Source organism: Cryobacterium levicorallinum (assembly GCF_004402405.1).
GTDB classification, from domain to species: Bacteria; Actinomycetota; Actinomycetes; order Actinomycetales; family Microbacteriaceae; genus Cryobacterium; species Cryobacterium levicorallinum.
Genome location: NZ_SOFE01000007.1, coordinates 1 through 57,671 on the forward strand (window position 1 = coordinate 1; position 57,671 = coordinate 57,671).

General features: G+C 65.2%; 46 protein-coding genes, 4 tRNA genes and 1 riboswitch (1 of these 51 running past the window's edge). Of the genes, 18 read left to right on the top strand and 32 right to left on the bottom strand.

Annotated elements, in window-relative coordinates:
* The first annotated feature begins 114 nt into the window (after positions 1-114).
* Entirely contained in the window at positions 115-699 is a 585-nt protein-coding gene (locus E3O11_RS03585) for a site-specific integrase (protein ID WP_277871254.1), read from the top strand.
* A gap of 258 nt (positions 700-957) precedes the next feature.
* Here the strand turns inward: E3O11_RS03585 and E3O11_RS03590 are convergent.
* Positions 958-1,047, bottom strand: a tRNA-Ser gene (locus E3O11_RS03590).
* An 86-nt stretch (positions 1,048-1,133) separates the two neighbouring features.
* Between E3O11_RS03590 and E3O11_RS03595 the strand changes: the two genes are divergently transcribed.
* Together E3O11_RS03595 and radA are read left to right on the top strand one after the other, a co-directional pair.
* On the top strand, positions 1,134-1,913 hold the full coding sequence (locus E3O11_RS03595) for an SGNH/GDSL hydrolase family protein (RefSeq protein WP_092451808.1): 780 nt from the start codon (positions 1,134-1,136) through the stop codon (positions 1,911-1,913).
* Between the two features lie 53 nt (positions 1,914-1,966).
* Positions 1,967-3,328 carry a DNA repair protein RadA gene (gene radA / locus E3O11_RS03600; protein WP_092451806.1) on the top strand — a complete coding sequence of 454 codons (1,362 nt, stop codon included), beginning with the start codon at positions 1,967-1,969 and terminating at the stop codon, positions 3,326-3,328.
* 149 nt (positions 3,329-3,477) lie between these two features.
* Here radA and E3O11_RS03605 read toward each other — a convergent pair whose 3' ends face one another.
* The 21 genes from E3O11_RS03605 to tilS form a co-directional block, all read right to left on the bottom strand.
* The gene (locus tag E3O11_RS03605; RefSeq protein WP_233195193.1) at positions 3,478-3,885 is read right to left on the bottom strand and encodes a dehydrogenase; all 408 of its coding nucleotides are present in this window, start codon (positions 3,883-3,885) and stop codon (positions 3,478-3,480) included.
* Between the two features lie 264 nt (positions 3,886-4,149).
* A complete protein-coding gene (locus tag E3O11_RS03610; protein WP_092451802.1) occupies positions 4,150-4,797 on the bottom strand; it encodes a hypothetical protein in 648 nt (215 codons plus the stop codon).
* A 131-nt stretch (positions 4,798-4,928) separates the two neighbouring features.
* Positions 4,929-9,665 (bottom strand): ExeM/NucH family extracellular endonuclease, encoded by a 4,737-nt coding sequence (locus E3O11_RS03615; protein WP_092451800.1) that lies wholly within the window; start codon positions 9,663-9,665, stop codon positions 4,929-4,931.
* Between the two features lie 212 nt (positions 9,666-9,877).
* The gene (locus E3O11_RS03620; RefSeq protein ID WP_233195194.1) at positions 9,878-10,426 is read right to left on the bottom strand and encodes an amino-acid N-acetyltransferase; all 549 of its coding nucleotides are present in this window, start codon (positions 10,424-10,426) and stop codon (positions 9,878-9,880) included.
* A gap of 344 nt (positions 10,427-10,770) precedes the next feature.
* Positions 10,771-13,296, bottom strand: coding sequence for an ATP-dependent Clp protease ATP-binding subunit (locus tag E3O11_RS03625; protein WP_092451798.1), 2,526 nt, complete (start codon positions 13,294-13,296; stop codon positions 10,771-10,773).
* A 155-nt stretch (positions 13,297-13,451) separates the two neighbouring features.
* Positions 13,452-14,915: a cardiolipin synthase gene (cls, locus tag E3O11_RS03630; RefSeq protein WP_092451796.1), complete on the bottom strand. Its 1,464-nt coding sequence runs from the start codon at positions 14,913-14,915 to the stop codon at positions 13,452-13,454.
* A 6-nt stretch (positions 14,916-14,921) separates the two neighbouring features.
* Positions 14,922-15,101: a hypothetical protein gene (locus E3O11_RS03635; RefSeq protein ID WP_092451794.1), complete on the bottom strand. Its 180-nt coding sequence runs from the start codon at positions 15,099-15,101 to the stop codon at positions 14,922-14,924.
* A 34-nt stretch (positions 15,102-15,135) separates the two neighbouring features.
* Positions 15,136-15,282, bottom strand: coding sequence for a hypothetical protein (locus tag E3O11_RS17510; protein WP_166787478.1), 147 nt, complete (start codon positions 15,280-15,282; stop codon positions 15,136-15,138).
* A gap of 13 nt (positions 15,283-15,295) precedes the next feature.
* On the bottom strand, positions 15,296-16,822 hold the full coding sequence (lysS, locus tag E3O11_RS03640; RefSeq protein ID WP_092451792.1) for a lysine--tRNA ligase: 1,527 nt from the start codon (positions 16,820-16,822) through the stop codon (positions 15,296-15,298).
* Between the two features lie 47 nt (positions 16,823-16,869).
* Complete coding sequence (panC, locus tag E3O11_RS03645; protein WP_092451790.1) at positions 16,870-17,742, bottom strand: pantoate--beta-alanine ligase; 873 nt, start codon at positions 17,740-17,742, stop codon at positions 16,870-16,872.
* The gene (locus E3O11_RS03650; protein ID WP_092451788.1) at positions 17,739-18,500 is read right to left on the bottom strand and encodes a Rossmann-like and DUF2520 domain-containing protein; all 762 of its coding nucleotides are present in this window, start codon (positions 18,498-18,500) and stop codon (positions 17,739-17,741) included. Before E3O11_RS03650 ends, panC begins: the two co-directional genes overlap by 4 nt.
* Positions 18,497-20,158, bottom strand: a complete 1,662-nt coding sequence (locus E3O11_RS03655; protein WP_092451786.1) for a PH domain-containing protein — start codon at positions 20,156-20,158, stop codon at positions 18,497-18,499. Before E3O11_RS03655 ends, E3O11_RS03650 begins: the two co-directional genes overlap by 4 nt.
* Positions 20,155-20,691 (bottom strand): PH domain-containing protein, encoded by a 537-nt coding sequence (locus tag E3O11_RS03660; protein WP_233195197.1) that lies wholly within the window; start codon positions 20,689-20,691, stop codon positions 20,155-20,157. Before E3O11_RS03660 ends, E3O11_RS03655 begins: the two co-directional genes overlap by 4 nt.
* On the bottom strand, positions 20,684-21,160 hold the full coding sequence (locus E3O11_RS03665) for a DUF3180 domain-containing protein (protein WP_092451784.1): 477 nt from the start codon (positions 21,158-21,160) through the stop codon (positions 20,684-20,686). The genes E3O11_RS03660 and E3O11_RS03665 overlap by 8 nt, the downstream gene beginning before the upstream one ends.
* Positions 21,157-21,690 carry a 2-amino-4-hydroxy-6-hydroxymethyldihydropteridine diphosphokinase gene (gene folK, locus E3O11_RS03670; protein WP_092451782.1) on the bottom strand — a complete coding sequence of 178 codons (534 nt, stop codon included), beginning with the start codon at positions 21,688-21,690 and terminating at the stop codon, positions 21,157-21,159. The genes E3O11_RS03665 and folK overlap by 4 nt, the downstream gene beginning before the upstream one ends.
* Positions 21,687-22,049: a dihydroneopterin aldolase gene (gene folB / locus E3O11_RS03675; RefSeq protein ID WP_092451780.1), complete on the bottom strand. Its 363-nt coding sequence runs from the start codon at positions 22,047-22,049 to the stop codon at positions 21,687-21,689. The genes folK and folB overlap by 4 nt, the downstream gene beginning before the upstream one ends.
* Positions 22,046-22,936, bottom strand: coding sequence for a dihydropteroate synthase (gene folP, locus E3O11_RS03680; RefSeq protein ID WP_198415541.1), 891 nt, complete (start codon positions 22,934-22,936; stop codon positions 22,046-22,048). The genes folB and folP overlap by 4 nt, the downstream gene beginning before the upstream one ends.
* Positions 22,933-23,502, bottom strand: coding sequence for a GTP cyclohydrolase I FolE (gene folE, locus E3O11_RS03685; RefSeq protein ID WP_092451776.1), 570 nt, complete (start codon positions 23,500-23,502; stop codon positions 22,933-22,935). The genes folP and folE overlap by 4 nt, the downstream gene beginning before the upstream one ends.
* A 6-nt stretch (positions 23,503-23,508) precedes the next feature.
* Positions 23,509-25,518 (bottom strand): ATP-dependent zinc metalloprotease FtsH, encoded by a 2,010-nt coding sequence (ftsH, locus tag E3O11_RS03690; RefSeq protein WP_092451774.1) that lies wholly within the window; start codon positions 25,516-25,518, stop codon positions 23,509-23,511.
* Positions 25,519-25,600: 82 nt separating this feature from the next.
* The gene (gene hpt / locus E3O11_RS03695) at positions 25,601-26,173 is read right to left on the bottom strand and encodes a hypoxanthine phosphoribosyltransferase (protein ID WP_092451772.1); all 573 of its coding nucleotides are present in this window, start codon (positions 26,171-26,173) and stop codon (positions 25,601-25,603) included.
* A gap of 28 nt (positions 26,174-26,201) precedes the next feature.
* Positions 26,202-27,176 carry a tRNA lysidine(34) synthetase TilS gene (gene tilS / locus E3O11_RS03700; protein WP_092451770.1) on the bottom strand — a complete coding sequence of 325 codons (975 nt, stop codon included), beginning with the start codon at positions 27,174-27,176 and terminating at the stop codon, positions 26,202-26,204.
* 45 nt (positions 27,177-27,221) lie between these two features.
* Between tilS and ppa the strand changes: the two genes are divergently transcribed.
* Positions 27,222-27,713, top strand: a complete 492-nt coding sequence (gene ppa, locus E3O11_RS03705; protein WP_092106945.1) for an inorganic diphosphatase — start codon at positions 27,222-27,224, stop codon at positions 27,711-27,713.
* A 305-nt stretch (positions 27,714-28,018) separates the two neighbouring features.
* Here ppa and E3O11_RS03710 read toward each other — a convergent pair whose 3' ends face one another.
* Complete coding sequence (locus E3O11_RS03710) at positions 28,019-29,455, bottom strand: C40 family peptidase (protein WP_092451768.1); 1,437 nt, start codon at positions 29,453-29,455, stop codon at positions 28,019-28,021.
* Complete coding sequence (locus tag E3O11_RS03715) at positions 29,448-30,797, bottom strand: M23 family metallopeptidase (protein WP_233195199.1); 1,350 nt, start codon at positions 30,795-30,797, stop codon at positions 29,448-29,450. Before E3O11_RS03715 ends, E3O11_RS03710 begins: the two co-directional genes overlap by 8 nt.
* A 255-nt stretch (positions 30,798-31,052) precedes the next feature.
* Here E3O11_RS03715 and E3O11_RS03720 point away from each other — a divergent pair.
* From E3O11_RS03720 to E3O11_RS03755, 8 genes are all read left to right on the top strand, one after another.
* Positions 31,053-31,125: transfer RNA gene (locus E3O11_RS03720), tRNA-Glu, on the top strand.
* A gap of 99 nt (positions 31,126-31,224) precedes the next feature.
* Positions 31,225-31,298 (top strand) — tRNA-Asp (locus E3O11_RS03725).
* A 70-nt stretch (positions 31,299-31,368) separates the two neighbouring features.
* Positions 31,369-31,444, top strand: a tRNA-Phe gene (locus tag E3O11_RS03730).
* 306 nt (positions 31,445-31,750) lie between these two features.
* Positions 31,751-32,092, top strand: coding sequence for a thioredoxin domain-containing protein (locus tag E3O11_RS17875; RefSeq protein WP_198415542.1), 342 nt, complete (start codon positions 31,751-31,753; stop codon positions 32,090-32,092).
* A 389-nt stretch (positions 32,093-32,481) separates the two neighbouring features.
* Positions 32,482-32,988 (top strand): HAD domain-containing protein, encoded by a 507-nt coding sequence (locus E3O11_RS03740; RefSeq protein ID WP_134495407.1) that lies wholly within the window; start codon positions 32,482-32,484, stop codon positions 32,986-32,988.
* Entirely contained in the window at positions 32,985-33,656 is a 672-nt protein-coding gene (locus E3O11_RS03745) for a haloacid dehalogenase type II (RefSeq protein WP_092451764.1), read from the top strand. The genes E3O11_RS03740 and E3O11_RS03745 overlap by 4 nt, the downstream gene beginning before the upstream one ends.
* A 376-nt stretch (positions 33,657-34,032) precedes the next feature.
* A complete protein-coding gene (locus E3O11_RS18015) occupies positions 34,033-34,347 on the top strand; it encodes an aldo/keto reductase (RefSeq protein ID WP_233195208.1) in 315 nt (104 codons plus the stop codon).
* A 31-nt stretch (positions 34,348-34,378) separates the two neighbouring features.
* Positions 34,379-36,277: a Na+/H+ antiporter gene (locus E3O11_RS03755; protein ID WP_092451762.1), complete on the top strand. Its 1,899-nt coding sequence runs from the start codon at positions 34,379-34,381 to the stop codon at positions 36,275-36,277.
* Here E3O11_RS03755 and E3O11_RS03760 read toward each other — a convergent pair.
* Positions 36,274-36,648, bottom strand: a complete 375-nt coding sequence (locus tag E3O11_RS03760; RefSeq protein ID WP_092451760.1) for a DMT family transporter — start codon at positions 36,646-36,648, stop codon at positions 36,274-36,276. The genes E3O11_RS03755 and E3O11_RS03760 overlap by 4 nt on opposite strands.
* 11 nt (positions 36,649-36,659) lie before the next feature.
* Positions 36,660-36,724: riboswitch (guanidine-III (ykkC-III) riboswitch) on the bottom strand.
* Between the two features lie 89 nt (positions 36,725-36,813).
* The gene (locus E3O11_RS03765) at positions 36,814-37,863 is read right to left on the bottom strand and encodes a dipeptidase (RefSeq protein WP_092451758.1); all 1,050 of its coding nucleotides are present in this window, start codon (positions 37,861-37,863) and stop codon (positions 36,814-36,816) included.
* 471 nt (positions 37,864-38,334) lie between these two features.
* On the opposite strand from E3O11_RS03765, the gene E3O11_RS03770 reads away from it, so the two are divergent.
* The 5 genes from E3O11_RS03770 to E3O11_RS03790 all read left to right on the top strand — a co-directional run bounded on the left by E3O11_RS03770 (position 38,335) and on the right by E3O11_RS03790 (position 44,517).
* The gene (locus E3O11_RS03770) at positions 38,335-39,882 is read left to right on the top strand and encodes a sugar transferase (RefSeq protein ID WP_092451756.1); all 1,548 of its coding nucleotides are present in this window, start codon (positions 38,335-38,337) and stop codon (positions 39,880-39,882) included.
* Position 39,883: 1 nt separating this feature from the next.
* The gene (locus E3O11_RS03775) at positions 39,884-41,137 is read left to right on the top strand and encodes a DUF1972 domain-containing protein (protein ID WP_198415544.1); all 1,254 of its coding nucleotides are present in this window, start codon (positions 39,884-39,886) and stop codon (positions 41,135-41,137) included.
* Positions 41,134-41,907: a CDP-alcohol phosphatidyltransferase family protein gene (locus E3O11_RS03780; protein ID WP_092451754.1), complete on the top strand. Its 774-nt coding sequence runs from the start codon at positions 41,134-41,136 to the stop codon at positions 41,905-41,907. Before E3O11_RS03775 ends, E3O11_RS03780 begins: the two co-directional genes overlap by 4 nt.
* A gap of 148 nt (positions 41,908-42,055) precedes the next feature.
* Entirely contained in the window at positions 42,056-43,513 is a 1,458-nt protein-coding gene (locus E3O11_RS03785; protein WP_092451752.1) for a tyrosine-protein kinase domain-containing protein, read from the top strand.
* On the top strand, positions 43,513-44,517 hold the full coding sequence (locus tag E3O11_RS03790; protein WP_092451750.1) for a glycosyltransferase: 1,005 nt from the start codon (positions 43,513-43,515) through the stop codon (positions 44,515-44,517). The genes E3O11_RS03785 and E3O11_RS03790 overlap by 1 nt, the downstream gene beginning before the upstream one ends.
* A 25-nt stretch (positions 44,518-44,542) precedes the next feature.
* Here E3O11_RS03790 and E3O11_RS03795 read toward each other — a convergent pair whose 3' ends face one another.
* From E3O11_RS03795 to E3O11_RS03815, 5 genes are all read right to left on the bottom strand, one after another.
* A complete protein-coding gene (locus E3O11_RS03795) occupies positions 44,543-45,619 on the bottom strand; it encodes a glycosyltransferase (RefSeq protein ID WP_092451748.1) in 1,077 nt (358 codons plus the stop codon).
* Between the two features lie 60 nt (positions 45,620-45,679).
* A complete protein-coding gene (locus E3O11_RS03800) occupies positions 45,680-49,960 on the bottom strand; it encodes a LamG-like jellyroll fold domain-containing protein (protein ID WP_241994631.1) in 4,281 nt (1,426 codons plus the stop codon).
* Positions 49,961-50,075: 115 nt separating this feature from the next.
* The gene (locus E3O11_RS03805) at positions 50,076-51,023 is read right to left on the bottom strand and encodes a glycosyltransferase family 2 protein (protein WP_241991086.1); all 948 of its coding nucleotides are present in this window, start codon (positions 51,021-51,023) and stop codon (positions 50,076-50,078) included.
* Positions 51,024-51,122: 99 nt separating this feature from the next.
* Positions 51,123-54,419: a LamG-like jellyroll fold domain-containing protein gene (locus tag E3O11_RS03810; protein ID WP_241994632.1), complete on the bottom strand. Its 3,297-nt coding sequence runs from the start codon at positions 54,417-54,419 to the stop codon at positions 51,123-51,125.
* 121 nt (positions 54,420-54,540) lie between these two features.
* Positions 54,541-55,254, bottom strand: a complete 714-nt coding sequence (locus E3O11_RS03815) for a hypothetical protein (RefSeq protein WP_092451744.1) — start codon at positions 55,252-55,254, stop codon at positions 54,541-54,543.
* A gap of 173 nt (positions 55,255-55,427) precedes the next feature.
* Between E3O11_RS03815 and E3O11_RS03820 the strand changes: the two genes are divergently transcribed.
* Positions 55,428-56,567, top strand: coding sequence for a glycosyltransferase family 4 protein (locus E3O11_RS03820; RefSeq protein ID WP_092451742.1), 1,140 nt, complete (start codon positions 55,428-55,430; stop codon positions 56,565-56,567).
* A 4-nt stretch (positions 56,568-56,571) separates the two neighbouring features.
* Here E3O11_RS03820 and E3O11_RS03825 read toward each other — a convergent pair whose 3' ends face one another.
* Positions 56,572-57,671: the 3' portion of a hypothetical protein gene (locus tag E3O11_RS03825; RefSeq protein WP_092451740.1), read on the bottom strand. It continues 730 nt past the right edge of the window; only the last 1,100 of its 1,830 coding nucleotides appear in the window; its start codon lies off the right edge, out of view — the gene reads right to left on this strand; the stop codon is at positions 56,572-56,574.

Below are 57,671 nucleotides of genomic sequence, written 5' to 3' on the forward strand. Positions count from 1 at the left end.
CCTCGATCGGGCACGTCACGCCTGTGGACTTCGAGCTGCAATACTCGTCACAGGCCGCAGAGATTCAACTCGCCGCTTAACCCGTGTCCACTCTCCGGGGTCAAGGCCACACTCTTGGCCAGTCACTGTGCGAGGAACAGCACGATGGTCGACTTTCTCGCGTACACCGGTCTCCGGTGGGGTGAGATGACGGCGCTGCGGGTCAAAGACCTCGACTTTGTTCGTCGACGCGCCAATGTGCACCAGAATGCTGTGGGTGTCGGTGGGGCTTTCGTGCTCGGCACACCAAAGTCGCACCAGTCACGGAGCGTCCCATTCCCGGGATTTCTCTCGACACCCCTGAAGGAATTGTGCGTCGGCAAAGCGGCCAGCAGCCTAGTCTTCGGCGCGGGCGTCGCGTTCGTTCGTCCGCCAGATAGCCGCCGCGGCTGGTGGATGGCGGCGCTCAAGAAGTGTCAAATCGCCGATCCCAATTTTCCGTCGATCACCCGTCATGACCTTCGGCACACCGCGGCGAGTTTGGCTATTTCGGCTGGCGCTAACGTGAAAGCCGTGCAGCGGATGCTCGGGCATTCCTCCGCAGCGATGACACTGGATACCTATGCCGACCTTTTTGACGATGATCTGGATCGCGTGGGCAACGCTCTCGACGAAGCGCGCATGCGTTCCACGACGATGAGCAGTTCGGCTTCAATCTAGTTTCACCCCATTCCCCTTCGACGTAAAGAGCGGCCGCCGTCTCGATCCTGGACAGCGGAAAAAGCCAAATTCTCGAGCGTTCACTGGCACAATCGACGCGAACTGAACAGGCCCGAAACCTCCGTATGATCACGATGCCGAGTGTTTTCTATGTCCAAAACTTTTTGAAGTGTGGGCAAAATGTGGGCAAAATGACCACCCGGGCAAAACGAAACCCCCTACTCCCCAGTGAAACATTGGGATGTAGGGGGTTTTTCGTGGCGGTACCGGTGGGATTTGAACCCACGGTGGAGTCTCCCCCACACGACTTTTCGAGAGTCGCACCTTCGGCCGCTCGGACACGGTACCGCCGTTGATTCTAGTAGAGACTGAGGTTCGACGCGAATCGGCAAACATGCAGCAGACACACGGATGCCGCGGAGTACCCTCAGCGGGTGACCTCACCGACCCTACGCATCCGCTCTGCTATTGCTACCACAGCCGCCGTTTTTGCCGGCGGCGTCGTGCTGGCCACGACTTTGTGGCGCCGCGACCTGGAACAGCAGAAGGCCATTCTCAACGAGACCCTGCCGGTGCACTCGGCCTGGTGGCGCGACCACGCGAAGCAGTCGGGCGAGCTGCTCTACGTCGCGATCGGCGACAGTGCCGCCCAGGGAATCGGGGCGTCGAGCCCAAGCAAGAGCTACGTCGGCGTGCTCGCCGATCATGTGCGCCTGGCGACCGGCCAGACGGTACGCGTTGTGAATCTCAGCGTCTCCGGCGCGACCGTGGCATTGGCCGTGCGCGATCAGCTTCCCCGCTTCGCCAGGCTGGAGGCCGACCTGGTTACGGTCGCGATCGGCGCCAACGATATCGCCGCATGGAACCCGGCGGCGTTTGAAGCCGGCATCCGAACCGTGTTCGCCGCACTGCCGCCGCACGCCCTCGTCGCCGACCTGCCCTGCTTTCACCTGCCACACAACGAGGTCAAGGTCGCCGCGGCCAACGAGATCATTCGCCGGATCGCCGACGAGCACGAGCTGACCGTGGTTCCGCTGCACGCAACGACGAAGCGGGCCGGCTTTCGCAGCATTCTGACCCACGTAGCCCGGGATCTGTTCCACCCCAACGACCGCGGCTACCGCTCCTGGGCCGAGGCGTTCCTGCCGGCGATCAGCGCCGATGTCGCCCACCGGTTCTCGGCGGTCAATCAGGTGTCGGAGGACGCCGACTAGCGCCGGAACCGCGCGCAGAGTCGACTGTCGGTGGCCCCGGCTAGGCTCGAAACATGGCAAAATCCGTCTCCTCTTTCCGCTGCTCCGAATGCGGCTGGACCACCCTGAAATGGGCGGGCCGCTGCGGCGAATGCCAGCAGTGGGGCACCGTCGTCGATGCCGGCCAGACCGCTGGCATCACCCGCAAGCTCAAGGCCATCACGCTCGTCGGCGATGGTATCGCCCGACCCATCACCCACGTTGAAACGGATGCCGCCGCTCACTGGCCGACCGGAATCAACGAGTTCGACCGGGTGCTCGGCGGCGGCATCGTGCCCGGCTCGGTGATTCTGCTCAGCGGTGAGCCCGGCGTCGGCAAGTCCACGCTGCTGCTCGAGGTCGCGTCGAAGGCGGCGGCTGCCAAGAGCCGCGTGCTCTATGTCAGCGCTGAAGAGTCGGTGAGCCAGGTGCGACTGCGCGCCGAACGCACCAATGCGCTCGAACCCGAGCTCTTTATCGCGGCCGAAACTGACCTCGGCGTCATCCTCGGGCAGATCGACGCTGTGAAGCCCGACCTGATCATCATCGACTCGGTGCAGACGGTGTCGAGTGCGCTCTCCGACGGCTCGCCGGGCATGCCCAGTCAGGTGCGGGAGGTTGCATCCACTCTCATTCGCGTGGCCAAAGATCGCAACCTGCCGGTGCTGCTCGTCGGCCACGTCACCAAGGACGGCTCGATTGCGGGCCCGCGGGTGCTGGAGCACCTGGTCGACGTGGTCTGCCAGTTCGAGGGCGACCGGCAGACCTCGCTGCGGTTCATTCGCGCGCTCAAGAACCGATTCGGGCCCACCGACGAGGTCGGCTGCTTCGAGATGACCGGCGACGGCATCGCCGAGGTGCCCGACCCGAGCGGGCTGTTCCTAAGCCGGGCCACTGAACCGGTCGACGGCACCTGCGTCACCGTCGCTCTCGAAGGCCGTCGGGCAATGCCGGTCGAGGTGCAGGCGCTCGTCACCGACACCCAGGCACCGAACCCGCGCCGCGTCACGAGCGGTGTGGACGCAGCCCGTGTGGCCATGTTGCTCGCGGTGCTGCAGGAGCGCGCCGGCATGAAACTCTCCGCCAAAGATGTCTACGTGTCGACGGTCGGCGGAATCCGTCTGACCGAACCGGCCGCCGACCTCGCGATTGCGCTGGCCATCGCGTCGGCCTTCACCGGGCTTGCCGTGGCCCACAACGTGGTCGCCTTCGGTGAGATCAGCCTGGCCGGCGAAGTGCGCGGCGCACTCATGTCGAAGCAGCGCGTGAACGAGGCCGTGCGCCTCGGGTTCACCACCCAGATCGACGCCGCCTGCGGGTCGATCCACGCGGCGGTTGCTCTCGCGCTCGGAACCAGCCGCAGCCCCCGCGACGCCGAACTCGATCGGGCGTTCTAGACTCCGCCGCCACCCCGCCCTATATTCGGCCGCAGCTAAGCGCTTTCCCGAAAAAAAGATGCACGCTCGGCGCACTGACCGGCGCGCCGAGCCTGCACCTGGACCCGGCGATCTATCGGGCAGTTGCTCGAAGCTGCCCGGGCGAGGACTCAGTCGCCGTCGCTCTGGCCAAGTTCGGGGCTCAGCGCCTTGAGCAGATCGGCAGGAGCTGCCTGCATCACGTTCGGCCCGGCGATGTCGAAGAACACCATCTCCAGGGTCGCAGCGTGCACGGTGAGAAATTCCCGCAGCCACTGCCCGTCGCAGACCATGACCTGCGGGTTCGGGTCGTCGGGTACCACGCGCACGTAGTTTTCGGCGGCCGAGAAGAGCAGCAGCATCCGCTTGTCGGAGCCTTCGCGGCCGAAGACCCGCACCTGCGCCGCCTCCCCGTTGACGACGAGTTGCGGCACGATCATGTAATCGTTGCGCAGCGCATAGGCGACGGCGACGACGTCTTGCGCCGCTAGTGCGGCGGCGAGCGCCTCGGAACGGGTGTTGGCAGTCGTATCGGTCACCCATTCATTCAATCAGGCGCGCCCGTACACGCCCAGCTGGCAGCGCATGCCACGAGCGAACGCGCGCTCGAGCCGAGGCCCCAGATAGCCGCCCACCTGTTCCACCCCAGCCCCAGCCAGACCCGCCTCCGTGAGGGGTCTCAAGTCGCTCTAAAACCGGCCCCGGAAGAGCAACAGGCTACCCCTCACCCGCGCACTCTCCCCAGTTCAACGGGAAATAGTGTTCGGCACCACCGGGCGGGGCGTCAGATTGAGCAGCCAGCCCTAGTTCAGAATCATCAAGGCCGGGTCGGCCGCTTCGATACCGTCCACGGTCACGTACAGGTAGTACGACGCCCCGCCGGCCGGAACTGCGGTGCGGGACTCGGTCTGGCAGGTGTCAACGGCCGAGCGGGTGCGATCCCAGCTGATCGGGGTTGCGAGCGGCATGACCACGCCGGGCTTGAGCGTCACCTCGGCGTCGATCGGGTTGGTCTGACAGTCGGTCGAGGTCCAGTAGACGTCTTCACCACTCATCACGGTGAACACCTGCTGCTTGTTGCCGGCGTTGATCACGCAGTCCGTGGTGCCGATGTTGGTCAGGCTCAGCGACAGCTGCGGCAGCACGTCGGCCGCATAATTCGTGGCGTCGGTGATGGCCGCAACCTGCACCGCTGACGGGTCGCAGGCCGAGCCATCGACGGCGGTGGCCGTCTCGGGAATGACGGTGGCGGCATCCGTCGGCGTGGCCGACTCGGTCGTGGCCGCGGCGGGCGTTTTCGGCGAGTCTGCGTCGCCCTTGCTCACCCCCGGTTGCACGATGATGAGAAAGAGGATCACGAGCACGGCGAGCAGACCGAGCCCCACTACGAAACGCCGGCGCCGGTACACCTTGCTGGACTGGCGGCCGACCGGTTGCTTGATCGTCGACATGCCCCAAGGTTATTGATGTTCGACGCCAGAAGGCGGTAATGGCGTGCGTGTCGGCAGCAATTGCCGCCGGAACAGGCCGGGGCCCGCCCGCAACCGAAACGGTGCGAGCGGGCCCCGGCACAAACCATGGCTTAGCGGTGCCCTGGCTTCGGCGGCTTCGGTGCCTTCTTGGAGTGGTCGACCGTGACGTTGGTCCAGCCGATTACGTCACCGTCAGCGTTCTGCGCGGACACGCTGTACTTGCCGTGCTTGAGGCCGTCAGCGAGTGTGACGCTCACCGTGCCCTCTGCGCTGACGAGCAACCAGCCGCCGAGGTTGGCGGCCTTCTTCTTGTCGTAGGCCCACACCGACACATACTCGCCGGCGTGCGAGGCACCAACCTCGACAGCGACCGTGTCACCGGCCCGATAGGAGTTCCGGTCGGTGTCGATCGCGTTCCGCAGCTTTTTGGTGAGATCCTTCGCTGGGGCTGCGGTCGGCGCATCTCCCGGTTCGGTGCTCACGGTTACCGCAACGGCGAGGCGTACAATCGTGCCCGATTCAACCGCGGTCATCTCGAGGACACTGCTCGCGACGGCATCGGCCGGCACCGTGACGGTGACGATGGCTGCGCCCGTCGAATCAACGGATGCCGTACCGACGTCGGTGCCCGACCAGCTCAGCGTGAGCTGGGTGTTTTTCGGGGCGCCGAGCGAGGTGAGATTGAGGCTGCCGACCGTGAAGGTGATCGTGTCACCCGGGCTGACCGCGGCCGTGGGGGCGCCGGTGATCGAAGCCTGGCTGGCCTTGAACGACGGGGACAGCGGGCTGTTGGCCTGAATGTAAGAGATCCAGGCGTCGCGGTCGACGAGTCCCGAGTCGCGGGTATCCGTTCCCTTCGTGAACTCTCGGAAGTTGTCGCCACCGGTGAGCAGGAAGTTGAACGAACCGATGCGGTAGGACTGCGCCGCGTCGATCTGGGCACCGTCGATCCAGATGCCCGTGATGCGGCTTCCGGCATCTCGTGACGCGTCGAAGGTGTAGTTCACGTTGTCGCTCAAGCCGAGTTGCAGGAACGGCCGGCTCGGAATCGTGCCATCGGCGTTGGTCTGCCACTGCTGCTCGAGAACGGTCTTGAACTGTGCGCCGGTCAGGCTCGTCGTCCAGAGATTGTTTAGGAACGGCAGCACCGCGTTCGCCTCGGCGTAGGTCACCACGCCGTCAGGAGACAGCGAGAGGTCGGCACGCATTCCACCGGGGTTGACGACGCCGATCTCGGCACCGCCGATGGTGGGGTCGGCCAGCGACGCGCGCAGCGAGTTGGCCACGAGCGTCCCCAGAGTGGATGGCGCCATCCGGTTTTCGGCGCACGGCGCGACTCCACCGAGGCACGCCCGGGTGATGTCGGCGGTGACCGAACCCACGGGCACGTTGCCCTGAATCGCGGCCTCGGCCAACGCGGCGTTGGTGATGGCCTGAACCTCGGCGACGCGCGGGTACGCGGCCACGAGGTCGGCATCGGCAACGGTCGAGCGGGCCACGTTGCGGTTCTTCACCGTGGTCGTGTCACCGGAGGCCACGTCAAAGCTGAGCACAACCTGACCGATGTTCTCGCCGTAGCTGCCCGTCTGCAGCACCGGGCGCGTGACGCCATCGGCCGCGCCGGGAACCTGGGCGTCCCAGGCGTACTGCTTGTGAGTGTGCCCCGTGAAGATCGCGTCGACCTCGGCCGAAGTGTCATTCACGATGCTCGCGAAGGCCCCGCCGGCGGCGAGTTCCTGCTCGAGCGTGGCGCCATCCGGAATTCCGGCGCCGGCACCCTCGTGGTACTCGGCGATCAGGACATCCGCTTCGCCGTTGGCGGGGTCGCCGTCGGTGAGCTGCGCGGCAACGCGGTTGACTGCGGCAACAGGGTCCCCGAAGCTGAGGCTCGCGATACCGTTCGGCGAGACGAGGGAGGGGGTCTCTTCCGTCACCGCGCCGATAACGCCAACCATCACGCCGGTAACATCAATGAGGGCGTATTCCTGCATCGCGGGCGTTTCCGTGCCCGCGTTGTAGACGTTGGCTCCGAGGTAGTCGAAGTTGGCAGCATCGGCCACTCTTGCCCCGAGGTCAGCGAAGCCCTGATCGAATTCGTGGTTGCCCACGCCAGAGGCGGCCAGATCGAGGGCGTTCAGCACGTCGATCGTCGGCTGATCGTTCTGCGATGCCGATGCGAACAGCGAGGCACCGATATTGTCGCCGTCCGAGAGGAACAGCGAATTCGCGTCGCCGTACTCGGCCCGCAGTTGCTCGATGGTTCCCGCGAACTTGACGGTGTTGGCGTCGATGCGTCCGTGGAAGTCATTGATGTTCAGCAGGTTGAGCTCCACCGAGGTGGGCGCGACGAGGTTGAGTCCGAGCACGACCGGGTCATGATCGGAGGAGCGGTACGCGTCGGCAATGTAGAAGTCGGTCACGTTGTTGTTGTACCGGCTGTACTCCAGGGCCACCGATTCAACGGAGTTGATGTTCCAAATGTCGACGTCGTTGACCGTGGCATCCGCTTCTGGCGAAGCGAACACGTGGTCGAGCGAGCCGACCGTGCCACCGAAGGCATAGCTGTATTCGCCGGTCTTGGCGCCCTGGTTAATGTACCCGGCGTCGGTGATAACCCTGATCGGGTCTTCCAGGTCGTAGGCGTTGAAATCGCCCGTGAGGAACACCCGGTCGATACCGGTGCTGGCCGTGAGATCGGCGGCGAAGGCCACGAGGGCCGTGGCCTGGTTCACCCGGGAAGCGTTCGAGGCCCCCTGGCCGTCATTCATGTCGGCGTCGACCCCGGTTCCGGAGCCCTTCGACTTGAAGTGGTTGACGATGGCAAGGAACGAGCTGTTTGTGTCGCCGACCAGCTGGAACGCCTGGGCGAGCGGCTGGCGGGCATTGCTGAACGCGGCGGAACCGGTGAGAATTTTGGACCCACCCACGGTTTCGACCGTACCGACCTTGTAGATGAAAGCGGTGCGGATGACGTCTTCGTTGGCGGGGAGCTCGGTGGGCGAGGCCGCGAAGGCCCAGGCCGTGCTGCCGACCGCTGCGTTCAGCGCGTTCACCAGGTTGGCGAGGGCGTCGTCGCGGTCCTTGCCGAAGGCTGCCGAGTTCTCGATCTCCTCGAGCGAGACAACGTCGGCGTCGAGGGCGTTGATGGCCGCGACGATCTTCGCCTGCTGGCGTTCGAAGTTGACAGTGTTTGCGGCGCCGCGGGCGTCGCATCCGCTGCGCACGGTTATCGGGTTCCCGGCCCGGTCGCTGTAGTACGAGCAGCCAACGAGGGAATCACCGACGGTGGAGAAGTAGTTCAAGACGTTGAAGCTTGCCAGACGGATGTCCCCTCCCACGTCTTCGGGAGCCTCCGTGCGGGTATTGGCGAACGTGGCCGGCTGGACCGTGGCGGCGTTTGCCGCGGTGAGCGCCGTGGTGGGCTGGAATTTCCACGCGGAGTTGCGGTAGTCCAAGATCACGGGCTTGGTGAAGGTCACGGCCGCACCGATGCGCAGCGGGTCAGCGACGGTGAGGTACGGAACTGGGGTTCCCTGGTTGGTGTTGGAGAGGTAGTTCGTGCTCGCACCGTCGTCGAGGGTCACGGCGCGTGCGGCGTTGGCCGCGATGGCCGCCGTGTACTCGGCCGAGCCGGGCAGTGCTGTCACGGTCGGGTTCACCAGCGGCGTCGTTCCGGCGGCGAGGCCGATCTCGGCGTACTGGTTGGTTGTGTAGTTGTTGGTGACGGTGTAATCACCCTGGGGCGCGATGAGCATGCCCTCGAGGGTTTCCCGCTGCGCCTCGCTGGTCGGCAGCGACACCGTGACCGGTGTCGGCAAGGCTACGTCGGTGCCCGCGAGCTGGGTGACATCGTCAACGGTGCTGAAGGTGACCTCGGTCAAGCCGAAGAACTCCACGACGGTTCCGACGACCTGCACGTGGTCGCCGATCTTCACGTCGGCGGTGGCCGAGTTGGAGTACGCGAAGACGCCGTGCGAAGCGGTGTGGCTGGCGAAGTCGATATCGCCGCCGGTCCCTGAGGCCTGCAGGTAGAAGCCGTTGAAGCCGCCAGTCGGGTAGGCGGCCGTCACGACGCCGGACGTCTTGACGACCGTTCCGGCCAGCGGGCTCGTATCGGTCGTTCCCTGGATCGCGTTGATCGCAGTCAGCTCGGCGGGCACCGGGGTTGGGTCAGGGTCGGGTTCTGGGTCGACCGGGCTGCCGGTCTCGCCCGCCGTGTTTGTCGGCGTTGGAGTGGCCGAGCTGAAGTCGGCGGCGTTGACATCGGTGTCAATGAAGTTCGTGCGGTTCACCGAGGTGGTGACGGATGCGTTGGCTGCGGCCGTTCCCTCGTAGGTGTTCGAGCTGCCGTAACCGATCAGGTCGAGTATCTCGGGCTGCCCGGTGAGCGAGCCGATGGCGGGCGCAGACAGCGCTGCGGACTGGTTGGCGAAGAAGATCGTGCCGGAGCCGGCGGCAAAGGAGATGCCGGAGGCGGCATCCGCTTCTGGGAGCGACGCGCCATTTGTCGCGTTCGAGCCGCCCTGTACGAGGTAGTAGCCTCCGGCGGCGATGGTGCCGGTCAAAGCGAGGACCGAGGTCGGATTCGACGTCGAGCCCGACGCGCGATACTGAATCGACGTGCCGTCGAGCGAGACGTCGGCGTTGGTCGGGTTGTACAGCTCGACGAACTTGTTCAGGTAGGTCGCACCCGAGCTGCCCCCGTTCAGGTAGGCCTCGTTGATGACGACTCCGGTGCCGGCGGTGTTGGCGCTGGCCGGTATGGCAATGATCGGAGCGGCCGCGAGGCTTACCCCCAGAAGTGTGGCGAAAACCAGCCTCGAACGGCTGCGAACGGCGGATGACATGGATCTCCTCATTCATTGAACGATGGTCGTCTCATTGCACCCAGGGTCTTGCTCCCCGTGGAGTGGTTCCGGCCGGTGCAATAGTTCGCAGCCTAGTGACGGGCGGTGTCCGGGGGGTGAACTCCGCGCATTTCGCTCGTATGCGCAGCAGAAATCGGCGCCCCGCAGCACAGATAGCCGCGATCGAGCCGGTCACGCAGAATTCCGCCGGTTCAGGAACGAGTCAGGCGCTTCACCATGCGGGTGTTGCCGAGTGTGTTCGGCTTCACCCGTGCCAGGTCGAGAAACTCCGCGACGCCCTCATCGGGAGACCGCACGAGCTCGGCGTAGATGGCCGGATCGACGGTTTCGGTACCCATGTCGCTGAAGCCGTTGCGGGTGAAGAAGCCCACCTCGAACGTCAGGCAGAACAGTCGGCTCAAGCCGAGGTCGCGGGCATCCGCTTCGAGGCGTTGCATCATAGTGTAGCCGACGCCGTGGCCGAGCCAGTTTGCGTCGACGGCGAGGGTTCGCACCTCGCCAAGGTCTTCCCACATGACGTGCAGGGCGCCGCAGCCGATCAGCTTCCCTGAGGAGTCAACGGCCACCCGAAATTCCTGCACCGCCTCGTAGAACACGACGCGGTCCTTGCCGAGCAGGATGCGCTGCTGCACGAGCGGTTCGACCAGCGCTTCAATGCCGGGAACGTCACTGGTGCGGGCGCGGCGCACCGAATACTCCAGTTCGGGTTGTTCCGGCTCCCTCTGCTGCAATACGGTCACGCCTATCGGCCCCTCTCGTGGCTAAATCAGGATCAAACCACCAGTCTAGGGATCGTGCCGCGGGATTCCGCCGCCGCCGCCGCCCGCCACCCCCGTCCCTTCTGAATTGGCCCCCACTTTTCGCCCCCACCAGAACGGATGCCCCGTCCAGCCGCCCTCTCCCCGCGCATAACTCCTGCAAATTGTGGCGGCCCCGGCCGGCCACCCCCGGAAAGACGCGGAAGTTGGCTGGAAGCCACAGAAATTGCAGGAGTTATGCGCGCCAGCCGGTGCTGGGGGAACGGAAAAGGCCCGGCAGACGAATCTGCCGGGCCTTCTGCCGCTGAACTAGCGCGGGGTGAAACCTAGTCGCTCGTGATCGCCAAGTCGGGGGTGGCCGGACCGGTGCCGACGGCGGCTGCGGTGTTCACTCCGACGCCGACCGAATCTGCCCGGGTCGTCGTGGTGAAGACGAGCTTGCCCTCGACGAAGTCCACGTGCACGTGGTCTCCGGCGTTGAGCTCGCCCTGAAGGATCTTCTCCGACAGGCGGTCCTCCACCTCGCGCTGGATGGCGCGGCGCAGCGGACGAGCACCGAGCGTCGGGTCGAATCCGACCTCGATCAGGTGTTCCTTGGCCGCAAGGGCGACTTCGACGGTCATGTCGCGGTCGAGCAGACGCAAGCCGAGACGTTTGATGAACAGGTCGACGATCTGCAGCAGCTCGGGCTTGGTCAGCTGCGGGAACACGATGATCTCGTCCACGCGGTTGAGGAACTCGGGCTTGAAGTGCTTCTTCAGCTCGTCCTTGACCTTGCCGGCCATGCGCTCGTACCCGGTGGTGGTGTCGCCTTCCAGTTGGAAGCCGACCGGTCCGCCCGAGATGTCCTTGGTGCCGAGGTTGGTAGTCATGATGATGACGGTGTTCTTGAAGTCGACGACGCGACCCTGACCATCCGTCAACCGGCCCTCTTCCAGAATCTGGAGCAGGGAGTTGAAGATGTCAGGGTGAGCCTTTTCGATCTCGTCGAACAGCACCACGGAGAACGGCTTGCGCCGCACCTTCTCGGTGAGCTGGCCACCCTCTTCGAAGCCGACGAATCCGGGAGGCGCACCGAACAGTCGCGACACGGTGTGCTTCTCGCCGTACTCACTCATGTCGAGCGAGATCATGGCGGCCTCGTCGTCGAACAAGAACTCGGCGAGCGCCTTGGCGAGCTCGGTCTTGCCGACACCGGTGGGACCGGCGAAGACGAAGGATCCGGAGGGACGCTTCGGGTCCTTCAGGCCGGCACGGGTACGACGGATGGTCTTGGCGAGCGCCGAGATGGCCTCTTCCTGACCGATGACGCGCTGGTGCAGTGCCTTTTCCATGAAGACGAGCCGCGAGGACTCTTCCTCGGTGAGCTTGAACACCGGAATGCCGGTGGCCTGGGCCAGAACCTCGGCGATCAGGCCTTCGTCGACCACCGCGGTGGTCTTGACGTCGCCGGACTTCCACTTCTTCTCCAGGCGCAGACGCTCGCCGAGGAGGTTCTTCTCCTCGTCGCGCAGGCCGGCGGCCTTCTCGAAGTCCTGCTCCTCAATGGCGAGTTCCTTGGCGGCACGAACCACGGCGATTTTCTCGTCGAATTCCCGCAGCTCCGGCGGGCTCGACAGGATTGACAGGCGCAGGCGAGCGCCAGCCTCGTCGATCAGGTCGATGGCTTTGTCGGGCAGGAACCGGTCGGAGACGTAGCGGTCGGCGAGGTTCGCCGCGGCTACGAGGGCACCGTCGGTGATGGATACCTTGTGGTGCGCTTCATAGCGGTCGCGCAGTCCCTTGAGGATATTGATGGTGTGCGGCAGCGACGGCTCGTTCACCTGGATGGACTGGAAGCGGCGCTCGAGGGCGGCATCCTTCTCGAAGTGCTTGCGGTACTCGTCGAGGGTGGTCGCGCCGATGGTCTGCAGCTCACCACGGGCCAGCAACGGCTTGAGAATGGATGCGGCATCGATGGCGCCCTCGGCGGCACCCGCACCAACCAGGGTGTGGATCTCGTCGATGAAGACGATAATGTCGCCGCGGGTGCGGATCTCCTTGGTGACCTTTTTCAGGCGCTCTTCGAAGTCACCGCGGTAGCGGCTGCCGGCGATGAGCGAGCCGAGGTCGAGCGAGTAGAGCTGCTTGTCCTTGAGTGTCTCGGGCACATCGCCCTTGACGATCGCTTGGGCGAGCCCCTCGACGACGGCGGTCTTGCCGACGCCGGGCTCACCGATCAGCACGGGGTTGTTCTTGGTGCGACGCGAGAGGATCTGCATGACCCGCTCGATTTCTTTCTCGCGCCCGATGACCGGGTCGAGTTTGTTGTCGCGGGCCATCTGGGTGAGGTTGCGGCCGAACTGGTCGAGCACCTGGCTGCCGGCCGTGTTGGCCGCCTGCTCGTTGGCGCCGACCGCGACCTGCTCCTTGCCCTGGTAACCGGAGAGGAGCTGGATGACCTGCTGGCGCACGCGGTTGAGGTCGGCGCCGAGCTTGACGAGAACCTGGGCGGCAACGCCCTCGCCCTCGCGAATGAGGCCGAGCAGGATGTGCTCCGTGCCGATGTAGTTGTGGCCGAGCTGCAGCGCTTCGCGCAGGCTCAGCTCGAGAACCTTCTTCGCCCGCGGCGTGAAGGGAATGTGGCCGGTGGGCTGCTGCTGCCCCTGGCCAATGATGTCTTGTACCTGCTCGCGCACGGCATCCAGCGAGATGCCGAGGCTCTCCAGAGCCTTCGCGGCGACGCCTTCACCCTCGTGAATCAGCCCGAGCAGAATGTGCTCGGTGCCGATGTAGTTGTGGTTGAGCATCTTGGCCTCTTCCTGGGCCAAAACGACGACGCGACGAGCTCGGTCGGTAAATCTCTCAAACATATGATCGCTCCCTTGGCGCCAGGGCAGTTGGTGCCGTTACATCGAGAATAACCAGCCTGCGCCGCCCGCGGGCGTTTGTTCGCCGTAGGCGTGATACGCGCAGCGTGACGGATGCTGCGCGCTGGGCCCGCGCGCAGCATCCGCTTGACCGGGCGCTACTGCACGGCGGAAGTGAGCCGGGCGAGGTTGTCGAGGATGGTAGAGCGCAGCGGCTGCTTGCGCCACTCCTCGAGGGTCAACTCGCGACTGTTCAAACGGTTCTCATCCTCCATCGCCCGGAGGTTGCGCACGAACGACCGGCCGCGCACCATGAGCGAGACCTCCATGTTGAGGCTGAAGGAGCGCTGGTCCATATTGCTCGAGCCGACGACGGCGACCTCATCGTCGATCGTGAAGTGCTTGGCGTGCAGAATGTACGGCGCCTTGTACATGTAGATGTGCACGCCGGCGGTCAGCAATTCCTCATAGTACGAGCGCTGGGCGTGATAAACCACGGCCTGGTCGCCGATCTCCGAGACGAACAGCTCAACGCGAAGCCCTCGCTGCACGGCGGTCGTGATGGCGTACATGATCGATTCGTCCGGCACGAAGTACGGGCTCGTGATGATGATGCGGTCCTGCGCGTAGTAGAGCAACGCGAGAAACAGGCGCAGGTTGTTCTCACCCTTGAACCCCGGGCCGCTCGGCACGACCTGGCAGTCGAGGGCATCGGTCACCGGCCGCGGATGCACCGGCTCAATGTCACGAGTGAGCAGCTCATTGGTTTCGCTGTACCAGTCGGTAATGAAGATGGCGTTGAGCCCCGACACGATCGGGCCTTCCAGCCGGGTCATGAAGTCTTTCCACTTCAGACCCCGACGAATGTTCTTACGCATGTTGTAGGTGCGGTCGATGATGTTCTGCGACCCCATGAAGCCGACCAGGCCGTCGACGATGAGCAGCTTGCGGTGGTTGCGCAGGTCGGGTCGCTGCCATTTACCCTTGAACGGCTGCACCGGAAGCATGAGTTCCCAGTCGATACCGGCATCCGTCAGCCGTTTCTTGGTCTGGCGAAAACCCGGCTTGCGCATTGATTGGATATGGTCCATTAGCACGCGCACGCTGACCCCGCGCCGGTGCGCCCGCTCGAGGGCGTCGAAGAACGGCGCGGTGGTGTGGTCGAGCGAGAGAATGTAGAACTCGACGTGCACGTATTTCTTGGCCAGGTCGATGTCGGCAATCATCGTGTCGAACGACAGCTGATAGTCGTTGATCAGGCTCGCGGTGTTGTCGCCGACGAGCGGCATCGCCCCGAGGTTGCGGTTGAGTTCAACGACCGATTCTAGCCAGCTGGGCCACGGGTGGTCGCGGCGCACGAGCTCCATGCCCTCGGTGCTGCCCTGGATGAACTGGTTGATCTCATCCTGCATCAATCGGCGCTTCTTCGGCAGGGTGCGGTAGCCGATCAGCAGAAAGAGCAGCACGCCGAGGTACGGGATGAAGAAAATGGTCAGCAACCAGGCCATGCCCGACATCGGGCGGCGGTTGCGAGGGACCACGATGATGGCCACGACGCGCACGGAAAAGTCGACGATCAGGGCCAGCAGAACGGTGATGGTCAGGCCGTCGATGCCGAACATTGGTACTTAGGTGGTCGGTTTGTCGAGACCGAGCCGGGCGCGTTCTTCGGCTTCGATTTGGGCGTACACCTTACGTTCGGTGCGGTCGGCGCGCAGGATTGAGCGCATCAGCATCCAGAAGATGAGGCCAAGCGCAATGGTGGGCACGACCGAAAAGAGCGCGTTACCCCAGAAGTTCTCAATCACACCCCCAGACTACGCGTAAAGGCTGGTGAAGCCCCTACTTGGTCAGGATGCCGTAGATTCCGCTGCCGAGAAAATACACGCCGACGCCGACGACGATCACCCAGATCGCGATGCGGTTCATCGACGGCGGTTTGCGCCCGCCCTTGTCGGGCTCTAATTCGTCTTTGGGGAGATAGCTCATGAGTACCTACTAACTACTTGACCAGCGGGAAGAGGATTGTCTCGCGAATGCCGAGGCCGGTCAGGGCCATCAGCATACGGTCGATACCCATGCCCATGCCACCGGTTGGCGGCATGCCGTATTCGAGAGCGCGGAGGAATTCTTCGTCGAGGCGCATCGCTTCCGGGTCTCCCCCGGCGGCCAGGCTGGCCTGCTCGATGAAGCGTTCCCGCTGCACCACCGGGTCGACGAGCTCGGAGTAGCCGGTGGCCAGTTCGAAGCCGCGCACGTACAGGTCCCACTTCTCGACCACCCCGGCCACCGAGCGGTGGCCGCGCACGAGCGGGCTCGTGTCGATGGGAAAGTCCATCACGAAGGTCGGGCGCACCAGGTCGCCCTTAACGAAGTGCTCCCAGAGCTCTTCGACGTACTTGCCGTGAATCGGGTGGTCGATCTCGATGCCTTCGCGATCGGCGATCGCGACGAGGTCGGCGAGCGGCGTCTCGGGCGTGATCGTGATACCGGCCGCCGTGGACAGGCTGTCGTACATGCCGATGCGGTCCCAGTCGCCGCCGAGGTCGAACAAAGTACCGTCGGCCCAGGTGACCACGTGCGATCCGGCAATCGCGAACGCGGCATCCTGAATCAGCTTCTGGGTGAGGTCGGCGATGGAGTTGTAATCGCCGTACGCCTCATAGGCCTCGAGCATCGCGAACTCGGGCGAGTGGGTGGAGTCGGCGCCCTCATTGCGAAAGTTGCGGTTGATCTCGTAGACCCGGTCGATGCCGCCGACCACGGCCCGCTTCAAAAACAGCTCCGGCGCGATGCGCAGAAACAGTTCGGTGTCGAAGGCGTTGCTGTGGGTCTGAAATGGGCGAGCGGATGCCCCACCGTGCATGACCTGCAGCATCGGGGTCTCGATCTCGATGAACTCGAGGTCAGTGAACGTCTTGCGCAGGCTCGCGACGGCCTTCGAACGGGACAGCACGTTGGTGCGGGCCTGCTCGCGGCTGATCAGGTCGAGGTAGCGGCTGCGCACCCGCGTTTCTTCGCTGAGCTCGGAGTGCAGGTTCGGCAGCGGCAACAGCGCCTTCGCGGCGACCTGCCAATCGGTGACCATGATCGACAGTTCGCCGCGGCGGCTGGAGATGACCTCGCCGGTAACGAACAGGTGGTCGCCGAGGTCGACCAGGTCTTTCCAGGCGGCGAGTGACTCATCGCCGACGGCGGCGAGCGAAACCATGGCCTGAATGCGGGTGCCGTCGCCCGACTGCAGGCTGGCGAAGCACAGCTTGCCGGTATTGCGCAGGTGCACGATGCGGCCGGCCAGGCCGACGATGACGGCGGTGACGGCATCCGCTTCGAGCCTGCCGAATTCGGCGCGCACGGCCGGAATGGTGTGGGTCACCGGAACCGACACCGGGTACGCGCCGCCGGCCGGGCTGGCGGCCGCCGCGTTCAGGCGGTCGCGTTTGCCGAGGCGCACGGCCTTCTGCTCGTTCATTTCCGCGTCGGAGAAGCCCTCGTCGTCGGTCGAGATGGGCGGGGTGTTCTGGCTCATACGGTTCTCCGTTGGTGCTGTCAGTTCAGAAATAAAGCGGATGCTGCCTACCCGAGGGCAAGCGGCACGTTGTCAATCAGCCGGGTGGTACCGACCCGCGCGGCCACGAGCATCCGGGCCGGTCCGCGATAGGCGTCGTCGACCGGTACAAAGGTCTGCGGGTGCACGATCACGAGATAGTCCAGTTTAACCAGCGGCTGGGCGGCAATGCGTGCGTGTGCAGCAGCGAGGGCGGCGGCGGGTCCGGCCAGCGCCGCCTGCACGGCCGCGCGGAGCCCGGCGAACAGGGCTTGCGCCGCCGTATTCTGGGCGTCGTCGAGGTAGCGATTGCGGCTCGAGAGGGCCAGCCCGCTCGGCTCGCGCACCGTCTCGACGACCTCGATCGCGGTGCGCAGGTTGAGGTCGGCAACCATGCTCTGCACGAGAAAAACCTGCTGGCCGTCTTTTTGACCGAACACCGCCGTGTCCGGTGCCACGATGCCCAGCAGTTTCGCGACGACCGTGAGCATGCCGTCGAAGTGGCCCGGGCGCGCAGCTCCCTCGTAGGCGCTGCCGATCGGGCCAGCGGTCACCCGCGTGCCGTTCGCGCTGTCTGGATACATTTCGCTGGCCGTGGGCGCAAACACGACCGAAACGTTCTCGTCGGCAAGGGTGGCCAGGTCGGCATCGAGGGTGCGCGGGTACCGCTCGAGGTCTTCGCCGGCGCCGAACTGCAGCGGGTTCACGAAGATCGACACCACCACGATGTCGCCCAGAGCGCGCGCCCGCCGCACCAGCGCGAGGTGCCCGGCGTGCAGGGCCCCCATGGTCGGCACGAGCACGATGCGGGTGTCCCCGCCGACCAGCGCCGAACGGCCCCGGGCCTGACCGAGCCGGTGTTGCAGGGCGGTGATGGTGCTGATCACTTCGGGTGTGCTCATTCGATTGTCCGGTCGTCGTCAAGCGGATGCTGCCTGGGCGCGATTTCGTCCAGCCCGGTCAGGTCGAGGCGTTCCGGGCTCGTGCGCCCGAGGGCGTTCTCCATCGCGGAGCGCAGCAGCGGCCCCAGCACGGCTCCCGGCTGCTCCATCCCGATTCCGGCGAGCAGCCGCGTGGCCTGCTCGACGATCGACGTGGAGAATGCGGTGGCGATCTCGATGGCTTCAGCGTAGCTGGCGCGGTCGGCCTCGGCGACGATGAGCGGTTCGCCGCCCATCTCCACCGCGAGCGCCTGCCCGATCGGCAGCACCGGGCCGGGCGCGGTCACCGCGAAATAGCTGTCCGCGAGCCGGGCCAAATCGAGGCTCGTGCCGGTGAAGGCCATGGCTGGGTGGATGGCGAGTGGGATCGCTCCGGCTGCCTGGGCGGGCGCGAGCACCGCGGTGCCGAAGCGGGCGGAGGTGTGCAGCACAAGCTGGCCTGGCTGCCAGGTGTTCGTCACGGCGAGGCCCTGCACCAGACTCTCCAGCTGGGCATCGGGTACCGCGATGATGACCAGCTCACTGCGTTCGACCACCTCGGGCACGGTGAGGATCGGCACGAGCGGCAGGATGGCTTCGGCCCGATCACGGCTGGCCTGGGAGATCGCTGAGATGCCCACGATCGCGTGGCCGGCACCCGCGAGTGCGGCGCCGAGAATGGGGCCGACGTGGCCGGCTCCGATGATTCCGACGCCGAGGCGGCCGGGCTTGGCGTTCATTCTGTCTCTCCGTATTGATCTGCGGCTGGCTTCGGGGCCTCGTCGGCCCGGCTCCAGCGGTGGCTGGTGTCGGCGAGCGCCGAGCTGACCGCGCCGGTGGACATCCATTGGAAAAGCACGAGCGCTTCATCGACGTCGATGACGCTGAGCGACGCCGTGACCGGGCCGGCGACCGCGAGCAGGTCGGCCGAGGCGAGGCGCAGCAGACGCTTGATCGGGCCCTGCCTCACGCTCACACCCTGCATGCGGGCGAGCGGCACGAGGATCAGGTCGCGGGAGAGCACCCCGCGGCGGATCAGGGCGACATTGCCCGAGACCGCCCAGCCGGTGCGCCACCAGGAGAAGGGTCGCAGCCAGACAGCTCGCGATGGCGCATTGCTGTAGAAATCGGCGACTCCGGAATCAGCTTTGCGGCCGCCGAGCATGCCGTTTTCGACCAGCGCCCCATGGGTATCGGTGGTGAAGCCGGGGAGGGCCAGTTCGAGCACCTTCTCGACGTCGGCGAGGGTGCCGACCGGCAGAAGCACCGTGCTCGTTGGATTACCCGCGCTCGCCCCGCCAGCGTGCCCCGCTGTGTTGATGTTGATCTGCCACCAGCCGAAACGACGCCACAGAATGGGTTGGGACACCTTGATGGCGTGGATACGCCCGGGCGGCAGGGTCTGGCTGCTCGTGGAGAGCAGGCCGAACCCGACCCGCACGCCGTCAGCCGTGCCCGCGATCGTGAACCGCAGCTGCTTGGTGATGCGCGAGAAGTAGTAGCCGACGCTGCCGATCAGGCCGGGAAGCACGGCCACGAGCACCCAGCCGCTGCTGCCGGCGATCACGCTGACGATCAGCCCGATGCCGGCCAGGAGCAGAAAGACGGTGAAGCCGCTGAGCACGACCGACCCGATCAGCCGTCCGGGCGGAATGCGCACGACCGACTCCGGTGGGGCGGCGTCGGGGCCCCGTTCCGGGGCCACAAACTCGTTGTAGCGCGCCGCGGCGAAATCGCCGAGGGCCGAGTGCGCCGTGGGCGGGCCGATCAGGGTGGGGGCGGCGTCACCGCCGAGCACGGCCGGGACGGTTAGTGATGGCGCGGCGTCCGCCGCTCTGCTCTGCCGCAGGCCGGAGGCGAGGTGCAGAATGTCGCGGCGTAGGTCATCCGCTAATTTCGAGCCGAGGTAGGCCAACTGCACGTTGCCGTCCTGACCCGCGACGGCGATGTCGAGCCGGGCGGCTCCGAACAGTCGGGGAATCAACGGCCGAGCCAGGTTCACCCCCTGCACCCGGTCGAGGCGCGCCTTGCGGTTGCTGCGAAAAACGAGGCCGCTGCGCACCTCGACAACTTCCCCGTTGATGCGAAAGGTGTGCATGCGCCAGGACAGGTAGAACGCGACAATTATGACCAGTAGCACGCCAGCGATGATGAGCAGCGCCCACCCGGTGCCGCCCCGCTGGTAGATCTCATCGATCGGGTCGCCGCCGTAGTTCTCCTCGCCCAGGAACAGGTCGATGAGCCGTTCGCGCAGGTTGGCGATCACGAAGCCGAGCACGGCCACCATGAAAATGCCGCCGCGCAGCAGTGGTGTCGCGGGGTGCAGTCGGTGCCACTGCCCGTCGGTGAGGTCGGTGCGCGGTGCAGCGAGTGGCGCCGGAACGGCGGGCTCGCTCACAGCCCCGCCCGGCGGATCTCGGCGAGCTCCACCAAACGGTCGCGCAGACTTTCGGCATCCGCTTCGGCCAGCCCGGGGATCGAGACCCCGGCGGTCGCCGCCGCGGTCACGAATTTGAGGTCGGCCAGACCGAGCCAGCGCGCCACCGGGCCGCGGGTGATATCGATGAGCTGCATGCGTCCGTAGGGCACCGCCACAAAGCGCTGAAAGAGGATGCCGCGGCGAAAGAGCAAATCATCCTCGCGCAGCAGATAGCCGATGGAGCGCACCCGGCGCGGTTCGAACACCAGGTTGATAATGGTCATCAGGAGCACCGCGAGGCCGACCCACAAGGCCCAGGTCTGCTCGAGCAGCAGCCAGAGCACGCTGGCGCCGCCGCAGACCACGACGCCGAACAAAATGGTGCCGACGATCTCGACCAGCACGTACTTCGGGGAAACCCGCTTCCACTCGCCGACGCCGACCAGGTCAAGCCGTTCCGACGGTTCGACCCGCGCGTGTTCGGGTGGGTTCACATCGTCGGAATCAGGCACGCGTACCTCCGGGCTCGTCGGTATCGGTGTCGTCGTCGGGCGGAAGGGTGCAGAAGTGTTCGGCCACGAGGCCGGCCGCCAGCATGACGGCCGCGCCGATCGCCGTACCAATCGCGAGCCAGAGCGAAGTGACCGCCGGCACCACGGATCGGGTCAGGATGTACAGTACGATGCCGAGGGAACCGCCGAACAGCAGGGACGCTGAGAGTGAGGTCGCCTTCGACAGTACGGCCACCCGCATCGCCCAGAACGGGTCGATGCGGCGCAGCGCCTTGCGTCGGCTGCCCTGACGTACCCGCCAGGCCAGACTGACGACGACGGCCGCCAACAGGATGAGCGTTAGCGGCAGAGTAACCGGTGGAACGACGATGGGGGCACCGGATGCCGCGAACGCGATCTCGAGCAGAAAGCCGATCACGAGTCCGATGAGCAGCACCGCGAGCAGCCCGGTCGCGTGCGAGCGCTTCATCGCGGTGTTCCCGGTGCCGGGTGGAGGGTGGCGGCATCCGTTGCCCGGCGCACTGTCTGGCCGGTCGCGGCGAGCAGGTCGCGCACCAGGCCCCGGCCGGGAACGGTGGCTTGCTCATCGAGGTCGAGCCAGGGGGCGAGCACGAAGTCGCGTTCCGCCGCGCGCGGGTGCGGCACGGTGAGGCGCGCGTCGTCGATGCTCAGCTGGCCAAAGGCGATGATGTCGATGTCGAGTGTGCGGTCGCCCCAGCGCTCGGCGCGCACCCGGCCGTGCTCGGCCTCGATGGCGTTGACGGCGTCGAGCAGCGCGTAGGCGTCGCCGGTGTAATCGATCGTGAGCACCGCGTTGAGATAGCGGGGGGCGCGCTCGTCAACACCGTCGAGTTTTACGGCTGCCGATTCGTAGCTCGGCGACACTGCGACGAGCGTCGCGCCGGGCAGGTCGGCGAGATCCCGCACGGCGCTCGCGAGCGTCGTTTCCCGGTCTCCGAGGTTGCTACCGAGGGCCAGAACGACTCGATCACCGGTCATGGCCGCACCCGGGTGATCTGCACAGCCACGTCGGTGAAGGGCACGGAGATGGGAGCCTGCGGCTTGTGCACCGTGACCTGCACCTTGAGCGCCGGTGGATGGGCCAGCACGACGGAGGCGATGCGTTCGGCGACGGTTTCGATGAGGTCGACGGGGTTGTGCTTGGCTGCGTCGGTGATTTGCTCGGCGAGTTCGCCATAGTGGATGGTCTGGGTCACGTCATCGCTCGCCGCCGCCGCGAGCAGATCGAGCCAGACGGTGACGTCAATGACGAAGTCCTGGCCGTTTTCTTTCTCGAAGTCGTAGACGCCATGGTGGGCGTTCACCCGCAGGCCGGTGAGGGTGATCGAATCAGTCATGGTTCCATTGTGTCGGACTCGAACGACCCGCCCGACAATTCATTGGTGGCCGGTGACGTCGATTGCCGGGCGTTGGACAGTACGTTGAGCGCCGCGCGGGTGCCGGCGACGTCGTGCACGCGCACCGCCCAGGCGCCCGCCTGTGCGGCCAGCACACTCACCACGGCGGTCGGCAGGTCACGGTCCTGCACTGGAGCGCCGTCCGGCAGAACCGCCGCCAGAAAGCGTTTGCGCGAGGCTCCGACGAGGATCGGAAGCCCCAGCGAGGCGAAGGCATCTAGCCGGTTGATTAGCTGCCAATTGTGTTCGGTCTTCTTGGAGAAGCCGAGGCCAGGGTCGAGCACGATGCGCTCGCGCGCCACGCCGGCGGCGGTCAACGCGTCCACCCGGGCGGTGAGCGCGACCATAACCTCGGTGACGACGTCGTCGTACTCCGTGAGGGCGTCCATCTGCTGGGCATGGGCACGCCAGTGCATGGCCACAAAGTTCAGGCCCGTGTCGGCGACGACAGCAGCCATGTCGGGGTCGGCCAACCCGCCGGAAACATCGTTGATGATGCTCGCTCCGGCTTTCGCTGCCGCGCGGGCCGTCGAGGCGTTGAGCGTGTCGATGCTCAGGCGCAGTCCCTGCCGGGCGAGTTCGGTGACGACCGGAATGACCCGGTTTTGTTCCTCGGCCGGAGTGACGCGGGTGGCACCCGGGCGAGTGGATTCACCGCCCACGTCGATCAGGTCGGCGCCCTGGGCGCGCAGCAGCAGTCCGTGCTCGATGGCGGCATCCGTTGCTGCCCACCGTCCGCCATCGCTGAAAGAGTCAGGTGTGACGTTGAGCACCCCCATGATGAGCGTCACTGGCCTGATCAGCGTCACTGGCCTGATCAGAGTCATTGGCCCGCGGCGATCAGGGCAATGATCTCGGCGCGGGCGGTCGGCTCGGTCAGCACGCCGCGGGAAGCCATGGTCACGGTCGAACTCGCGCTCTGGCGTGGGCCGCGGGTGCCGACACAGCCGTGCACGGCATCGAGCACGACGAGCACGCCGAGCGGGTCGAGGCCGTCCTGCAATGCGCCGGCGATCTCCTCGGTCAGGCGCTCCTGCAGCTGGGGCCGGGCTGCGATGGTTTCAACAACGGCGGGCAACCGGCCGAGGCCGACGACCCGGCCCCGTGGCAGGTAGGCCACGTGGGCGGTGCCCAGGAACGGCAGCAGGTGGTGTTCACAGATGGACCGAAAGGCGATGTCGCGCAGCAGCACGAGTTCCCCGGTGCTGTCCCCGACCGGAACGAAGTCCTGCAGGAGCTCCTGCGGGTCCTGGTCCAGGCCGGCGAAGAACTCGGCGTAGGCATCCGCTACTCGTCGCGGCGTGCTCTCCAGGCCGACCCGTTCCGGATTCTCGCCGATTGCGGCGAGAATCTCTGAAACGGCCGCCTCGATGCGTGCCCTGTCCACCGCCACGGGCGCCTAAGCGGTCGCGGGGCGGGGGGTGCGGGCCGGCGCGCGTTTCGGTTTGGCGGGGGCGGCGTCACCGCTCGTGATGCCACCGTCGACGGCGGCACCGTCGATGGGAGCCTTCGGAGCCGGCATCGCGATCGGCGGCACGTCAGACACGGGGCGCTTGTCGCTCGACAGCCACTGCGGGCGCGACGGGAGCTTTTCGACGTTGGCGAAGATCTCGGCGAGAGCGGTCTGGTCGAGCGTTTCGTGCTCGAGCAGTGCCGTGGCGAGGTCGTCCAGGATCACGCGGTTCTTGATCAAAACCTCGTAGGCCTCGTCGTGGGCGTCCTCGAGCAGCTGGCGCACCTCGCGGTCGACGCTCTCGGCCACGCGCTCCGAGTAGTCGCGCTGGTGGCCCATGTCGCGGCCGAGAAACACCTCACCGGAACCCTGGCCGAGCTTGAGCGGACCGACGACCGCGCTCATGCCGAACTCGGTGACCATCTTGCGGGCCGTCGCGGTGGCCTTCTCGATGTCGTTGGACGCGCCGCTGGTCGGGTCGTGAAAGATGATCTCCTCGGCGACACGGCCACCCATGGCGTAGGCCAGCTGGTCGAGCAGTTCGTTGCGGGTGACCGAGTAGCGGTCTTCAAGCGGCATGACCATCGTGTAGCCGAGGGCCCGGCCGCGCGGCAGAATTGTGATCTTGGTGACCGGGTCGGTGAAGTTCATGGCGGTCGCGACGAGGGCGTGGCCACCCTCGTGGTACGCCGTGATGAGCTTTTCCTTGTCGCGCATCACGCGGGTGCGGCGCTGCGGTCCGGCCATGACCCGGTCGACGGCCTCGTCCAGGGCCCGGTTGTCGATGAGCTGGGCGTTCGAGCGAGCGGTCAGCAGAGCGGCCTCGTTGAGCACATTTGCCAAGTCGGCGCCGGTGAAGCCGGGCGTTTTACGGGCGAGGACCTCGAGGTCAACACCGTCGGCCATCGGCTTGCCCTTGGAGTGCACCTCAAGGATGCGCTTGCGACCGAGCATGTCGGGCGCATCAACGCCGATCTGCCGGTCGAACCGGCCAGGGCGAAGCAGAGCGGGGTCGAGAATGTCTGGTCGGTTGGTGGCGGCGATCAGAATGACGTTCGCCTTCACGTCGAAGCCGTCCATCTCGACCAGCAGCTGGTTCAGGGTCTGCTCGCGTTCGTCGTGGCCGCCGCCCATTCCGGCACCACGGTGACGACCAACGGCGTCGATCTCGTCGATGAAGATAATGGCCGGGGCGTTTTCCTTGGCCTGGCTGAACAGGTCACGCACGCGGCTGGCTCCGACGCCGACGAACATTTCCACGAAGTCCGAGCCGCTGATCGCGTAAAACGGCACGTTGGCCTCGCCGGCCACGGCCCGGGCCAGCAGCGTCTTTCCGGTCCCGGGAGGGCCATACAGCAGAACGCCCTTGGGGATGCGGGCTCCGACCGCCTGGAACTTGGCCGGCTCCTTGAGGAAGTCTTTGATCTCTTCGAGCTCTTCGATGGCTTCATCGGCGCCGGCGACATCGGCGAAGGTGACCTGTGGGCTTTCCTTGGAGACGAGCTTGGCCTTGGACTTGCCAAACTTCATGACCTTGCTGCCACCGCCCTGCATCGAGATCATGAGCCAGAAGAAGGCACCGATCAGCAGCACGGGCAGCAGGAAGCTCAGTACGGAGAGCACCCAGTTGGGCTGCGGCACCTCGTCGGTGAAGCCGTCCTTCGGGTTTGCTGCGGTCACCGCGGTGATGATCTCTTCACCACGCGGAGCAACGTAATAGAACTGAACCTGGGTGCCGAGGTCGCCGCTGGCCTTGGTCAGCGTGAGGTCGACGCGTTGTTCGCCATCGACGATAGTCGCCTCGGCGACGTTGCCCGATTCAAGAAAGCTCAGGCCCTCTTGTGTGCTGACCTCACGAAATCCGGACATGGTGATGAGGCTTGACCCCACCCAGACGGCGATGACGGCGAGCACAATGTACAAAATGGGGCCGCGGAGTAGCTTCTTGACGTTCATGGTGACCTCAGGCTAGCGCGCGTTTACAAGGGAATGCCGTGTGTTCGCCCAAAGGAAAACTCGGGCGCAGAGCCGAACGCTGTTAGAGCGCGGCGGCCGCGACGGTGGAATACACGTGCGGGGCGAGAATTCCGACCGAGCGCAGGTTGCGGTACTTCTCGTCATAGTCGAGGCCATAACCGACCACGAACTTGTTCGGAATGTTGAATCCGACGTATTTCACGTCGATGTCGACGCGCGCGGCATCCGGTTTGCGCAGCAGTGCGCAGATTTCAATGGATGCCGGACCGCGGGTTTTCAGGTTCGCCAGCAGCCACGAGAGGGTCAGGCCGGAGTCGATGATGTCCTCGACGATGAGCACGTTGCGGCCAGACAGGTCGGTGTCGAGGTCCTTGAGAATGCGCACGACGCCGCTGGACTGCGTGCCGGAGCCGTAGGAACTGACCGCCATCCAGTCCATCGTGATCGGGTGGCGCAGTTCGCGGGCCAGATCAGCCATGACCATGACGGCGCCCTTGAGCACGCCGACCAGCAGCAGATCGGTGCCGGCGTAGTCCGCTTCGATCTCGCGGCTCATTTCGGCCAGGCGATCGCGGATCTGCTCCTCGCTGATCAGGATCTCGGTGAGGTCGCCGTCAATGTCGCGAGGTTCCATATGAAAGGTGCAGTCCATTTCTTCAGATTTATGCTGGCACGGAAAAAATCAACAATCCGCCCTGCCGTATAACTCTAATACCCGGCAGGCTGAGTGCCCCCTGTCCATGCCAATCGGTCACGAGGGCCGCCACCGCCAGGGTCTGCCGCCGGTCGAGCCACACCCCACACTCCTGCTCCACTCCCAATCGGATCACGCGCTGCCGCACCGCAGCCGGCTGCGCTGCGAGAGCGGCCGCGTCGATCGTGCCATGAGCCCAGTGCCTGCGCGCGACCGCGTCGGCAAGCTCATCGAGCGCGTCGGAATCCTCGCGCAGCGCCTGAGCGGTGCGGGCGAGCGCCACGGCGACGCCGGGACCGAGCTCGCTTTCCAGCAGCGGCAGCACGGTTTCGCGCGCCCGCACCCGGGCATAGCGCGGGTCGAAATTGTGCGGGTCGGTCCACGGCGCGAGGCCGGCATCCGCACAAAATTGCCGGGTAGCGGCGCGACGGATGCCCAGCAACGGTCGTAAAATCGGCCCGGTTTGCGCCGCCATTCCGCGCAGGCTGGTCGGCCCGGAGCCCCGGGCCAGCCCGAGCAGCACGGTTTCGGCCTGGTCGTCGAGGGTATGACCGAGCAGCACGCCGCTCGCCCCGGTCTGCTCGAGCGCCGCAGTGAACGCCGCATAGCGTGCGGTGCGTGCGGCCGCCTCCGGGCCGGTTCCGTCGCCGTCGACCGTCACGCTCCAGACGAGCACGGGGTCGAGGCCAAGCTGGCGGGCGGTCTCGGCGGCTGCGACTGCGACATCCGCTGATCCGGTTTGCAGATTGTGATCGACGATGACCGCGCCGGCACGGATACCCGCGCGCCCGGCCTCGAAGGCGGTCGCCGCGGCCAGCGCGAGCGAATCGGCGCCGCCGCTGAGTCCAACAAGCACGAGCCCCTCGGTCGGCAGCAACGCGCGCACGGCCCGGCGAATATCGGCGATGGCCGGGGTCAGACGCGGGCGGCGGGTGGATTCCATCCAGTAACGTTATCCGCAGACTTAGATCAAGGGAGAAACAACGCCATGGCCGAATACGACGCAGTTATCGAAATCCCCCGCGGGAGCCGCAATAAGTACGAGGTGGACCACGAGACCGGCCGGGTCTATCTCGACCGCGTGCTCTACACGAGCTTTATGTACCCCACCGACTACGGCTACTTCGAGAACACCCTCGGCCTCGACGGCGACCCGGTCGACGTTCTCGTGCTGCTCGACTACCCGTTGTTCCCGGGCGTTGGCGTCTCCGTGCGTCCGGTCGGCGTGTTCAACATGACCGATGACGGCGGCTCAGACGCCAAGGTCATCGCCGTTCCGGCTGGCGACCCGCGCTGGGACCACATTCAGGATGTCCTCGACATTCCGGAGTACACCCGCAAGGAAATCGAGCACTTCTTCGAGCATTACAAGGACCTCGAGCCGAACAAGTGGGTCAAGACCGAGGGCTGGGGTGACGCCGCCGAAGCCAACCAGATCGTGGTTGACGGCATCGCGAAGCTGGCCGAAGAGGGCCACTAGCCCGCAGGACCTTCCTGAGGGGGCCCAAATCGACCTAAAACCGGTTTCGGTTGAACGGTTTGCGCCCCCTCAGCGCGAAACAGCAGGCGGGCGCTACGAACAGGGGCTCCGGTCACCGGTTATCCGGCGGCAGGAGCCCCCTTTTTGGTGTCTGGCTCGGGGCCCCCACCCGCGGGGGCTACATCAGAAAATCCGCCAAGTGCTGGTGCGGTCGTCGCACTGGTCTGCTGGCCATCGTGCGATCCCGCGAAGATCTCCAGAATTAGCTACACGTCCGGTCTCATGCGGGGCCTGAGAGCTCCGCGCTACGCTGCGGGGCGACCGACGTAGGGCGCAACAGCCCAGGACGACCAGATGCTGTGCACCCGCACGCGCGCCGAGGGGTTCGGAGCTTCGAGAATCTGCCCGCCGCCGACGTAAATCGCCACGTGGTAGTAATTGCCGGGGCTGCCCCAGAACAACAGGTCGCCCACCTGCACCTGCGCGAAGGAGACGAGCTTGCCCTGCCGCGCCATGGTGTTGTACTGGTCCGTGGCCGAGTGGGTGCCGATGTAGATGCCCGCCGCGGCGTAGGCCGCCTTGGTCAGACCCGAGCAGTCCCAGGCGTCGGGGCCGGAACCGCCGAAAACGTAACGGTCGCCGAGCTGGTCGCTGGCGAAGGCGAGAGCGGTGTCGACGGCACTCGCATTCGGCGCCGGAACGGTCGTACCGCCGCCAGCCGGAGCGCTCGGCACGCTCGGCACGCTCGGCACGCTCGGCACCACCGGAGTGACCGCGCCAGACCCCGAACCATTGCCGGAACCGGACCCAGAATCCGAGCCGGAACCCTCAGCGGCCGCGGCGTCCTGCGCCGCTGCGGCAGCGGCAGCATCCGCTATTGCCGCAGCGGACGCCTGAGCCTGCGCGAACGCTTTCGCTGCAGCGGCCGCTTCTTCGCCGACGTGAAAGCTGCGCTCAGCCTCGGCCGTGGTGTCCTTGAGCAGGGCGAGCTGCTCGAACAGCTCGCTCGACCGGCGTTGCTGAGTGTCGTAGGCTGCCTCGGCCGCCGCTGAGCTCGCAGCCGCCGCCTCAAAGGTGGTCTTGGACTCTGCGGTGAGGCGTTCGCGTTCGTCGGTGGCCGACGCCGCCTGGTCGCCGAGCGACTCGGCCGCGTTCTGGTCCTGGCGCGCTTCGGTGTAAATCTGCTCGGACTGCTCGCTGAGCTTGCTGGCTGTACCGAGCTGACTGAGCAGGTCATCGGCGCTGTTGCCGCTCAGGAACAGGTTGAGTGAGAGACCGTTGCCGCCGGACTTGGCGAGGTGGGCCGCGATCAGGCCGGCCCGCATCTTCGACGTCGCAGCGGCAGCCTCTGCCTTTTTCGCCTGCGCGTTCAGGCTGGCTTCCCGCTCGGTGGCGGCAGCCAGGGAGTCCTGGGTGATGCGATATTCCTCGGCCGCCATCTGTGCGGTCGTCACGGCGGTCGCCGACTGGGCGGCCAAACCGTCCAACAGCTCACCCAGCGTGGCAATTTCAGTCTGCTTGGTCGACTCGTTCTGCTTGGCCTTTTCGACGTCGTTCCAGCTCGGGTAGTCCGGCGCGGCAAACGCCGCCCCGCCGGCCGCGGCAACGGATGCCGTCACGGCCGAGACCGCGCCGATCGCGACGGCCGAGAACAGGCGCTTCGATCGTGCGTGAACTCGTGCACGTGCAGTGGTGCTCGGTAACGCTGCGGTATTCCGTGCAGGTGTGCTGTTGTTAGCCAAGTGCTGCTCCCCGGTCGGCCATGAATGGAACGGGATTGATGCGGTTTCCACCAATCCAAACTTCGAAGTGCAGGTGGCAGCCGTTGGCGGCCCCGGTCTGTCCGGAGCTGGCGATGAGCTGCCCCGCCGATACAGACTGGCCGACACCCACGTTGTACCCGCCGTCGCGAATGTGGGCGTAGCCGGTCGAGACGTTGTCGCCGTGGCTGATCTTCACGAAGTTACCGTAGGTGCCGAGGCGTCCGGCCCAGGTGACGACGCCGGCGTGGGCGGCGTAGATGGGCGCGCCGCAACCGGTGCCGAGGTCTGTCGCGTAGTGAAAGCTTCCGCTGCACTGTCCGCCGCTGCCGCAAATGGTCGAGCGGGGGCCGTAGCCGCCGGTGATGCGTCCGCTGGCCGGTACGCCCCAGCCGGACATGCTCACCGTTCCGCCGGAGCCGCCGCTGGCGCGCGCTGCAGCCGCGGCCACCCGCGCACGTTCGGCCTCAGCCGCCACCCGAATTGCTTCGAGGCGGGCACGTTCGGCCACGCCAGCCTCGTAGCCGGCCGTTGTCGTGGCCTGGGCGTCGCGCATGAACTGCAGCTGCTGCTCGAGCTCGATGCCCTTGGCTTCGGATTCGGCGAGGGCATTGGCCGCCGCCTCGGCCGCGGTCTGTGCCGCAACGAGGGCGGCCTCGGCGGCGACGCGCAACACTTCGCGTTCCGCCTGGGCGACCTTGGCCTGGTCCCCGAGCGACTGGGCGTTGTTCATGGCGGACTGCGCCTCGTCGTACACATCCGAACTGCGCTCAACCAACTTGCTCATACTGCCGAGTTTTGCCAGCAGCAGGTCGGCGTCGGCGCCGTCCCCTCCGCCTTCCAGGAACAGGTTGACGCTCAGGTCCGTGCCACCGGTGCGGTAGAGCTGGGCGGCGAGCTGGCCGGCCTGCTTGGTGGCGGTATCCGCTGTGGCCTTGCTGTCGTCTGCCTGCTTCTGGATGTCCTCGGCCCGACGGGTGGCATCGTCAAATTCTCGCTGCGCGTCTTCGAGTTCGATGGCGCTCTTCTCGGCGGCGGCCTGGGTCTCCTGCACCTGCACCTGCAGGCTGGCGATGAGATTCTCGATCGCGGTCACCTGCGCGGCGGCGGCACTGGTGTTCGCCTTGGCGTTCTGCAGATCCTGCCACGAAGGGTAATCGACCGCCCGCGCCGGGGCGGCCGGGGCCACCAGCGTGACCAGAAGGGTCATGGCTGCGACGACGCTGGTTAGCGCCAGGCCGTGCCGCGGCCACCGACTGCCCGCTCGAAAACGGCTGGCCGGAGCGTTTCCGGAGCGGCGGATCACGGCTGTAGAACGAATCATTGTTTCCCAACGGGCTTTCCAGCTGCAGCTTGCGCCGCAGCAGACTCTTCAGAGTAACAAATTGAGCAGGTTTGGCCCAGTTTCAACGCCGAATCTAACTCGCGAAAAGGGCTGTGGCCCGCACATTTGTGGGCGCGGTGCGAATTGGCGTCACAAAATGGGCAGCTTTCAAGCGGATGCTGCGCGCGTCGATTTGGCCTTCGCCCTACAAGACCGTATGCTTACTCTTCGGCAGCCATGAACTTTATGGCTCACGGCCCCATCGTTTAGCGGCCTAGGACGGCGCCCTTTCACGGCGTTAACACGGGTTCGAATCCCGTTGGGGCTACGCAAACTGCACGTGCACACAGAGTAAGTGAAAAAGTAGTAAAGAAATAGAATAGTCTTACCGAGTGCCTCGCACACAGATTCACAATTTTCACCTCGAGGCCCTGTAGCGCAGTTGGTTAGCGCGCCGCCCTGTCACGGCGGAGGTCGCCGGTTCAAGTCCGGTCAGGGTCGCAAAGGAAATATAGCCCTTTCGAAAGGAAGGGCTTTTTTTCTTAGAAGACGCGTTTTGACGTATCTTTGGGGCCCTGTAGCTCAGTTGGTAGAGCGTTCGACTGAAAATCGAAAGGTCACCGGATCGACGCCGGTCGGGGCCACCACCGCCACTCCCTAGGAAACTCACTCGTGAGGGACTCGGGGAGTGGCCTTTTTTATGCCCGGTCCGAGTCTCGGGCAGCGCGCCCGCGACAGTGCGTCCTCGACAGGGCGGGTGCGAGCTGCAGCTCACTTGAATCGTTGTCGTCGGGTGCCTGCGGCCCGGTGGCCTTGGCGCCGGTTCGCGACGGCGAGATGGCCCTGAGCCAGAAACTGGTTCTGACTGCAGAAACGCTGTGCCGGCCCAGGCCTGAGCTCAGGGTCGACGGCTCCAGCCCATTCGGGAAATTCCTCGGGCTGACTCCTTGACGGTGAGCACATCACGAAAAGTGAACCATGTGACGGATGCCCTCCCGACGCCCACCGACGACGGTGCAGCCGATCACCTGATCGGATTGCACCTGCCTGACATCGCCCGTGCATCGACATCGGGCGGTGAGATGAGCATCAAAAACGTCTCGCCCGGGCGCTGGGTCATGTTTATCTATCCACGAACCGGTGTTCCGGGCCAGGCCGAGCCAATCGGATGGGCAGGCATTCCCGGAGCAAAGGGGTGCACCGCCGAAGCCCGCAGCTTTCGCGACAACCTGGCCCAGCTCCATGAGGCCGGTGCGCGAAGCGTGACCGGGCTCTCCACGCAGAGCAGCGCTTAACAACGCGAGGCCGTCGAGCGGTTGCACCTGCCCTACCCGCTCCTCTCCGACGAGAATGGGCGATTGGCCGGGGCGCACAAACTCCCAACCTTCATGGTCGCAGGCTTGACACTTCTCAAGCGGATGAACCTCGTCGTCGACGGGCAGACCGTCAGGCACGTGTTTTATCCCGTCTTCCCGGCGGACGCTCATGCAGAACAAGTCCGTGCGTGGCTGCGAGCAAATCCCGCGGACTGATGTCCCGAGAACAATCGCTGCCGGTCACCGTTTCAGGAAGCGCCCGTACGCGGAATCGAGCGGGACGGACCATCCATTCACGAGGCAGCGCGCATCAGGTGCCGAAGGTGGCAGCACCGACATCATCCGAAAGGAACACCTAGGCTCGAATGATGACCACGCGCACCGTTCTTATCCTGCTCGACGTCGATGGGGTACTGAACCCGCGGGTCGTCGGCCAGCGGCTTGTGCTCGATGCGCCGCGCCAGGAGCTCGTGCGGCGGCTCGCCGAGCTGGGATCCATCGTCTGGGCGACCACGTGGTCACCCACGCACACGTTTCACCTGACCCGGGACCTCGGCCTGGCAGCAGACACCGAGGGCATCGCCTTTCCGCGCAACCTGCACGCCGCTCCGTCAGCTCCCGCACCGACAGCGAAGCTGCACTGGGTCGCCCGCTGGCTGGCCCGGCAGGAGCCGCAGCCCGACGCGGTGATCTGGATCGATGACATCCTGCGCCAGGATGCCGTCGCCTGGGCGGCCGCCGAGGCGCGACCCACGCTTCTGGTGCAGCCCGACATGAACATCGGACTCACCGCCGCGCACATCGACGACGTGCAGCGCTTCATCGCGCGCCTGGTGCCGACCGACACACCCACCAACCCACGGAGCGAGTCATGACCAGCACACCATCAGTGATCGTATTCGATGTCAACGAGACTCTCTCCGACATGTCCCCGCTGAGCGCCCGATTCGTGGAGATCGGCGCCCCGGCCGAACTGGCCCGAATCTGGTTCGCCGCGCTGCTGCGGGATGGCTTCGCCCTCGCCGCCGCGGGTGGTACTGCAAAATTCGCGACGATCGGTTCGGAGATTCTGCGCGGACTGCTCCGCGATGTGGCGCTCACCCGCAGTCTCGACGATGCCGTGACCCACATCATGAACGGCTTCCAATCGTTGAGCCTGCACCCGGACATCGCTGACGGAATCCGGGCCCTGAAAAGCGCGGGCATGCGCCTCGTGACATTGTCCAACGGATCGGATCAGGTAGCCGAGTCCCTGCTGACCCGGGCCGGGCTGCGGAGCGACTTCGAGGCCGTACTCACGGTAGAAGACGCCCCAGCGTGGAAGCCGGTTCAGGCCGCCTACGACTATGCCGCGGCTGCGTGCGGGGTTACAACGGGCGACTTGGTGCTGGTGGCCGTGCACCCCTGGGACATCCATGGGGCGGTCAGGGCAGGCCTGGGCACCGCGTGGTTGAACCGCACGGGCGAGGCCTACCCGAGCTACTTTGCGGCACCGGAGCACACGATCACCGCTTTGAGCGACCTCGCCCGTCGACTCAACTAGGGTACGAATGTGGCCGCTGAACGTCGGTTTGTGTCCGTCTGCGTCCAAAATGGGCACATGAGGACGATGACATCACCGAATACACACTTCCCGGTCTCCGACATCGTTCTCGGGCTGATGCGAGTTGTTCCCCTCGCCGACCAGGAGGTTCGATCCTTGGTTGGAGCCGCCCGGACGCCGGCATAAATTTCTTCGATCACGCCGACGTGTATGGCGGCGAGCCCCACGAATGCGAGCGGCGTTTCGGCGAAGCCGTCACGTTTTCCGCCGAAGGACGGGCAAGCGTCGCCATCCAGTCCAAGGTCGGCCTTCGATCGGGCTTCTGGACTTCTCCAAGGGGCACATCCTACGGTCCGTCGACGAATCACTCGCGGCGTTGAAGACCGTTTACCTCGACCTGCTGCTGCACCGTCCCGACGCGCTCATGGAACAAGATGAGGTCGCCGAAGCCTTCAAGATTCTGCACGATGCGGGGAAAGTACTCAATTTCGGCGTCTCCAATCACACTCCCGGGCAGGTCGAGTTACTGAAGCATTCGGTGGCGCAACCGCTCATCGTCAATCAGGTGCAATTGAGCATTACGCATGCGCCGCTAATCACCGCCGGCGTTTCGGCCGTGGGGTCTCATATCACCCTCACCAGGGGAGAATGGTACCGACTCTTCACTGCCACCGGACATATCTTGCCGTAGTCAGTCCCCTGCAACTCTTGGCGGTAAAAAAATGAATGTCGCACTCGGTCTTCTCACTCTCGTCGCCGTCGTCTGCGCGGCCAGTGCTCTCGCGAGGCGCCTGAACCTGTCCGTTCCACTGCTGCTGGTGGTCGTTGGAGTGATCGGCTCGTACCTGCCGTTTATTCCAGCGATCAAGCTGGATCCGGAACTGGTATTGGTGGGCATCCTGCCTCCATTGCTCTACGCGGCCGCCATTCGTACCTCCCTGGTCGAGTTCCGCACAAACCTGCGTTCTATCGCACTACTGTCGGTCGGCTACGTCATTTTCGGAACCGTAGCCATCGGCCTCGTCGTCTGGTGGCTGATCCCGGAGATTCCGCTGGCTGCGGCGTTCGCCCTAGGCGCGGTGGTGGCTCCGCCGGACGCGGTAGCGGCGACCACGATTGCCCGTCGCGTTGGGCTACCGCGCCGGGTAGTGAGTCTTTTGGAGGGCGAGTCACTGGTCAACGATGCGACCGCACTGGTGCTCCTTCGCACGGCGATCGTTGCTATTGGCGGCAGCGTCACCGTCTGGCAGGTGGCGTCTGACATCGCTTTGGCCGCTGGTGGAGGTATCGTGATCGGACTAATCGCGGCGTGGCTCCTGTTGCAGATCCGAAAACGGGTGCGTAACGTCGCCATAAACACGTCCATGTCTCTCGCAGCCCCGTTCGTGGCCTATATCCCGGCGGAGGAGATCAACGCATCGGGCGTGTTGGCTGTCGTCGTGGCCGGCCTCGTGATCGGCACCAAGTCGCCAGCGATGCCCGGCGGCGCCTCCCGATTGAGTCAGCGCAGCAACTGGGCCACCGTCCAGTTTTTGCTCGAGAACTCCGTCTTTCTGCTGATCGGGTTACAGGTGCGCACAATTATTGAGGCGACCTCCGGCGATTCGCTTGGCGCCGCGCGCATCTGGGGCACCTGTATTGTCGTATTCGTCGCGGTTCTCCTGTTGCGCCCGGTGTGGGTGTTCCCGGCCATTTATCTGCCTCGGCTGATACCCAAAATTCGCGCGGCTGACCCCGCACCACCCTGGCAGTTGCCCACCATCGTGTCTTGGGCGGGTATGCGCGGTGTGGTCACCCTGGCTGCCGTGTTCGCCCTGCCAGAAGACGTCGCACACCGCCCCGTCCTCGTTCTCGCGGCCCTGGGAGTCGTGGCGGGAACGCTGGTTGTGCAAGGCCTCACCTTGCCGTGGCTGGTACGGGCCCTCGGCGTGCACGGCCCAGATATCCATGCGGATGCGCTCAGCCAGGCCGCGCTGATGGACCAGGCCACCGCCGCGGGAATCGAAAACCTGCGCCAGCACACCCGGCCCGGCGATTCTCCAGAGGTGCTGGCCATGCTCGAACGCCGCACGCAGGAACGCAACAGGGCAGCATGGGAGCGCCTCGGGCGTTCGGAGCTCGCAGACCGCACTCCCAGCAAGCGCTACGTGCAGCTGAGGCTGGCCATGCTCGATGCGGAGCGCGCCAGGGTTCTCAAACTGCGTCGCACCGGCGATTACGCCCACGAGGTGATCAGTGAAGTGCTGGAGATGCTCGACGTGGAGGAGTCCATGTTGGATTCCTCCACCGAGGGTGCGGACATCGACGCCCGCACCCCGGCCCGACCCGCCAATCGGCGCGACAACGACGAAGCGCGCCTGGGCGCGGGCGGCTGCGAGCACCTACGGACCGTGGGCGAGCAGTCAGTGCCGCAGGACCCTGAGTGTAAGGACTGTGTGCGCGAAGGCACCACCCCGGTACACCTTCGAATGTGCCTGGCCTGCGGAAACGTGGGGTGCTGCGATTCATCCGCGGGTCAGCACGCGACCAAGCATTTCCAACAGTCCGGCCACGCCATCATGTGCAGCGCCGAGCCGCGGGAATCATGGCGCTGGTGTTACGTTGACGAACTCCTCGGCTAGCGCGTGCTCGTCGACTCGTTGTAAAAACCGTCCCCGAGAGCTGCAGTTTTGGGCGGGGTGTCGACGAGTTTGAGGCCGACGATGCAGCCGATCAGGCCGAGCAGCAGCGCGATCTTCAGCCACGACACGCTCGCATCGCCGCTGATCATGGCCCAGACCACGGTGAGGGCCGCGCCGATGCCGACCCAGACGGCGTAGGCCGTTCCGATCGGAATCTCCCGCATCGCCCAGGCCAGACCGCCCATGCTGAGTGCAAGCGCACCGCCGAAGATAATGGTCGGCCACAACTTGCTGAAGCCCTCGGACTTGCCGAGCGCCGTCGCCCAGACAGCTTCCAGCACTCCGGACGCAATGAGTACGATCCACGACATGACTGCTACTCCTCGGCCAGTCTTGTCTTGTGCCGGGTACTGATCCGTCGTCCGGGGCCGCATTTCGCGACCTCCCTCGACCATAGGCAGACCCACTGGGCAAAGCCTGTGCAGAGCCGCACGAAACAAGCGGATGCCGCAGCATCCGTTCACCGGCAGCAGCCGTTACGCGATAAACGCGCGATAGGCGGGGTCGTTCGCGCGCAGCACGCGCAGCACGTTCTGGTAGCCGAGCTTGGCCAGGTCAGCGTCGCTCCAACCGCGACGCGACAGCTCGGCGAACAGGTTCGGGTACTCCGAGACGTCGGCCAGACCAACCGGCATGTCGGGGCAGCCGTCGAAGTCACCGCCGAGGCCGATGTGGTCGACGCCGGCCACCCGCCGGGCATGCTCAACATGGTCGGCAACGTGCGCGACCGTCACGAGCGGCTTGTACCCCGCCGAGCCTTCGTCTTCCCAGCGTCGATAGTCGGCCGAGATGAACGCGGGCACGAAGGTGATCATCTGCACACCATTGTTGGCCTTGAGCTGGGTGAGAATCTGATCCGGCACGTTCCGCGGGTGGGGGTTGAGAGCAAAGCACGACGAGTGGCTGAAGATGAGCGGCAGCTCGGTCGCGTCCAGCGCGTCCTGCATGGTCGCGGCCGAGACGTGCGAGAGGTCGATCATCATGCCGATGCGGTTCATCTCCGCGATGACTGCTCTACCTCGATCATTTATTCCGTCGTGGGTCACATCGCCCACTGCTGCGTCAGCCCACTCGGTCGAGGAATTCCAGGTCAGCGTCATATACCGCACACCCAGGCGGGCGTATTCGCGCAGCACGGCGAGCGAGTTGTTGATCTGATTGCCGCCTTCAACGCCCAGCAGCGACGCGATTCTTCCATTCAGCTGGGCGCGCTCGACGTCGTCGGCCGTGACGGCCCACTCGAAGTCGTCGGGATACGCCGCAATCAGGCGGTGAATGAAGTCGATCTGCTCGAGGGTTGCCTGGACCGAATCCGTCCCCTCCAGATCGGTGTGCACCCAAACCGACCAGAACTGGCCGTGTACGCCTCCGCGACGCAACTTGGGGACATCCGTTTGAAGCGCGCTGCGCCCGGAATCCTGCTCGGAATCGAGTCCGCTGACGGAATAGTCACGATGCGCGCGGCAGGCCCAGGCAAGATCGTTGTGTCCGTCAATGACAGGAAATCTCGTAAATCTTTCGGTCATGTGAATTCTCCCCGGCAATGCGTTGGCTCCGATCAGCCTACGACCCGCGCCGTGCGGGTGCGCGGCCGCCGATAACGCCCAAGTGTGCCGCAATACCGCACGTTAATGAGACGCCAAGCCGTTCGTGGCGACACAAACATGGCCCGTGACGGACTGCCCTACCCGGCACGGGGAAGCTGCCCCCCGTTGAGGTTACAGCGCGGCCGACTTGAATCGGGGTAGTCTCTGCCAGTAAGTTGCTGAGAAAGAATCATCTTCACTGCCGCGCTCCACCGAGAGACAAGTGCCAGCATCGTCACCTTGTCGCTAAGACCACCTGTTCCTGTAAACCCGACTGCAGGGAATGCAACGTGACACACACCCCGACCCGTCGCTCCACCGTCAGCGCAGCCTGCGCCAGTCCGGTGCCTCGCGCACCCGATTGCCCCTATCTGGCCGCGCCCTGGCGTTCGATCACACCGGGAAGCACGCATGAGTGAACCCGACTCCCCCGCGCCACTCCCGGTAGGCGATTCCCTTCGTCGCGCGCCGAAGCTCCGTCTCGTCGACCAGGCTGCGTCAGCCACCCGTGACATCGCGCTCGACACCCCGTCGTCGGGACTCATCTGGGCGCGCCGCTACCGCACGAAGCTGCGACTGACCGATGTCACCGTCATCGTGCTGGCCGTGGCTGTTGCCCTGGTCTTTCGGTTCGGTGTGCGCGGTATTCCGGCCGTTCCCGGATCGTTCGGCGCCAATTATTGGCTGGTGTCCCTGCTGATCGTGGTGACCTGGCTCGTCGCTCTCGAGCTGTTCCATACTCGCGATTCGCGCGTGGTGGGTGCGGGAGCGCACGAGTACAAACAGGTGGTGAATGCGAGCGCCGTGACCTTCGGCATGCTCGCCATCGCCTTTCTCATCTTGCAGGTTGACATCGCGCGCCTCTTTTTCATTCTCGCGCTGCCCCTCGGCGTCATCGCCCTGGTATTCGAACGGTGGTTGTGGCGCAAATGGCTGCTGCACCAGCGCACGTTCGGCCACTATCTTGCCCGGGTCATCGTGGTGGGAAACCGGGAGGACGTTGAGTATGTCGTCAGCCAGATCGACACCAAGTCTGGCGCCGCGTACTACATCGTCGGGGCCGCACTCGAAGAGAGCGACAGCGCTGAGATAGCCGCTGGCGACCGCCTGGTGCCGATCGTGTCCGATCTCGAACATGTCGCCGCTGCCGCATCGGCCATGGGCGTCGACACGGTCATCGTGGCCGGACAGCCCAGCGGTGGCAGCGCCTACATCCGCAACCTCGGCTGGGACCTCGAGGGCACGTCGGCCGAGCTCGTTCTCTCCAGCCGGCTAACGGATGTCGCTGGTCCCCGCATCCACTTCCGTCCCGTTGACGGCCTCCCGCTGATCCACGTCGAAATCCCCCGGTTCGAAGGGGGCCGTCATGCCCTCAAACGCACCCTGGACATCGTGACGACCGGACTCGCCATCGTGTTTCTGCTGCCCGTCCTGGCCGTGATCGCTGTGCTGATCAAGATCGACAGCCCCGGCCCGGTGCTGTTTCGCCAGGAGCGTTGCGGCCGCAATGGCCAGACCTTCCGCATGATCAAGTTCCGTTCCATGGTGGAGACGGCCGAAGACGACCTGGCTGGCCTCCTCGACCAGAACGAGGCCGCCGGGGTGCTGTTCAAGATTCGCAATGACCCCCGCATCACCAAGATCGGCCGGGTGCTGCGCAAGTACTCGCTCGACGAGCTGCCCCAGCTCTGGAACATCTTTGTGGGTGAAATGAGTCTGGTCGGCCCCCGTCCGCCGCTTCCGGAGGAAGTGCAGGGCTACGAGACCCACGTGCACCGACGCCTTTATATCAAGCCCGGTCTGACCGGCATGTGGCAGGTCAACGGGCGTTCCAACCTGAGTTGGGAAGACAGCGTTCGGCTCGACCTGTACTACGTCGAGAACTGGTCGCTGGCCGGCGATCTGATGATCATCTGGCGCACCTTCAAGACCGTCATCCAACCAGTAGGGGCGTATTGACATGACCGTGGGGACCGAACTCACTGCGCCCACCAGCCAACGACGCCTGCACATCGCAATGATCGGCACCCGCGGAGTACCCGCCACTTACGGTGGTTTTGAAACGGCCGTCGAGGAGATCGGCCGGCGAATGGTCGACCGCGGCCACGACGTAACCGTGTACTGCCGCCACACGGTAGAGCCCGCGCCAAAAGAATATCTCGGCATGACGCTGGTTGAGCTGCCGGCCCTGCGGCACAAGATTCTCGAAACCCTCAGCCACACCGGGCTCTCGGTGCTGCACGCGACCACCCATCGCCGCCTCGATGTCGCGTTCGTCTTCAACGCCGCCAATGCACCGTTCGTCCCTCTGTTGCGCCTGCGCGGAATTCCCAGCGTTGTGCACGTGGACGGACTCGAGTGGAAGCGCGACAAGTGGGGCCCAACCGGCCGCCGCTATTATCGGTGGGCCGAGGAGGTAGCTGTTCGTGAAGCGGATGCCCTGATCGCCGACGCGCAGGGAATCGTCGACTACTACCAGGATGAGTTCGAGGTGCCCACCGAGCTGATCTCGTACGGCACCAAGATTCTTACGGACACCCCGTGCGATCGGCTCGCCGAACTCGGCCTCCTCCCCGGCGGCTACCACCTCGTCGTCGCTCGGTTCGAGCCGGAGAACCATGTCGATGTGATCGTCGAAGGCTACCGGGCCAGCGGCGCCCTGCTTCCGCTCGTGGTGGTCGGCTCTGCACCGTACGCGGTCGATCACATCAATCGCATTGCCGACCTGGCCGCCTCCGATTCGCGTATCCGCATGATCGGAAGCGTCTGGGACCAGGGCCAGCTCGACCAGCTGTACGCGCACGCGCGCACCTACCTACACGGCCATTCCGTCGGCGGAACCAACCCCTCGCTGCTGCGGGCGATGGGTGCCGGCACCAAGGTCATCGCCTGGGATGTCGTCTTCAACCGGGAGGTGCTCGGCACCCACGGTGCCTACTTCAGCCACGCGGACTCGCTCGGCGCCCTGATCGAAGACTCCGAGCGGAGCCCCGATCGCACCGCCGAGGTCGGAACCGCGCTGCAGGAGCGGGCGGCGAAGTTATACAACTGGGACACTGTCACGGCGAGCTACGAGGGCCTTGCCCGCCGTGTGGCCGCTGGCTACAGCACGCACCATCAGAGCAGCGGCCGTGCCGAGGAGTCAACCTGGAGCCTGCCCGAGACCATGAGCCGGCAACCGTCAACCGCACCGTCCAGGGGAATCACACTATGACCAGCACGCCAGCCCCGACCGCGCAGCCAACGGAAGGCTATTTCGACACCGTACGCCGGTTGTCCTCCGCCCAGAAAGTCGCCACCCGCGGTGCGCCCGCCTACTCGGTCTACGTGAACCGACGAGTCGGCCGTTACATCGCGGCCGGCGCCTATCGGAAGGGACTCAGCCCCAATAATGTGACGGCGATCAGCGCCGGCTTCACTTTCTGCGCCATCGGGCTGCTCGCGATCGGCGAGCCGAGCTGGCTGCTCGGCATCACCGTGTGGCTGCTGCTGGCCGTCGGCTACGCCTTCGACTCGGCCGATGGCCAGGTCGCACGATTGCGTGGTGGTGGCTCAGCCTCCGGCGAATGGCTTGACCATGTCATCGACGCCATCAAGATCTCCACGCTCCACCTGGCCGTGCTGATCACCGCGTTCACGCATTTTGCCTTCACTGATCCGGCCTTGCTGCTGGTTCCGATCGGGTTCACCGCGGTGGCGGCCGTATCGTTCTTCGCGATGATCCTGAACGACTTGCTCAAGGCCAAGCATGCTCCCCTGGCTCCGCCATCGACCGCTCGCCGCACGGTGTTGCGCTCGCTCCTGGGGGTGCCGACCGATTACGGTGTGCTCTGCCTCGCGTTTGTGCTGCTCGGCGCTCCCCCGCTGTTCTTCGGGGTGTACGCCGTGCTCTTTGTCGCTAACGCACTGTATCTGGCGCTCGCTTTGGCCAAGTGGTTTCGGGACATGACCGCGCTGGGCGGCGTCGGAGCGACCCAGCCGTAGCTGGGCATCCGCTGCATCTGGACCGAGTATTCCAGCGCCCCTGAACTATTCGGCGACGTACCTCCTACTGGGGGATGTGCTGCGGCCCGACGAATGTGAGTTTTGATCAGCTTGATTGTAGTGTGGGCGCAACTGAACGGAGAATGCTGTGGAACCGATCGACTATTTGAGAACCATCACGAGGCGATGGCTGATCATCCTTATTGTCGGGCTGCTCGGCGGTGCGGCAGCGTGGGGGTATGCGGCGAGCCTGCCCCCGCAGTTCCAGGCCACCAACAGTGTTTTCGTCACGAGCGATCGCGGTGAGACCACCAGCGAACTCCTGCAGACCTCCACCTTCACGCAGAATCTCGTACAGTCCTATGCGCAGCTCGCGACGACGCCGACCGTTCTCGGCCCGGTGATCACCCGATTGGAACTGGATACGACCCCCCAGAGCCTCGCCGCCCAGGTGTCCGCCGTCACGCCGCTCAATACCGTGTTCATCAATATCACCTCCACCAGCACGTCAGCGGAGCAGGCCGTCGAGCTGGCCGACGCCGTTTCACTGTCGCTCGCCACGACGGTGGAGAGCCTGGCACCCAAGGGCCCCGACAATTTGCCGTCGATCTCGGTGAAGACCGTGTCACCCGCGCAACTCCCCGGTGCACCGTTTTCGCCCAATACCAGACTCATCGTGCTCACCGGCCTGCTGCTCGGCCTCATGGTCGGCGTGCTTTATGCCCTGGCCCGGGAGGTTCTCGATACCCGGGTGAGCACGCAGAAGGACCTCGACCGGGTTTCATCGGACCCGCTGCTCGGCATGGTCGGGCGTAAGCGGCGCTCCGACCCCGCGGGCCTGGCCATGCGGGTCATGCCCCACAGCGCGCTGGCCGAGGCCTACCGCCGGGTGCGCGCCAATCTCGAATTCATCGACGTTGACAGCCCGCCGCGCAGTACAGTCGTCACCTCCGCCGTCGCTCGCGACGGAAAATCCACGACCGCCATCAACCTTGCGCTGGCCATGGCCGAGCGCTCCGCGAAGGTGCTGCTGATCGACGCCGACCTGCGACGCCCGTCTATCGCCGAGCTGTGTGACCTCGAGGGCGACGTCGGCCTCACCACAATTTTGCTCGGCGACGTCGGACCCGAAGATGCCATCGTGCGCTGGTCCGATGGTCTCGATGTACTGCCGTCCGGTGCCGTCCCGCCGAACCCCGGGCGACTGCTCGGTTCGGCCGCGATGAAAACGCTGATGAAGCGCCTGCTCGAAGACTATGACTTCATCGTCGTCGACTCCCCTCCACTGCTTCCGGCGACCGACGCCCTCGGGCTATCTCACCTCACCGACGGCGCCATCGTTGTGGCTCGCTACAAAACGACCACCCGTCAGCAGCTCACGACCACCCTCGAGTCCCTCGAAGCGGTCAACGCCCGCATTCTCGGCATCGTACTGAACCAGGTGCGCGAACATCGCGCCGAGGTCTACTACGGACCGCTCGCACCCGTGAAGCGGGTGTCCGCACCAATGACCGGACCGGTCAACCGAGTCACGGCCACCCGAGCGCCCAAAGCCGCGTTCGATGACTCCGGCCGCCGCGACTCGGAATCGGCGCGGACCAAGTAGTGCGCATCCTCGAGTCGTTTCCGGAGGGCCGCGCCACGACCAACCCCTACCTCGTTCAACTCGACCGGGGGCTGCGGGAGCACGTGCAGGTTGACGGATTCTCTTGGTGGCGTGCGTTGACGGCACCATACGACGTGTTCCATGTGCACTGGCCAGAGATTCTGCTGCAGGGGCGCACCCCGGCGCGCGCTCTGGCTCGGCGCCTGCTGTTCGCACTTCTGCTGACGCGACTGCGGCTGCGCCACACGGCCGTGGTTCGTACGCTGCATAACCTGCGCAGCCACGAAGAGAAGTCACCGACCGAGCGGCGCCTGCTGCAAGCGTTCGACCGCCAAACCACCCTGTGGATCCGGCTCAACGCGTTCACTGCGCTTCCGGCGGGCGCGCTCGAACGTACGATTGCACACGGCGATTACCGCGAGTGGTATGCCGGTCAGACCTGCCCCTCGACAGTTCCCGGTCGCCTGCTCTTTTTCGGCCTGATTCGCCCCTATAAGGGCATCAACACACTGATCGAGTGCTTCACGGCGATAACGGATGCTGCGGAATCGTCCGCAACGCTGCGGATCGTCGGTCAGCCCCACACGCCAGAGCTGGCCCGAACGTTGGGAGCTCTGGCGGCCGGAGACCCACGCATCGAATTCAGCCTGGGCTACGCGAGCGACGAGACGCTCGCCCACGAGATCGGCGAGGCCGAGCTAGTCGTCCTCCCGTACCAGGAGATGCACAATTCTGGCGCCACATTGTTGGCCTTGTCTCTCGGCCGCCCCGTTTTGGTGCCGCGGAACGCTGTCACCGAGGCGCTGGCGAACGAGGTGGGCGGCGACTGGGTGTTGACCTACCCCGACACACTCTCGCCCCAGGACCTCACCGATGCGCTCGCCGCCGCTCGGTTCTCGTCCCACACGGCTCGTCCCGATCTCTCGGCCCGCACCTGGGAGACCGGCGTGGCCGGGCACCTGGAGGCGTACGCGTGCGCGGTGCGCGCCGTTCGAGCGCGCTGAGCACCCATCCACCGAGTTGGCTTTTCTAGCGCGTCCCGACGAACATCCAGGCGTCGGCGGCCAGGCGCCCGTCGACCGCCGGCAGGTCGGCCACGCCAGTTCCTACCCGCTTCTGCAGGGCGTGCATGACCGCGTTCGCCAGGGCCGGAACCCCGGCCCCGGGGGCGACGACGTCGTGGCCGTGCTCGGTGAGCCAGTCCGCGAGGCCGGTCTCCGACGTGGTGACGATATTGCACCCGTGGGCCAGACCCTCAACTATGGGCAGGCCAATTTGCTCGCGCCACGTTGCCGTTGGCTGAGATGGCAGGGCGAGCACTCTCGCGCGCCGCAGGTGAGCATGAATTTCACTGCGCGGCGGGTCGATAATGACCTCGATCGTCGGGTCCTGCTCGGCCGTTTGACGGGCCCGGTCTTCGAGGGCCCCCTTGCCGATGATGGTCAGCCGCGCTGCGGGGATGAGAGCGGTGACGCTCGGCCAGGCCGCAAGCAGTTCAGGAAAGCCCTTTCGTGCCACGAGGGCTCCGAGAAAAACAACGCGCGGCTCGCCAGGGCCGGAATCGACCGGGCAGGCACACGGGGCGGGCAAAGCCGGGATGACGGTGCTCGTGGTTCCGGCCGACGGCCGACGCAGGGCGCTGCCGTAGGTAATTCTCGCGGCATCCGTGCCGAAGGCGATGCGATCGGTGTGCCGCCAGACAAACCGCGACAGGCGGCTGTTGGCGAAGCGCCGCAGTCGACCCTCCTCGCCGACCGGGCGGACCAGAGGATTTGAGTTTTCCATGGCGTAGCTGACGATCGTCGCGCGCGGGCCACCGAGCAGCGACCGCGCTCGCAGGCCACTGATGGCCAGCGCACTGCCCCACACGCTTGAGAGCATAAGCGGTTCGTTGATTTCGAGGGTGGTCACCTTCGACCGAGCCAGCAGCCAGGCGGCGCGCACCGGACCGGCCTGCACGACGGTGAGCCCCTCCACCAGGGATTCGTGAAAGTCGTATCGTTTCGCCCGATAGAGAATGGTCGCCTCCGGCAACACATGGGCACGCTCAAGATAAGCGCTGCGCAGGGTTCGGTACAACCTCGCCCGTGTGGTTACGATCCGCATCCGGCGCGATCCCTTTCCTGCTCAGTGCCTGTCATCGAAATAGCGCCTTGCCTGGACAAATTACTGGGGCATCACAGCGATCAGGTCATCGAAGGTCGCCGTCATCGGGCTCACGGTGGCCGAGCCACTGACGTAGAACGCCACCCCGATCGAACCGGCCTGCTGCAGGGCGGCCGTTGAATCCGTCGCACTGACCTGCCAGGTATCAGGGGCAGGCTCACCGAGCTTCCACGCCATCGCCTTGAGCGTGGTCGGTACGGTGCCGGTGACTTGCACCCGCAGCTGCAACTGATCGCCCGCCACGTAGCTGAGGCCGGGGATGGTCAAGGACTTGAGACTCGTCGCATAATGCAGGATCTGCACCTGCACCGCCCCGGAGGCCAACAGCTTAACGCGGGCCCGATAGTCGTCCGTACCAACCCGACGCCCGATCGCCGTGAGGTAGACGCCGCCGCCGGTCACTGCCTGCTGCACGCCCGTTGTCACGGTCAGATCGGTTTCAGTGGTTGACACCGTGCTCAAATAGCCGTTGAGCATCCTGCCTGGCACGGCACGGAGTTTGGCCACGCCGTCACCGACCGCGTAGTTTGCTGCTGATCCGGTCGTGGTCCATGACCCGCCGAGGTCCGCTGCGCCGAAGCCGGTGCTCATGGCTCGGCTGAAGGCATCCGCTGCGAACGCCGTCGCCGGCGCTGGCGCCGGGTCGGTGACCACAACGCTGCGGGAAGCGCTCGCCGTTGCACCGGCATCGTCGGTGACCGTGAGCACGATTTCATAGGTGCCGGCTCCCGCGTAGCCGTGGGTTGCCGTTGCCACGGCGGCAGATTCGGTCGCGCCGTCTCCCCAGGCCCAGGTGTAGCCCGCGATCGTGCCGTCCGCGTCAGTCGAACCGACGCCGTCGACAGCGACCGCAAGATCGGTGGCCGTCGACGTGAAGGCCGCAACCGGAGGCGCATTCTCCGGGGCTGGCGGCGGGGCGGCGGTGACCGTGACCGACTCGGTGACGGCCGAGGTGGCCCCGGCATCGTCGGTCACGGTCAAGGTGACCTCGTATATTCCCGACTCGGCATACGTGTGGCTCGCCTGGACGGCGGTGCCGGTGGCGCCATCGCCGAACGTCCACGCATAGCTCGCAATCTGTCCGTCGGAATCCGACGACGACGCCGCGTCAACCTGCAGGGCCAGGTCGTCGACCGAGGAGACGAAGGCTGCTGTCGGTGGCAGGTTGGCCGTGCTTCCTCCCGATCCGAGCGTGAAGTGCTGGCCGATGACCCTTGGCACCAGGGCGGTGGAATAAACCGCAACCTCGTCGAGGGTACCGGCGAGCGCCGGGCTGCTCGAGCCCCAGGTAGGGTCGCTGCCAATGCGCCAGTATCCCGAGTAGGCCTGCGCCGCCGGTTGCGGATTCGTGCCCACCAGTGCGCCGTCGACGTAGAGCTGCATGCCGGCGGGAGACTGCACGGCGACTACGTGGTGACTCACGCCATCGTTGTAGGACGCGGCTGAGGTGACCGTGTTTGCTTTGCCAGTCCAGGTGCCGAAGACGAGACGCCCATCATCCTGCAGGTAGACGTGACGGTCATAGTTGGTCGACAGCCCGGTCTGGCGGTTGCCGAAGCCGATGATTTTTCCGCCCTGCGTCGTGGTCGTGTTGAACCAGGCCTCGAGCGAGTACGTCGTCGGATTCACGAATTGCGTGTCGCTGCTGACCGTTCCGCCGTTGAAGGTGGCGGCGGTATTGCTCGCCCCGGCGATCAGTGCGTCCGTACCCTTCGTGACGGCTCCGGAATACGTTCCGGAATTGCCCAACAGGCCAGCATCGAGGGCGCTCGTTCCGGCAGCTTCGCCGAGCCGCCAGTACAGGTCGGGTTCAGCACCGTACACGGCGGCACCGTAGGCATCGGCGGGGGCGGCCGGCACCGGTGAGGTGCGGCCGGATGCGACGTAGTGGTCGAGCACCTGCTGACGGCTCAGCGGGCCGTTGTACAGCGCGACCTCGTCGATATCGGCTGCAATGTACCCGCTCGTCGGCTGGCTGGTCCAGCTGCTGAGGGTATCTCCGCCGATTCGCCAGAATCCCTGGTAGACCTGCCCGGTCGTCACGTCGGAGCGATGGGCCGCGCGCGTGCCATCGATGTACAGCGTCATGCCCGCCGGGCTGAGGCTGGCCACAATGTGATGCCATTGCCCATCGTTATAGCTGTCACTCGTATTAATGGTGCGAAGCGCGCTGGGGTAGGCGCCGAACCAGATCTTGCCGCCGTTGTCCATATAGACGTGGCGGTCGTACCCGGCCGAGCTGCCGGTGGCCTTGTCACCAAATCCAACGATTTTACCGCCTCGGGTGGTTGTGGTTTTCACCCACACCTCGACACTGAAGTTGTTCGACGATTCTTCCGCCGTTGCGGTCGAGGCCAGCCCGTTTGCCGTTCCGTCGAAGCGAGAGGCGGCCTGCTCAGCAATGGCGCCTGAGATATCTCTGGTCACGCCCGACCGCACTGCCAGGTCGGCTCCGCCGGTCCAGTCGAAGGCCGTTGTGCCCTCCGGCTCACCCAGTGGCCAATAAGACCGCGGCGAGTCACCCAAAACGGATGCCGCGTAGTCACTCAGCCCCGCTCCCTCGGCAACCGTGACCGAGGCCACGGCACCGATGCGGCTGTTGCCGAATGGGTCGGTCACGCGGATGCGATAGTCGTAGCTTTGTCCCGGTGTCAGCCCGGTGTCGCTCCAACTGAGCATCGGCCGGTCCCAATCGGTGGAGTCGGCCAGGATGGTCGCGACGCTCACACCGTCCCTGAGCACTTCGTAGCTGAGGTTTTCGTTGTCACGGTCGTAGGCGCTCATCCAGCTCAGCCGGGTGCCTCCCGGCACGAAGGACGCGACGGACGGCACGAAGTCTGCGGCCACGAAGGAGGTATTTGTGACCCGCGGGCCTTCTTTATTCGGGGCGATGGTCCGAGCCGCGAACCGCGCGAGCCCCTGCTGCCCTTTATTGTTTACGATCGTGAACTCGCCGCCATAGAGCAGGTAGTCCTCATTCGCGGTGATGTTCCATGGTCCCTGCCCTTGACCGGTGTACGTGCCCGAATTGATATCCGGGTAGAAGGTCAGCAGGTCGGGCCGGGGCGTTCCCTCAAAGTTGTAATACGAGCCGCCTGTCCGGTTTCTGGTGATGATTCCCTTCGCCTCCGATGTGAACGTCAGGGTGCGGTGGAAGGTCCACGGGTCGGTCTGCGGCGGGCCAGCGATGTTGCCACAAAAGTGAGCGTGCGAGGTGGTGTAGACGACGTCGCCCACTGGCACGGCAGAGTAGGTATCGCCGTGGCAGTCCTCGACCCAGATCAGCGCGCCCTCGTCCCAGCTGGCGCGAAACGCACCCTCGAGAGTTCCGCCGGTTCCGAAGACATAACCGGTTCCGATCACGCCCTGATCCGACGAGGTCAGGCTCAAGATGGCGGCGTCCTTGCCGCCGTTACGAATGATCGAGTTGATCTTCCACGGAAGGGACGCGCCGGTGGCGGCATCCGTTGCGGCCATGCCATAGCCGGGGTTGGAGCTGCCGTTGTACGAGGTGAACGCGCCGCCGATGACGACTCGGCCCCCGTCAGGCGAGATGGTCAGTGCGTTGACCCCGCCGCCGGCCGGCGTACCGGTCCAGGTGCCGAGTGCACCGTTGGACGCAGCGAATGAGGCCGTCATGGTGCGAGCCTGTCCCCCGGCGGTGGAAAAGGTTCCTCCGGCATAGACCGTGTCGCCGAAGAATCCCAGCGCCTTCACAGAGGCGTTCACGACCGGCTTCCAGGTGGAGACCAGGGCGCCCGTACCGGTGTCAAAGGCCGCCAGGCGGTACCGAGTGTCCGAACCGACCCTGGTGAAGGACCCGCCGGCGTAGACCCGGGTACCGTCGGCCGAGGCGACCAGAGCACGGACGGCTCCGTTGACGTTGGGGTTGAACGAGGAAAGGAGTTGTCCGGTGGTGAGGTTGTAGGCGAGCAGGTTGTTGCGCACCACCTCGTTGGCACCTCGGGCCGAGCCGGCCGGGCGAGCCCTGGTGAATTCCCCTCCCACGTACACCGTGTTCCCCACGATCAGCTGAGTCCAAACGACACCGTTGATCTGTGTCGTCGGCAGCGAATCCGCGGCGACCGTGGCCGGAGTGCCGACATCGACCGGTGCGGAATCCGCCAGCGCCACCGCTGGGACGCTCAGAACTCCGGCGATTACGGCGACCGCCGTCGCCAGAGCGAGCCAGCCTGCCCGTGCCAGGTGGGCCAGACGCGGGGTTCCACTGGGCGCTGGATCGACAAGACGGCGCGAAGGAATGAGCAGAGGAGCAGCCACCAGAAGGCCTCACTTAGGGTTTGGACCGTAGCCGTCGAATAGCCACCGCACTAGTTCGCAGTATATTGAGTTTTTGTCAGTTACCAATGCCCCCATACAGGGGATTGGTGCTGGGCTAGCGCTTGTACTCGTGATAAATCGACCCCACGGAGCCGCTCAGCATGCCGGCACCGCGGGCAGCGGTGCGCAGCCCCCGGGCCCGATGGGGCAATTGTCCGATGATCAATCCGGTCAGGTAGCGGGCAAGGCCGCCCAGTACCCGCGCGGTGCCGCGGGCGACCATGGTGGCTCGCACGAGCATCCGCTCGCCGTGCGCGGTGTCGTCGAGATTGATTCGACTCCAGGTATTGCCCATGCGGAAAGCGCGCTGCAGCACCCATTCTCGGGTGAGCCGGCTGGCTGGGACCACGTCGATGACAATGGCCTCATCGCACCAGATCATTTGCCCGCCGAGGCGATGCAGCTGCCGGGTGAACAACGAATCCGAACCGCCGGAAATGCCGAACCGTTCGTCGAACTGCAGGCCGAGGCGGCGCACCTGAACGAGGTCAAGGAGCAGATTGTTGGTGGCGGCGAGCGAAACCGGCGTCCCCGTGGCGAATCGGCGGCGCTCAAAGAAGCCGCCGGCCCGAATCCACGGTTCAGGCTCCGTGTCGTATCGCGAGAGCACCGGACCGACCACGGCGGCCGGGCGAAAAGTAGCGTAGGTGTCGAGAAGCTGCATGAGCCACTGGGCAGTGGGCCGCTCATCATCATCGATGAAGATCAGCACTTGGGCATGATCTGCTTCCGTCAAGGCCCGATTGCGACCGGCCGCGATCCCAGGAATCGGTTCATGCACGTACCGCACCGGCACGGAGCCACTCGAAGCGGCGACCGCAGCCACCTGGTCACGTGCACCGCCGTGCGGATCGTTGTCCACGACGAGAATCTCGATCGACCGAGAAACCGTGGCGGCCTGGTCAAGGAGCTCTGGCAGCAACTCCACCAGGTCATGGGCTCGACAATAGGTGAGGACCGCGATCACGACGCTGACCTTACCACCCGGATATTCTTTGGTCACGATTCCCCCTCTTTGGCATTTCGCCATCACAAATCCTGCACAAGCAGCGGTGCCGCTCACCTCCGATCAGTCACGCTGATCGGCCTCTACCGGCATCGGTCAATTGACGCGCAGGGCGACGAAATCGTCGAAGGCCGTGGTGACCGGAGTCACGGTAGCCGTTGACCCGAGGTAGAGGGCCAGTCCGACCGAGCCCGACGCCTGCATGGCGGGCGTGGCATCCGTCGTACTGAGCTGCCAGGCCGACGGCTCGGTGCCGCCGACGCTCCAGACTTTAGCCCGAATGGTCGTCGGCCCGGTGCCGAAAACCTGCAGCCGGACCCGAAGCTGGGTTCCTGTCGTGTAGGTCAGCCCGGCGATGTTTTGCACTGTTAAGGTCGTCGCACCGTGCATGAGCTGCAGCTGCACAACACCCGTTGGCAGGAACTTGACCCTGGCCCGGTAATCATCGGTGCCAACTCGTCGGCCGATAACCGACGAGTACGCTCCCGAGCCGGTGGCCGCCTGCTGAAGTGCAATCGTCACACTCACGTCACTGTCAGCCACGGACACACCCGACAGATATCCGTTGACCGTGGTTCCGGCCGCGGCTTTAAACCGCCCGACACCTTCACTGACCGAGGAGTTCCCCGACGATCCGGTCGTGGTCCACGCGCCTCCGCTATCGGCTGTGCCGAGCCCGCTGCTCAAGACGCGGGAAAACGCGTCGATTGCCACGGGAAGTTTGGGATCAACAGCCGGCACGAGCACGTTCTGCGTCGTCACGGCCGTTGCGCCAGAGTCATCGGCAACCGTGAGGGAGACCGGATAACTGCCGTCGACGGTGTAGCTGTGCGTGGCTGTTTTGCCAGTCGAATTCGTCCCGTCGCCCCACGACCAGGCGTATCCTGCAACGGTGCCATCAGCATCCGTCGAAGCGGATGCGTCCACCGAAACGGCAAGCGGCGACGTCTGGTAGCTAAAGGCCGCGGTCGGCTGCACGTTGGCCTGAGGGCCGGAGCTGCCCACGGCGTAGTGGTTCGCGATGGATGCCGCCCCGAGTGCGGCCGGATACACGGCGACTTCATCAATGTCAGCGGCGATGTAGTCGCTCAGGGGCCGACTGGTCCAGCCGCTCAGATTGTCGCCGCCAATGCGCCAGTAGCCTTGAATCGGGGCGGCGGACGTCGTGTCGGTGCGTTGGGCGGCGAGTGCTCCGTCGATGTACAGCGACATACCGTTTGCGCCGACAGTGGCGACGATGTGGTGCCACTGTCCGTCATTGTAGGACCCCGTCGTATTGACCGTGCGCAGAGCACCCGGCTTGACTCCGAACCAGATTCGGCCGGTATTGTCCATATAAACGTGGCGGTCGTAGGCGGCGGAGTTGGCGGTGGCGCTATTGCCGAGGCCGATTATTTTACCGCCACGCTTGGTCGTTGTCTTGACCCAGGACTCAACGCTGAAGTCGCCGCGCGGCGTTTCAAACGCGCTGGACGCGGCGAACCCAGCAGTAGTGCCGCTGAACCGCGAAGCAGAGCCATCGCCACCGCTGAGGGCGCCCGCGACGCCTCTGGTCACGCCAGAGTTGGTTTGCGCATTGGCGGCGGCGGCCCAGTCGAAGGCCGTCGTTCCGCCGGCTTCGCCGAGCGGCCAGTAGGACGTCGGCGAGTCCGCACGAACCGCGGATGCATACGCGCTGTAGATCCCGGCACTTGCGACGTTAACGGATGCCGGACTTCCGGTCTTCACGTTGCCAAACGGGTCGCTCACCCTAATCTGATAGGAATATGCCTGCCCGGGGGACAGCCCACTGTCCGTCCAGCCCATGCTGGGTCGGGACCAGTCGACGGATAGGCCCAATACGGTGCCGACCGATACTCCATCACGCAGAACTTCGTACTTGAGTCGCTCATTGTCACGGTCGTAGGCCGACTTCCACCCAATGCGCACCGTGCCGGTCGAGAGCGATTGCAGGTCTGGAACGAAAGCCGACGCGACGAAGGCCGCGTTGGCCAAGCGGGGCCCTTCTTTATTGGTCGCGGTCGTGGAGCTGGCGAATCGCGCCAGACCCTGCTGCCCCTTGTTGTTGACATTAGTGAACTCGCCGGCGTACAAGAGGTATTGACCATTGGTCACGACGTTCCAGGGACCCTGCCCTTGCCCGGTGTAGACGCCGGTGTTGATGTCCGGGTAAAAGCTCAACAGGCTCGGTCGAGGTTTGCCGACGAAGTTGTCGTAGCTGCCCACGGCGTTTGGCGTAATGAGTCCGGTGGTGGCCATCGTGAACGACAGGGTGCGGTGGTAGGAGCGCGGCGCCGTCTCGACCGGTCCGCCAATATTGCCGCAGTAGTGCGCGTGGCCGGTGGTGTAGACGACATTCTGCGTCGGGGCCGCGGAGTAGGTGTCACCGTGGCAGTCTTCCATCCAGATGATCGAACCGTCCGACCAGCTGGCGCGGAAAGTGCCCTCGAAGTTGGCGCCAGCGCCATAGTCGTATCCAGTGCCGAAGACACCATCGGACGAGGAGGTCAGGCTCGTGATCCCGCCGTTGATCCCTCCGTTACGGAGTAGCGAGTTGACCGCCCAGGGCAGGGAGGCGCCGGTGACGGCGTCGAGGGCCGCCATCCCGTAGCCGGGGGTGCTGGCGCCGTTGTACGAGGTGAAGGCGCCGCCGATAATGACCTTGGCACCATCGGGCGAGACGGTGAGGGCGTTGACGGCGCCGCCGCTCGGGGTTCCTGACCAGGCCTTCAACGCACCGTTGGAGGCGTCAAAGGACGCAATCTGAGGGCGCGGCTGACCACCGGCAGTGCTGAAGACCCCGCCAGCGAACAACGTGCCACCCGAAAATCCGAGCGCTTTGACCTGAGCGTTCAGGACTGGGGCAAACGAGGCGACGAGCGCGCCCGTGCCGGTGTCAAAGGCCGCCAGACGGTACCGATTGGCTCCGCTCACGGAGGTGAACGAGCCGCCGGCATAGATTCTGCTGCCGTCTGCGGAGGCGACGAGTGCTCGAACTGCACCGTTGGGGTTTGGGCTGAACGTCGGGATCAGCACACCGGTCGTCAGGTTGTAGGCGAGCAGATTGGTGCGCACCACCTCATTCACCCCAACGCCGGAGCCGGCCGGGCGGGCTCTGGTGAATTCACCCCCCACATAGACTGTGGTGCCAACGATCAGCTGGGTCCACACCACACCGTTGATCTGCGCGGTGGGCAGGGAATCCGCGGCCATCGTCACCGGCGTCGCCGGATCGGTAGGAGCGGTGTCGGCTACGGCCTGAAGTGGAACCGTGAGAACGGCGGCGACAACCGCGACAGCGGTCAGCAATCCGAAAACACCGGCGCGTGCTGGCCGCTTACGAACCGAAATCAGACCTGCGAGGTTCAGTCGAGACGCGTAGAGAGATCCCACGATATTTCCTTACTCGGATGAAGAGCGGGGCCGTCGGGTGGCCGTCGCATTCAATGGAGTCTAGTGAGATTTTCTCAGTACGGAATACCCTCTATAGGGGGCAGCCATTTGCACGGCCTGGTCAGTGCGGTGCCGCGCCCTCAAAGAGCACGATCGGCACGCCAGCCGAGTAGTCGACAGCGATCTGCACTTCGTCTCGCGCATCAGCGGGGACAGTGAAAACGAACACGCCCTGCGCGGCCTGGCCCGCGGCGACCGCGTCAGGAAATGGGACTCCGCCTGGCTCGGCAAGTTCGGTGGCCGGCGACTGGGCAGCCCCAAAGAAGAAGTTGACGACGGTTGACGTCAACGACACGGTCGCAGCCGTGTCGTTGCGAACAGAGACGGCGAACCGGAGCGACGGCCCGGCAATCTCGCCCGGTCCCCGCGCCACACCCTCGACCGCCTCGAGCTCGCTGATACTGAACACGACCCCGGGCACGGCCACGGCGGGGTCCGTCAGTGGGACCGGTTCCTGAACCTGTGGCGGAGCGACCTCGCTCGATGGAACGCCGACTCCGGCGTTCGGGTCGGGGACGCTCGGGGCGGGCGGCGTCGTTTCGGCCGGCACGGGGCTGGGCGAAGGGCCGGGCGACCGAGAGGGAGCGGGGGATGGGGTCGTCACGGACCGCGTCGCGGTGACATCGGCCGAATCGGCACGTTGGGATGCCCAACCGTTAGCCACCAGCATGATGACCACGAGCAGGGCCAGCAGTCCGGCCCCGGCGATCCACCACAGCCGACGCCGCGAGCCCGCGGTTTCGGGACCGGTATCGGAGGGGTGGTGCACGACCATGGTAGAACTCCAAGCTGAGGACCCGCTCAAAAAATGAATAGGGTGAAGACGTCGTTGAGCCATTAATACACGCGTGGGGTTTCTTTCCAAGGGGGCACCTGAGCCCACTTTTGGGGGTCCCCGCCCACCCTGTACAGTGTGTGAAAGCTGCCGACCACTGATGAGGCCCACACATGCGCATCGCAATCCTGCACGGGAACAATGACGCCTACGGGGCCTCTCGCGTGCTCATTCAGGAAATCTCCTGCCTCCTCAGCCTCGGCCACACGGTGGCCGTCATCGTGCCAAATGGTGGACCACTGGCAGAAGATCTGGCTCAGTCCGGACTCTCTGCGACCGTCATCGTTGACCCGGGGCTGTCGGTCCTGAGGCTCAGCAAGATCTCAGACCTCCTGCATCCGATTCGTCTTCGACCAGAAATTACCCACGCCGACGTCGTGGTCTTGTGGACGCTCGCCCTCGCCGCGTACATTCCACTCCTGCGCCTGAAACGCAAGAGCTTTTACCTGTCGGTGCACGAGCTGCTCCCCAGCCGCTTGGGAAATCTCCTGGTTCGGGTACTCCTGGCCCCCGGCCGCTTTCCGATCTGCGCCTGCAGCGAAGCCACGGCAGCGTGGCTGGAGCAAAACGGGGTCGCCCGCACGCGACTGACCGTGACGTCGCCCGTGTTCGACCCGGTCACGCTCGTCAGAGCACCGACGCTCCACGACCCGTTCACCCTCGCCGTCGTCGGCCGCGTCAATGGCCGCCGGGGACACCTCGAGGTGGCTCAGGCGCTCCAATCCCTGTGGCCGGCGGTAAGCCCCGACCCTCCGACAACCGGTTCGTCCTGGCGACTGCTTCTGTTCGGTGCGCCATTTTCCGGTCAGGAGTCCGCTCTCGACGCGGTGTTGCACCTGATCGAGGGCGACCCCCGGATCGAGTACCGCGGCGAGGCAAAATCCTTGGAATCCATCGCGAGCCAGATCGATGCTGTTGCCTGTTTTCCGTCCATGCCCGAGTCGTTTGGCCTCGTTCCCGTTGAAGCATGGCGGGCGGGGGTTCGGGCTGCGGGATTCGCCGACGGTGGGCCCGGCGAGGTGTTGCCCATTGTCGGCGGCATCGGCGTGGCACGCACCGGTGCACCCCTGGCTGACATTTCGTCGGCGCTCCTCACTCTGGAGCGGTCCGTCCGAGCACGAAAAGCTTTGCCCGAACCGTCGACGGTCAACCCGCTCTTCACGAAGGAACGCCGTCTGATATCGCTGACCCAGGTTCTCAACCAGGCCGTTGCCCGGCCAGCCCGCCGCACGGTCCGAAAACGCTCATCCTGACCGGCTACTCCTGCCCCTTCGGCGCAGGCAACACGTTGAGGTCGGGAACCACCGCGGGCTCAGGCACCACGTTCAGGTCGGGAACCGCTTCAGGCTCAGGCACCACCTGTGGCTCCGGCACGAGCTGTGCGTCGGGAGCGACCTCGGGTGCCGGCAACAGATTCACGTCGTGAGCGACTTTCGGTTCAGTGGACGCAGTCGGGTCCGGTGTCTGCGTGAGGGTAGCGGCGCTGGCAGCTCTGACACTGACGGCATCACCTGTGACGGTATTTCCGAACGGGTCACTCACCCGAATTTGGTACGAGTACGTCGTTCCGGGCGTGCGACCGGTGTCGGTCCAGCTAATCGTGGGGCGGCTCCAGTCGACGGATAGCCCCGTTTGTGTGCGCACGACAGCGCCGTTTCGCAAGACACGATAGGTAAGCAATTCGTTGTCGCGGTCGTAGTTCGACGTCCAGGTGACCTTGACCGTTCCGGCGGTTGGTGTGGTGAGCGTTGGCGTGAAACTGGCACCGGTCACGCGCGGCCCTTCTTTGTCTGGCGCGATGGACGACACCGCGAAGCGCACAAGTCCCTGCTGCCTCTTGTTGTTGACGAGGGTGAATTCGCCGCCGTAGAGCACATATTGGGAGTTGGCGGCTACGTTCCACGGCCCCTGATTTTGACCGGTAAAGTTGCCGGCATTGATGTCGGGGTAGAAGGTCAGCAGTGACGGGCGGGGGCGCCCCTCAAAGTTGAAGTAGCTCCCACCCGTGCTGTTTCGGGTGATAATGCCCGTTGCATTTTTCGTAAAGGCCAGAGTCCGATGAAAGGTTCGCGGACTGGTTTCCGAGAACCCACCGATGTTTCCACAAAAATGGGCGTGCGCGGTCGTATACACGACGTCGCCGACCGGAACGGCCGAGTAGGTGTCACCATGGCAGTCCTCGATCCAGACGGTGTTGCCGCTGCTCCAGCTGGCCCGGAACGTTCCCTCGAACATGGCGCCGGGGCCATAGTCGTAGCCAGTGCCGTAGACGCCGCCGGAATCCGAGGTGAGCGACAGAATAGAACCGTTCGGGCCAGCATTCTTGATGAGCTTGCCGATGTTCCAGGTCATTCCGG

Excerpts from the sequence above, each read along its gene's own strand:
- folB (WP_092451780.1), bottom strand. The coding sequence starts at position 22,049 with ATGACTGATTCGATCACCCTCACCGGCCTGCGGGTGAACGCCCACCAT.
- tilS (WP_092451770.1), bottom strand. The coding sequence starts at position 27,176 with ATGGAATCCACCCGCCGCCCGCGTCTGACCCCGGCCATCGCCGATATT.
- E3O11_RS03615 (WP_092451800.1), bottom strand. The coding sequence starts at position 9,665 with ATGTCATCCGCCGTTCGCAGCCGTTCGAGGCTGGTTTTCGCCACACTT.
- folP (WP_198415541.1), bottom strand. The coding sequence starts at position 22,936 with ATGACTCTGATCAGGCCAGTGACGCTGATCAGGCCAGTGACGCTCATC.
- panC (WP_092451790.1), bottom strand. The coding sequence starts at position 17,742 with ATGAGCACACCCGAAGTGATCAGCACCATCACCGCCCTGCAACACCGG.
- ftsH (WP_092451774.1), bottom strand. The coding sequence starts at position 25,518 with ATGAACGTCAAGAAGCTACTCCGCGGCCCCATTTTGTACATTGTGCTC.
- E3O11_RS17510 (WP_166787478.1), bottom strand. The coding sequence starts at position 15,282 with ATGAGCTATCTCCCCAAAGACGAATTAGAGCCCGACAAGGGCGGGCGC.
- E3O11_RS03815 (WP_092451744.1), bottom strand. The coding sequence starts at position 55,254 with ATGGTCGTGCACCACCCCTCCGATACCGGTCCCGAAACCGCGGGCTCG.
- E3O11_RS03665 (WP_092451784.1), bottom strand. The coding sequence starts at position 21,160 with ATGAAGCGCTCGCACGCGACCGGGCTGCTCGCGGTGCTGCTCATCGGA.
- radA (WP_092451806.1), top strand. The coding sequence starts at position 1,967 with ATGGCAAAATCCGTCTCCTCTTTCCGCTGCTCCGAATGCGGCTGGACC.
- E3O11_RS03745 (WP_092451764.1), top strand. The coding sequence starts at position 32,985 with ATGACCAGCACACCATCAGTGATCGTATTCGATGTCAACGAGACTCTC.
- E3O11_RS03765 (WP_092451758.1), bottom strand. The coding sequence starts at position 37,863 with ATGACCGAAAGATTTACGAGATTTCCTGTCATTGACGGACACAACGAT.
- E3O11_RS03755 (WP_092451762.1), top strand. The coding sequence starts at position 34,379 with ATGAATGTCGCACTCGGTCTTCTCACTCTCGTCGCCGTCGTCTGCGCG.
- E3O11_RS03625 (WP_092451798.1), bottom strand. The coding sequence starts at position 13,296 with ATGTTTGAGAGATTTACCGACCGAGCTCGTCGCGTCGTCGTTTTGGCC.
- E3O11_RS03760 (WP_092451760.1), bottom strand. The coding sequence starts at position 36,648 with ATGTCGTGGATCGTACTCATTGCGTCCGGAGTGCTGGAAGCTGTCTGG.
- hpt (WP_092451772.1), bottom strand. The coding sequence starts at position 26,173 with ATGGAACCTCGCGACATTGACGGCGACCTCACCGAGATCCTGATCAGC.
- ppa (WP_092106945.1), top strand. The coding sequence starts at position 27,222 with ATGGCCGAATACGACGCAGTTATCGAAATCCCCCGCGGGAGCCGCAAT.
- cls (WP_092451796.1), bottom strand. The coding sequence starts at position 14,915 with ATGTTCGGCATCGACGGCCTGACCATCACCGTTCTGCTGGCCCTGATC.
- lysS (WP_092451792.1), bottom strand. The coding sequence starts at position 16,822 with ATGAGCCAGAACACCCCGCCCATCTCGACCGACGACGAGGGCTTCTCC.
- E3O11_RS03650 (WP_092451788.1), bottom strand. The coding sequence starts at position 18,500 with ATGAACGCCAAGCCCGGCCGCCTCGGCGTCGGAATCATCGGAGCCGGC.
- E3O11_RS03820 (WP_092451742.1), top strand. The coding sequence starts at position 55,428 with ATGCGCATCGCAATCCTGCACGGGAACAATGACGCCTACGGGGCCTCT.
- E3O11_RS03715 (WP_233195199.1), bottom strand. The coding sequence starts at position 30,797 with ATGATTCGTTCTACAGCCGTGATCCGCCGCTCCGGAAACGCTCCGGCC.
- folK (WP_092451782.1), bottom strand. The coding sequence starts at position 21,690 with ATGACCGGTGATCGAGTCGTTCTGGCCCTCGGTAGCAACCTCGGAGAC.
- E3O11_RS03770 (WP_092451756.1), top strand. The coding sequence starts at position 38,335 with ATGAGTGAACCCGACTCCCCCGCGCCACTCCCGGTAGGCGATTCCCTT.
- E3O11_RS03775 (WP_198415544.1), top strand. The coding sequence starts at position 39,884 with ATGACCGTGGGGACCGAACTCACTGCGCCCACCAGCCAACGACGCCTG.
- E3O11_RS03780 (WP_092451754.1), top strand. The coding sequence starts at position 41,134 with ATGACCAGCACGCCAGCCCCGACCGCGCAGCCAACGGAAGGCTATTTC.
- E3O11_RS03795 (WP_092451748.1), bottom strand. The coding sequence starts at position 45,619 with ATGCGGATCGTAACCACACGGGCGAGGTTGTACCGAACCCTGCGCAGC.
- E3O11_RS03740 (WP_134495407.1), top strand. The coding sequence starts at position 32,482 with ATGACCACGCGCACCGTTCTTATCCTGCTCGACGTCGATGGGGTACTG.
- E3O11_RS03610 (WP_092451802.1), bottom strand. The coding sequence starts at position 4,797 with ATGTCGACGATCAAGCAACCGGTCGGCCGCCAGTCCAGCAAGGTGTAC.